At 66.8% G+C, this 54,183-nt stretch carries 61 protein-coding genes and 1 pseudogene (1 of these 62 only partly in view); 33 read left to right on the top strand and 29 right to left on the bottom strand.

Annotated features, from left to right (window positions below; all coding sequences use genetic code 11):
* Nucleotides 1-241 precede the first annotated feature (241 nt).
* Nucleotides 242-631 carry a hypothetical protein gene (locus WFK98_RS20665; RefSeq protein ID WP_336801576.1) on the bottom strand — a complete coding sequence of 130 codons (390 nt, stop codon included), beginning with the start codon at nt 629-631 and terminating at the stop codon, nt 242-244.
* A 56-nt stretch (nt 632-687) separates the two neighbouring features.
* Here WFK98_RS20665 and WFK98_RS20670 point away from each other — a divergent pair, with 56 nt between their 5' ends.
* Genes WFK98_RS20670 through WFK98_RS20690 form a run of 5 tightly spaced genes read left to right on the top strand, consistent with a single transcriptional unit; the run spans nt 688 to nt 2,232 of the window.
* Nucleotides 688-912, top strand: coding sequence for a DUF7940 domain-containing protein (locus WFK98_RS20670; protein WP_336801577.1), 225 nt, complete (start codon nt 688-690; stop codon nt 910-912).
* The gene (locus tag WFK98_RS20675) at nt 905-1,411 is read left to right on the top strand and encodes a lysozyme (protein WP_336801578.1); all 507 of its coding nucleotides are present in this window, start codon (nt 905-907) and stop codon (nt 1,409-1,411) included. The genes WFK98_RS20670 and WFK98_RS20675 overlap by 8 nt, the downstream gene beginning before the upstream one ends.
* Nucleotides 1,408-1,782, top strand: coding sequence for a DUF2514 family protein (locus WFK98_RS20680; protein WP_336801579.1), 375 nt, complete (start codon nt 1,408-1,410; stop codon nt 1,780-1,782). Before WFK98_RS20675 ends, WFK98_RS20680 begins: the two co-directional genes overlap by 4 nt.
* Before the next feature lie 10 nt (nt 1,783-1,792).
* A complete protein-coding gene (locus WFK98_RS20685; RefSeq protein WP_336801580.1) occupies nt 1,793-1,951 on the top strand; it encodes a hypothetical protein in 159 nt (52 codons plus the stop codon).
* Complete coding sequence (locus WFK98_RS20690) at nt 1,948-2,232, top strand: hypothetical protein (RefSeq protein ID WP_336801581.1); 285 nt, start codon at nt 1,948-1,950, stop codon at nt 2,230-2,232. Before WFK98_RS20685 ends, WFK98_RS20690 begins: the two co-directional genes overlap by 4 nt.
* Nucleotides 2,233-2,393: 161 nt before the next feature.
* Here WFK98_RS20690 and WFK98_RS20695 read toward each other — a convergent pair whose 3' ends face one another.
* The 3 genes from WFK98_RS20695 to WFK98_RS20700 form a co-directional block, all read right to left on the bottom strand.
* Nucleotides 2,394-2,645, bottom strand: coding sequence for a hypothetical protein (locus WFK98_RS20695; RefSeq protein WP_336801582.1), 252 nt, complete (start codon nt 2,643-2,645; stop codon nt 2,394-2,396).
* A 93-nt stretch (nt 2,646-2,738) separates the two neighbouring features.
* Nucleotides 2,739-3,083 (bottom strand): type II toxin-antitoxin system RelE family toxin, encoded by a 345-nt coding sequence (locus tag WFK98_RS27405; protein ID WP_442907469.1) that lies wholly within the window; start codon nt 3,081-3,083, stop codon nt 2,739-2,741.
* Between the two features lie 29 nt (nt 3,084-3,112).
* Nucleotides 3,113-3,370: a type II toxin-antitoxin system Phd/YefM family antitoxin gene (locus tag WFK98_RS20700; RefSeq protein ID WP_336801583.1), complete on the bottom strand. Its 258-nt coding sequence runs from the start codon at nt 3,368-3,370 to the stop codon at nt 3,113-3,115.
* Between the two features lie 405 nt (nt 3,371-3,775).
* On the opposite strand from WFK98_RS20700, the gene WFK98_RS20705 reads away from it, so the two are divergent.
* The 3 genes from WFK98_RS20705 (at nt 3,776) to WFK98_RS20715 (ending at nt 4,751) form a co-directional block, all read left to right on the top strand.
* Nucleotides 3,776-4,024, top strand: coding sequence for a hypothetical protein (locus WFK98_RS20705; protein ID WP_336801584.1), 249 nt, complete (start codon nt 3,776-3,778; stop codon nt 4,022-4,024).
* 226 nt (nt 4,025-4,250) lie between these two features.
* Nucleotides 4,251-4,547 (top strand): hypothetical protein, encoded by a 297-nt coding sequence (locus WFK98_RS20710; protein ID WP_336801585.1) that lies wholly within the window; start codon nt 4,251-4,253, stop codon nt 4,545-4,547.
* Nucleotides 4,548-4,751, top strand: a complete 204-nt coding sequence (locus tag WFK98_RS20715; RefSeq protein WP_336801586.1) for a hypothetical protein — start codon at nt 4,548-4,550, stop codon at nt 4,749-4,751.
* A 631-nt stretch (nt 4,752-5,382) separates the two neighbouring features.
* Here the strand turns inward: WFK98_RS20715 and WFK98_RS20720 are convergent.
* Complete coding sequence (locus WFK98_RS20720; RefSeq protein ID WP_266340190.1) at nt 5,383-5,634, bottom strand: GlsB/YeaQ/YmgE family stress response membrane protein; 252 nt, start codon at nt 5,632-5,634, stop codon at nt 5,383-5,385.
* Between the two features lie 161 nt (nt 5,635-5,795).
* Nucleotides 5,796-6,170, bottom strand: coding sequence for an AprI/Inh family metalloprotease inhibitor (locus WFK98_RS20725; protein WP_266340191.1), 375 nt, complete (start codon nt 6,168-6,170; stop codon nt 5,796-5,798).
* A gap of 112 nt (nt 6,171-6,282) precedes the next feature.
* On the opposite strand from WFK98_RS20725, the gene WFK98_RS20730 reads away from it, so the two are divergent.
* Nucleotides 6,283-7,983: a dihydroxyacetone kinase family protein gene (locus WFK98_RS20730; protein WP_336801587.1), complete on the top strand. Its 1,701-nt coding sequence runs from the start codon at nt 6,283-6,285 to the stop codon at nt 7,981-7,983.
* A gap of 113 nt (nt 7,984-8,096) precedes the next feature.
* Nucleotides 8,097-8,414, top strand: coding sequence for a quaternary ammonium compound efflux SMR transporter SugE (gene sugE, locus WFK98_RS20735; protein WP_336801588.1), 318 nt, complete (start codon nt 8,097-8,099; stop codon nt 8,412-8,414).
* 11 nt (nt 8,415-8,425) lie between these two features.
* Here sugE and WFK98_RS20740 read toward each other — a convergent pair whose 3' ends face one another.
* From WFK98_RS20740 to WFK98_RS20755, 4 genes are all read right to left on the bottom strand, one after another.
* Nucleotides 8,426-9,133, bottom strand: coding sequence for a sugar transferase (locus WFK98_RS20740; protein ID WP_266340194.1), 708 nt, complete (start codon nt 9,131-9,133; stop codon nt 8,426-8,428).
* 486 nt (nt 9,134-9,619) lie between these two features.
* Entirely contained in the window at nt 9,620-10,513 is an 894-nt protein-coding gene (locus WFK98_RS20745) for a sugar phosphate isomerase/epimerase family protein (protein WP_336801589.1), read from the bottom strand.
* A gap of 29 nt (nt 10,514-10,542) precedes the next feature.
* Nucleotides 10,543-11,580: a LacI family DNA-binding transcriptional regulator gene (locus WFK98_RS20750; RefSeq protein ID WP_336801590.1), complete on the bottom strand. Its 1,038-nt coding sequence runs from the start codon at nt 11,578-11,580 to the stop codon at nt 10,543-10,545.
* 136 nt (nt 11,581-11,716) lie between these two features.
* Nucleotides 11,717-12,517, bottom strand: coding sequence for an IclR family transcriptional regulator (locus WFK98_RS20755; protein WP_266340197.1), 801 nt, complete (start codon nt 12,515-12,517; stop codon nt 11,717-11,719).
* A gap of 239 nt (nt 12,518-12,756) precedes the next feature.
* Here WFK98_RS20755 and WFK98_RS20760 point away from each other — a divergent pair, with 239 nt between their 5' ends.
* The 5 genes from WFK98_RS20760 (at nt 12,757) to WFK98_RS20780 (ending at nt 17,664) form a co-directional block, all read left to right on the top strand.
* A complete protein-coding gene (locus tag WFK98_RS20760) occupies nt 12,757-13,809 on the top strand; it encodes an ABC transporter substrate-binding protein (protein WP_336801591.1) in 1,053 nt (350 codons plus the stop codon).
* Nucleotides 13,810-13,819: 10 nt separating this feature from the next.
* A complete protein-coding gene (locus tag WFK98_RS20765; protein WP_336801592.1) occupies nt 13,820-15,328 on the top strand; it encodes a sugar ABC transporter ATP-binding protein in 1,509 nt (502 codons plus the stop codon).
* Nucleotides 15,325-16,296, top strand: coding sequence for an ABC transporter permease (locus WFK98_RS20770; RefSeq protein ID WP_266340200.1), 972 nt, complete (start codon nt 15,325-15,327; stop codon nt 16,294-16,296). The genes WFK98_RS20765 and WFK98_RS20770 overlap by 4 nt, the downstream gene beginning before the upstream one ends.
* Nucleotides 16,293-17,267, top strand: a complete 975-nt coding sequence (locus WFK98_RS20775) for an ABC transporter permease (RefSeq protein ID WP_336801593.1) — start codon at nt 16,293-16,295, stop codon at nt 17,265-17,267. Before WFK98_RS20770 ends, WFK98_RS20775 begins: the two co-directional genes overlap by 4 nt.
* Before the next feature lie 154 nt (nt 17,268-17,421).
* Nucleotides 17,422-17,664 carry a hypothetical protein gene (locus WFK98_RS20780; RefSeq protein WP_266340202.1) on the top strand — a complete coding sequence of 81 codons (243 nt, stop codon included), beginning with the start codon at nt 17,422-17,424 and terminating at the stop codon, nt 17,662-17,664.
* A gap of 216 nt (nt 17,665-17,880) precedes the next feature.
* Here the strand turns inward: WFK98_RS20780 and WFK98_RS20785 are convergent, their stop codons facing one another.
* A complete protein-coding gene (locus WFK98_RS20785) occupies nt 17,881-19,149 on the bottom strand; it encodes a D-amino acid dehydrogenase (RefSeq protein ID WP_336801594.1) in 1,269 nt (422 codons plus the stop codon).
* On the bottom strand, nt 19,146-20,306 hold the full coding sequence (alr, locus tag WFK98_RS20790; RefSeq protein ID WP_336801595.1) for an alanine racemase: 1,161 nt from the start codon (nt 20,304-20,306) through the stop codon (nt 19,146-19,148). The genes WFK98_RS20785 and alr overlap by 4 nt, the downstream gene beginning before the upstream one ends.
* 130 nt (nt 20,307-20,436) lie before the next feature.
* Here alr and WFK98_RS20795 point away from each other — a divergent pair, with 130 nt between their 5' ends.
* Nucleotides 20,437-20,892 carry an Lrp/AsnC family transcriptional regulator gene (locus WFK98_RS20795; protein ID WP_266340205.1) on the top strand — a complete coding sequence of 152 codons (456 nt, stop codon included), beginning with the start codon at nt 20,437-20,439 and terminating at the stop codon, nt 20,890-20,892.
* A 106-nt stretch (nt 20,893-20,998) separates the two neighbouring features.
* Here the strand turns inward: WFK98_RS20795 and WFK98_RS20800 are convergent, their stop codons facing one another.
* On the bottom strand, nt 20,999-21,406 hold the full coding sequence (locus WFK98_RS20800) for a general stress protein (protein WP_336801974.1): 408 nt from the start codon (nt 21,404-21,406) through the stop codon (nt 20,999-21,001).
* Between WFK98_RS20800 and ykgO the strand changes: the two genes are divergently transcribed.
* Entirely contained in the window at nt 21,405-21,530 is a 126-nt protein-coding gene (gene ykgO, locus WFK98_RS20805) for a type B 50S ribosomal protein L36 (protein ID WP_029076697.1), read from the top strand. The two genes, WFK98_RS20800 and ykgO, sit on opposite strands and share 2 nt — an antisense overlap.
* Nucleotides 21,531-21,731: 201 nt before the next feature.
* Nucleotides 21,732-22,196: a tetratricopeptide repeat protein gene (locus WFK98_RS20810; protein WP_266340206.1), complete on the top strand. Its 465-nt coding sequence runs from the start codon at nt 21,732-21,734 to the stop codon at nt 22,194-22,196.
* A 151-nt stretch (nt 22,197-22,347) separates the two neighbouring features.
* Here WFK98_RS20810 and pyk read toward each other — a convergent pair whose 3' ends face one another.
* Genes pyk through WFK98_RS20825 form a run of 3 tightly spaced genes read right to left on the bottom strand, consistent with a single transcriptional unit; the run spans nt 22,348 to nt 25,349 of the window.
* Nucleotides 22,348-23,787: a pyruvate kinase gene (gene pyk / locus WFK98_RS20815; RefSeq protein WP_266340207.1), complete on the bottom strand. Its 1,440-nt coding sequence runs from the start codon at nt 23,785-23,787 to the stop codon at nt 22,348-22,350.
* Nucleotides 23,784-24,392 (bottom strand): DUF1036 domain-containing protein, encoded by a 609-nt coding sequence (locus tag WFK98_RS20820; protein ID WP_336801596.1) that lies wholly within the window; start codon nt 24,390-24,392, stop codon nt 23,784-23,786. Before WFK98_RS20820 ends, pyk begins: the two co-directional genes overlap by 4 nt.
* 51 nt (nt 24,393-24,443) lie before the next feature.
* Complete coding sequence (locus tag WFK98_RS20825) at nt 24,444-25,349, bottom strand: DMT family transporter (RefSeq protein ID WP_336801597.1); 906 nt, start codon at nt 25,347-25,349, stop codon at nt 24,444-24,446.
* A 69-nt stretch (nt 25,350-25,418) separates the two neighbouring features.
* On the opposite strand from WFK98_RS20825, the gene WFK98_RS20830 reads away from it, so the two are divergent.
* From WFK98_RS20830 to WFK98_RS20840, 3 genes are all read left to right on the top strand, one after another.
* Nucleotides 25,419-26,246 (top strand): N-formylglutamate amidohydrolase, encoded by an 828-nt coding sequence (locus WFK98_RS20830; RefSeq protein ID WP_266340209.1) that lies wholly within the window; start codon nt 25,419-25,421, stop codon nt 26,244-26,246.
* Between the two features lie 32 nt (nt 26,247-26,278).
* Nucleotides 26,279-26,596 carry a DUF1244 domain-containing protein gene (locus WFK98_RS20835; RefSeq protein ID WP_266340210.1) on the top strand — a complete coding sequence of 106 codons (318 nt, stop codon included), beginning with the start codon at nt 26,279-26,281 and terminating at the stop codon, nt 26,594-26,596.
* 89 nt (nt 26,597-26,685) lie between these two features.
* A complete protein-coding gene (locus WFK98_RS20840) occupies nt 26,686-26,937 on the top strand; it encodes a DUF2312 domain-containing protein (RefSeq protein ID WP_029076691.1) in 252 nt (83 codons plus the stop codon).
* 72 nt (nt 26,938-27,009) lie between these two features.
* Here WFK98_RS20840 and WFK98_RS20845 read toward each other — a convergent pair whose 3' ends face one another.
* From WFK98_RS20845 to WFK98_RS20860, 4 genes are all read right to left on the bottom strand, one after another.
* Nucleotides 27,010-27,183, bottom strand: coding sequence for a hypothetical protein (locus WFK98_RS20845; protein ID WP_336801598.1), 174 nt, complete (start codon nt 27,181-27,183; stop codon nt 27,010-27,012).
* Between the two features lie 302 nt (nt 27,184-27,485).
* Nucleotides 27,486-29,144 carry a DUF882 domain-containing protein gene (locus WFK98_RS20850; RefSeq protein ID WP_266340343.1) on the bottom strand — a complete coding sequence of 553 codons (1,659 nt, stop codon included), beginning with the start codon at nt 29,142-29,144 and terminating at the stop codon, nt 27,486-27,488.
* 381 nt (nt 29,145-29,525) lie between these two features.
* Entirely contained in the window at nt 29,526-31,202 is a 1,677-nt protein-coding gene (locus tag WFK98_RS20855) for a L,D-transpeptidase family protein (RefSeq protein ID WP_336801599.1), read from the bottom strand.
* A 97-nt stretch (nt 31,203-31,299) separates the two neighbouring features.
* Nucleotides 31,300-32,787 (bottom strand): sigma-54-dependent transcriptional regulator, encoded by a 1,488-nt coding sequence (locus WFK98_RS20860; protein ID WP_336801600.1) that lies wholly within the window; start codon nt 32,785-32,787, stop codon nt 31,300-31,302.
* A 226-nt stretch (nt 32,788-33,013) separates the two neighbouring features.
* Between WFK98_RS20860 and WFK98_RS20865 the strand changes: the two genes are divergently transcribed.
* Nucleotides 33,014-34,846: a M3 family oligoendopeptidase gene (locus WFK98_RS20865; protein WP_336801601.1), complete on the top strand. Its 1,833-nt coding sequence runs from the start codon at nt 33,014-33,016 to the stop codon at nt 34,844-34,846.
* Between the two features lie 289 nt (nt 34,847-35,135).
* Here WFK98_RS20865 and WFK98_RS20870 read toward each other — a convergent pair.
* A pseudogene (locus tag WFK98_RS20870) lies at nt 35,136-37,013 on the bottom strand (ABC transporter ATP-binding protein).
* 233 nt (nt 37,014-37,246) lie between these two features.
* Nucleotides 37,247-38,173 carry an AraC family transcriptional regulator gene (locus tag WFK98_RS20875; RefSeq protein ID WP_420909657.1) on the bottom strand — a complete coding sequence of 309 codons (927 nt, stop codon included), beginning with the start codon at nt 38,171-38,173 and terminating at the stop codon, nt 37,247-37,249.
* An 81-nt stretch (nt 38,174-38,254) separates the two neighbouring features.
* On the opposite strand from WFK98_RS20875, the gene WFK98_RS20880 reads away from it, so the two are divergent.
* The 8 genes from WFK98_RS20880 to WFK98_RS20915 all read left to right on the top strand — a co-directional run bounded on the left by WFK98_RS20880 (nt 38,255) and on the right by WFK98_RS20915 (nt 45,880).
* Complete coding sequence (locus WFK98_RS20880) at nt 38,255-39,082, top strand: oxidoreductase (protein ID WP_336801602.1); 828 nt, start codon at nt 38,255-38,257, stop codon at nt 39,080-39,082.
* A gap of 248 nt (nt 39,083-39,330) precedes the next feature.
* Nucleotides 39,331-40,686: an ABC1 kinase family protein gene (locus WFK98_RS20885; protein ID WP_336801603.1), complete on the top strand. Its 1,356-nt coding sequence runs from the start codon at nt 39,331-39,333 to the stop codon at nt 40,684-40,686.
* 152 nt (nt 40,687-40,838) lie between these two features.
* The gene (locus WFK98_RS20890; RefSeq protein WP_266340218.1) at nt 40,839-40,949 is read left to right on the top strand and encodes an aa3-type cytochrome c oxidase subunit IV; all 111 of its coding nucleotides are present in this window, start codon (nt 40,839-40,841) and stop codon (nt 40,947-40,949) included.
* Nucleotides 40,950-41,051: 102 nt separating this feature from the next.
* Nucleotides 41,052-42,251 carry a Re/Si-specific NAD(P)(+) transhydrogenase subunit alpha gene (locus WFK98_RS20895; RefSeq protein ID WP_336801604.1) on the top strand — a complete coding sequence of 400 codons (1,200 nt, stop codon included), beginning with the start codon at nt 41,052-41,054 and terminating at the stop codon, nt 42,249-42,251.
* A 2-nt stretch (nt 42,252-42,253) separates the two neighbouring features.
* Entirely contained in the window at nt 42,254-42,745 is a 492-nt protein-coding gene (locus WFK98_RS20900; RefSeq protein ID WP_266340220.1) for a proton-translocating transhydrogenase family protein, read from the top strand.
* Between the two features lie 10 nt (nt 42,746-42,755).
* A complete protein-coding gene (locus tag WFK98_RS20905) occupies nt 42,756-44,162 on the top strand; it encodes an NAD(P)(+) transhydrogenase (Re/Si-specific) subunit beta (RefSeq protein WP_266340221.1) in 1,407 nt (468 codons plus the stop codon).
* Between the two features lie 142 nt (nt 44,163-44,304).
* Nucleotides 44,305-44,826: a GNAT family N-acetyltransferase gene (locus WFK98_RS20910; protein ID WP_336801605.1), complete on the top strand. Its 522-nt coding sequence runs from the start codon at nt 44,305-44,307 to the stop codon at nt 44,824-44,826.
* 301 nt (nt 44,827-45,127) lie between these two features.
* Complete coding sequence (locus WFK98_RS20915) at nt 45,128-45,880, top strand: DUF6065 family protein (protein WP_336801606.1); 753 nt, start codon at nt 45,128-45,130, stop codon at nt 45,878-45,880.
* A gap of 48 nt (nt 45,881-45,928) precedes the next feature.
* Here the strand turns inward: WFK98_RS20915 and WFK98_RS20920 are convergent, their stop codons facing one another.
* From WFK98_RS20920 to WFK98_RS20940, 5 genes are all read right to left on the bottom strand, one after another.
* On the bottom strand, nt 45,929-46,810 hold the full coding sequence (locus WFK98_RS20920; protein ID WP_336801607.1) for a tetratricopeptide repeat protein: 882 nt from the start codon (nt 46,808-46,810) through the stop codon (nt 45,929-45,931).
* Between the two features lie 155 nt (nt 46,811-46,965).
* Complete coding sequence (gene rpsU / locus WFK98_RS20925; protein ID WP_201400796.1) at nt 46,966-47,196, bottom strand: 30S ribosomal protein S21; 231 nt, start codon at nt 47,194-47,196, stop codon at nt 46,966-46,968.
* A 411-nt stretch (nt 47,197-47,607) separates the two neighbouring features.
* Entirely contained in the window at nt 47,608-48,327 is a 720-nt protein-coding gene (locus WFK98_RS20930) for a DUF1013 domain-containing protein (protein ID WP_266340225.1), read from the bottom strand.
* A gap of 220 nt (nt 48,328-48,547) precedes the next feature.
* Nucleotides 48,548-48,853, bottom strand: coding sequence for a hypothetical protein (locus WFK98_RS20935; RefSeq protein WP_266340226.1), 306 nt, complete (start codon nt 48,851-48,853; stop codon nt 48,548-48,550).
* Between the two features lie 299 nt (nt 48,854-49,152).
* Nucleotides 49,153-50,151, bottom strand: coding sequence for an NAD(P)H-quinone oxidoreductase (locus tag WFK98_RS20940; protein WP_336801608.1), 999 nt, complete (start codon nt 50,149-50,151; stop codon nt 49,153-49,155).
* Nucleotides 50,152-50,250: 99 nt separating this feature from the next.
* Between WFK98_RS20940 and WFK98_RS20945 the strand changes: the two genes are divergently transcribed.
* Both WFK98_RS20945 and rcdA read left to right on the top strand, forming a co-directional pair.
* On the top strand, nt 50,251-50,442 hold the full coding sequence (locus WFK98_RS20945) for a DUF1192 domain-containing protein (RefSeq protein WP_266340228.1): 192 nt from the start codon (nt 50,251-50,253) through the stop codon (nt 50,440-50,442).
* A gap of 213 nt (nt 50,443-50,655) precedes the next feature.
* Entirely contained in the window at nt 50,656-51,183 is a 528-nt protein-coding gene (gene rcdA / locus WFK98_RS20950; RefSeq protein WP_266340229.1) for a protease adaptor protein RcdA, read from the top strand.
* 169 nt (nt 51,184-51,352) lie between these two features.
* Here rcdA and rpmE read toward each other — a convergent pair whose 3' ends face one another.
* Nucleotides 51,353-51,577, bottom strand: a complete 225-nt coding sequence (gene rpmE, locus WFK98_RS20955; RefSeq protein WP_266340230.1) for a 50S ribosomal protein L31 — start codon at nt 51,575-51,577, stop codon at nt 51,353-51,355.
* Between the two features lie 236 nt (nt 51,578-51,813).
* On the opposite strand from rpmE, the gene WFK98_RS20960 reads away from it, so the two are divergent.
* On the top strand, nt 51,814-53,652 hold the full coding sequence (locus WFK98_RS20960; RefSeq protein WP_336801609.1) for an ABC transporter transmembrane domain-containing protein: 1,839 nt from the start codon (nt 51,814-51,816) through the stop codon (nt 53,650-53,652).
* A gap of 404 nt (nt 53,653-54,056) precedes the next feature.
* On the opposite strand, the gene WFK98_RS20965 is transcribed toward WFK98_RS20960, so the two are convergent.
* Nucleotides 54,057-54,183 carry the 3' portion of a peptidoglycan -binding protein gene (locus WFK98_RS20965; protein ID WP_266340232.1) on the bottom strand. The gene runs 902 nt beyond the window's last position, so 127 of the gene's 1,029 nt are visible here — the last part of the coding sequence; its start codon lies off the right edge, out of view; it ends in the stop codon at nt 54,057-54,059.

Raw genomic sequence — 54,183 nt, forward strand, 5'->3', positions numbered from 1 at the left:
ACGCTAGTCGGCAAGTGGGTCAGCCCCGCCCGCCTTCTGAACGATCCGGACTACGCCGTGTGGGTGCCGTTCTTCGACGGCTATCCGATCCGCGTCTTCGACAGCGAGACGTTGTTCCTGCCGCCCCCGCCTGAAGAATAGGCCCAAGGCCTAACCACCCTCCCACCACATCCCCGGAGATACTGTATGACGAAGCAAACTTGGTCGCTTCCGGCTGAAGGCTGTTCAGTGATCAGCGTCCCTATCGTGGGTGGTCGAGGGCGTGGCGGACAATCTCGATCAGCCTCTCTCCACCGGCCCTATCTAACCACAACCCTATCCATCGGTACCCCGGCACTAGGAGGAGGAGGGCGATCCCCTCTCGATCCGGCATTGGGTGCACATACCACCGGCCCATGTGGGACACCTGCATTAGAGAGCCGGGGTCGGGGTCTGCTTCGATAGGCGGAGGAGGCAACATCGCCGCCCGCGTCATCGCCAAATTCGCGATGAACTCGTCGACCTCGTCTGCATCGAAGTCAAAACGAACCGGCGGATCGGTCGGGAAGTCCACTACGAGACGCGTCCTGCTTTCATTCAGAGACCAGTGCGGCGCAACCATTTGTTCCCCCGTCAGTAGCAATTCAACCACGCTACTTTCCTGCTGACGCCCGCGTCAACGTCACCCCACATCCCCGGAGATACCTCATGCTCGTGCCCAACTGGCGCGCTGTAGCCTTGCGCGCGTGGAGCGTGCGGTTCATCGCGCTCATCTGCCTTGTGCAGGGCCTCGATGTGGCGATGCCGCTCGTCGGGCTGGCGCTGCCTCTCCCTGACGGCTGGCTGCCATGGGTGACGCTCGTCGTCGCCATCGCTGCGGCCGTCTCTCGCTTCATTCCTCAGAAGGCAGTGAGCGGAGGCGCCGATGAGTAGGCGCGCAAAGGCCGCTCTGGCCTCTGGGCTCGGCGTTGTCGCGCTCACCGCCACCTATCTGACCGTGCCGTGGGAGAGCGTCGAGAACCGCGCCTACTGGGATTCGATCGGCAAGGTCTGGACGGTCTGCGCCGGGGAGACGAAGGGCGTCAAGCCGGGCGACGTCTATACCGACAAGCAGTGCAGCGACATGCTGATGCGCCGGCTGGAGGTGGACTATCGCCGGCCGCTTCAGAAGTGCATTCGCGGCTTTGACGGCGCGCCGCTGAGCGTCCAGGCCGCCTTCCTTGACCTCTCCTACAACGTCGGCGTTGGCGCGGTCTGCGGCTCGACCGCGGCGAGGCGTGCGATGGCGAAGGACTGGCCCGGCGCCTGCGAGGCGATGACCTGGTTCAACAAGGCCGGCGGGCGCGTGATCCGGGGACTCGATCTGCGCCGGAAGGATGGCGACGAGCGGCGCATTGGCGAGCGCGAGCTGTGCCTGGAGGGGCTGAAGTGATCGCCGCGCTCCTTTCCCCCATCGGTCGCTGGGTTGGCGGCGCCCTGTTCGTTCTGGCGTTCCTCGCGGGCTTCTACGCCTACGGCTACCGCCATGGGCGTCAAGCTTCCGATCAGAAGTGGCAGGCCGCCATGGCCGCCGAGCAGACCCGGCAAGCCGCCGTCAGAGCCAAGGCGCTCGACGAGGCCGTGGCCCGCGAACTGGCCCGCGCGGCCGAGAATGAACAGCTTGAAGCACAGGTGAACCAATATGAAGCCGATCTGGCTAAGTCGCTCTCTAAGGCGCCGGCTGGCAGCTGTGACTATCGTTTGCGCGGTGCCGATGTTGAGCGCCTTCACATGTTCCAGCGGCCGGGTAGCGCTGCGCCCTGATCTCCCGCAGATGCCGGCCGCGATCCGCACGCCGTGCAAGCACCCCCTCATCAGCGAAGTGGACGCGCGGGCGATCATAGCCCGCTACGCCGTCGCCCTCAGCAAATGCGATGGCAAGCGCGCCGATGCGGTGGCTTTCCATGAGAGCCTCCGGAAGGGACTGAAATGAACCCAACGACGGAAGATCCAGCCTCGTCCGGCTGGCATCTCGACAAGCGCGTTCCCATCGCCCTGATCGTGACGCTTCTGCTCCAGGCCGCGGTCGGGCTCATCTGGGCTTCTAAGCTCGACGCCCGGGTGGCCAGCCTCGAGCTTGCACAGGCCACGTCAGGCGACCAGCCAATGCGCATCGTCCGCGTGGAGACGCAGATGGAAGGCGTCCGCGGCACCCTCAAGGAAATGAACGACAAGCTCGACCGCTTGCTCGGCTACCCGGCGCCGGCGAGGTAGTGCGCGCCTAGCTTGTCCGCCTGGGTTGCCGGCGTTACTCTACGTCATCAATCGGGGGATTGAGCCATGCGTGCAGCGCTAGTGTGGGCGGCCCTGCTCGGGCTGTCCGGCGTGATGTGGTGGGCAGTCATCAAGGCCGGGGTTGATATCGCGTCGGCGTTTTAGTCCCGCGAGATGGTGTGGCCCCGCGTTCCAGGCGCGATCACCGTCATCTGGATCTTGCGGCTTCCGCAGGCTGAGCACTTCAGCGAACGCCGGAATGGCGTGTCGACGCCGACGATGAGGTAGTCCGCTCCGAACCGCTCGGCGACAGGCTGTAGGTCCAGCTCGACGTACCGGTGGCAGTCCAGGCAGTGGATGCCGAGGCCCGTGCCGCTTTCCAGAAACTCCCCGACTGTCGCGATCCTGCCCATGTTCCAGTTTTGTTCATGGCTAGCGATGGCCGTCAAGCCTTGGGGATTGGAACAGAAAGGGCGCGGCATCGGAAGCCGCGCCCTTTTCGTACTTCAACGTCCAACCAGCCGGAGCACCGGCGCGGTCTCGGCTATCTCACTGATTGCCGCGGCAAGCTTGGCGTCGAGAGAGTCGAGCCCCTTGTAAGCATCTTTTCGGTCCCGAACCACCAGCACGATTAGGAGTACATTTGACCTAATGTGGTAGATGATCCTGTGGTTCCGACCGGCCGGGACCCTTAGAAAGTCCGGTCGATCGGTAATCTTTTCTACGCCCTTAGGGCGTGGGCATGAAGCCAGAAGCTCCAAAGCCTCGATCACTGTCTTCTGCGCTTGGCGGCTCAACTTCCGAATTTCCCTGCGAGCAGCGGGCGCAATGCGTATTTCGATCTCGGTCAAAATGCTCCGATCTGGATGGTTACTGGGGGTTACATTCCCAGCTCTTCCTTAAGCCTCTTCAAAGTGATTCCTCCCGTTTTGTCGAACTCTTCAAGCGAAGTAGCTGCCAGCTCTGCGTCGTACTTTGCTTCCAAGTCAGTGATGCGGTTTAAAAGCTCCAGCGGGATAACCGCTACTGCTTCCTTCCGTCGCGTTATGATCACTGGATTCTTATATAGTGCTTTGTTGATGATCTCAGAAAGGTTTTCTCTAGCCTCCGACGCGGTGTAGGTCTCACAATTCTTCATCTGGGTTGTCCTGGGTGGGGTTGCCTTTTTTTGTAATTTTCACCGGAATGTACTTTTTGTACAAAATAGCGTCAACCACAAAAATGGTAGAGCCTCCCGCCTAGGGATTCACACGCGATTCGGCATGGGGTAGAATGCGGGCGACGCGGAGGAAGGCTGCATCTCAGGGTGACCGGAAGCGTACTGCCAGCTGGCACGGATGAAGCAGCGGGGAGCGCAAATGCTCCTTGGACGCTGTGGACGAAACCAGCGACGCCCACCCGAAACCGGGCATCAAGCCCGGCCCGCGTCGATCTTGTCTGCTGGCGCCAACTGTTCCGGCTGTCCAGCCTAAGTCCTTCCTCGGAAGGCCGCCCGGGTTGATCGCCGGGCGCTTGATATTCGACGCGGCGCCAGGAGCCTACTGTGGACGATCTGGAAGTCGAAGACAAACTGGCCGATCTGCGGATGCAGGCTTGGAGGGCCTTTCGCAAGGGGCTCTCTGATCGGCTGATCGACGACCCTATCAATGTCATTGCTGAAGACATCGGGATGTCGGTTAAGGAGATCTCGGCTCTCTCAAAGGGCACGCTCAGCAATCCCTCTCTTGAAGAGGTGTACCGGGCGCTTCTAAGGATGGGCTGTCATATCGAAGTGACGCTTGCCGTCCAGTAGGCCCGGCCCGCGTCGATCCTATCGCTCACGCTTCGGTGTGAGCCACGAAACGGTTGGTACAGTGGCGCTCCCGAGGCCAACCTGAGATTCGAGCGTCCGGACTGGCAAACGAAAGTCGCGAGTAGCCTGGAGAAGGCACGAAGCCGAAGCACTGGACAAAAGCGACGCCATCATCAGCCCGGCTCTGTCTTCGGACGGGGCCGGGCTATTTCTTTGCGAGGGCATCATGAGCAAGAAGGCGTTCGAGAAGATCCGCATCGGCCTCGAGGAAGCCTTGGCATACGCACGTGGCGAAGACGTCGGCGTGAGGATGACGGGGTTCTTCGTCACGCTCACTCCTGAACAGAAGGCCGCAGCGCTGGCTTATCGTGGCCCCGAGAATTTCGGGGGGCCGCATCGACGACCCGCAAGGGGGTTAAGGCCGCAACGTCGCAAAAGAAGAGCGGATGGCCCGGCCGGTGGGCTTCACAAGGAACCCGGCCACCTCTCCATTTATGACGAAGTTATCTCGCGGGAGCTATAAATGGAAAAGAAGCGCGCCAGACGCATCCGCGACAAGCAGCGCATGAAGGCGAGAGCTAAGAGCGTCGGCAAGGCGCGCGGGCTCCCGGGCAACTACGACCTTCTATATGACCACCTCTGCATCTGTTCGGGGCCCTGCTGCGGCAACCCGCGCCGGTGGTACGGCGAGCCGACTATGCAGGAGCGCCGGTTCTTCGCGGGCTAGCCCTCACCACCCGCCATCCACCTGACGAGCGCCCAGACGTTCCCGCCTATATTCCAGAGCAGCACAGCCCATAGCCCGGCTATGAAGATCCAGGCGGCAATCGGGATGCGGAGGCGGCGGTAGGACATCAACGTAGTGCTCTTTGGTTCAATGAACCGTGGAACCGTGAACGTAGTGCGAACAGGCGTCCGAAAACGACATTTTGGATGCCGGAGGAACCGCAGGAATCCGCGGAAACCTTGAAGGCCACTACGTTGACATCGTAGGGGTCACAGGTTCAATCCCTGTCACGCCCACCATCCTTTCCAAATCTCCCAAGTTTCCGAAGGTCATTCGCTTCCGGTCAAGGCCGACGCCCGCCGCGCCGACGCGGGTCGGGATCGTGAGCCGGCTCCCTTGTTCCAAGCGGCGTGCGCGCACGCGAACGCCCGGCTGATATGGGCTGGTACGAATTCCCCAGTACATGGCCGGGCTCGACGGCGCGCAAGCGGATGACTGCAGCCGGCCGCTCTTGCCACTCCAGACACCGAGCCAGATCGCTTCATCGTTTCACGGAAAACGACGAAACGATCCAACTCGTTGTCTTGTCGCGTTTTTTCGCGAACCGGTATCCATTTCGCTCGAAAGCGCTCTAGCGACTGACGGCTCGAACCACGCCGATCAGGATGCAGGCGCCGACCAGTCCGGCGATCAGGTAACCGAGCCAGCCGGCGAATCCGACGCCGATCAGGCCGAACAGGAAGCTCGCGATCGCCGCGCCGACGATGCCGAGAATGATGTTGGTGAGCAGGCCGGTATCGCTCTTCATGATGTTCGACGCGATCCAGCCGGCGATGCCGCCGATGATGATGGCTGCGATCCAGCCAACGCCAGTGCCACTCATGTTGACCTCCCATGTGACGACCAACGGAATCAATCACGCACGCGCAATCCTTGCGGGCAGGCAATTCTAGCGCGATTCTCGCCTTGGTGCGGATCTTCCTGCGCGCGGGCGGGAAGCGGTCGGGATTCGGGCTGCGGGAATTCGGCTCCGGCCTGCCGGCATCAGCTCGCGGGCGTCAGGTTGAGGTTGTCGAGGCCCTCGGCGCTCCGGTCGGCGTAGAAGGAGCCGTCCTCCAGCGCGTTGAAGCGGACGAGCGCATGGCGGGTCGCGTCGATCAGGACGAAGGATCCTTCCCCGTCGATGAACCAGGCGGCGGGATCGCCGCCGAGCTTCAGTTCGGCGAGGCACGCCTCGTCGCCCTCGAGCGCGAAACCGCCGATCGCCGTCTCGTCGCTGAGCGTGACCGGGCAGACCCTGCCGCCTTCGAAGTCTTCCCAGATATCGAACTTGCCCTTCAGCTTTTCGGCGTAAGCTTCGCTGGCGACGGACGCGATGCAGCTGGCAACCAGAAATGCAACGCCGATGATCAATCGCATGCCCCGCTCCTCCGGTTGTTGCCTTGATGAGTGACACGGCTTTCTCGGCCGGGCAAGGCAGGCGGGACGGGGGAAACGCGGGGCTGGACGCGAGGTTCGGGAGGAGCAAGACGTGAAGAAGCTGATCAACACGACGGGGGCCGTCGTCGACGAGATGATCGAGGGCATCGTGGCCGCCTCGAATCACCTGGCGGTCCTCGACGGGGCGCGCGTCGTCGTCCGTGCCGATTTCGCCGCGCTGCGCGACGCCGGCAAGGTGGCGCTGATCTCGGGTGGCGGCTCCGGCCACGAGCCGGCCCATGCCGGCTATGTCGGCGAGGGCCTGTTGACCGCCGCCGTCTGCGGCGACGTGTTCACCTCGCCCTCCACCGATGCCGTGCTCGCCGCCATCCGCACCGTGACCGGGCCGGCCGGCGCCCTGCTGATCGTCAAGAACTATACCGGAGACCGGCTGAATTTCGGCCTCGCCGCCGAGATCGCCCGCGCCGAGGGGCTCGACGTGCGGATGGTGGTCGTCGCCGACGATGTGGCGCTGGCCGAGGCGTCGGAGACCGCCGGCCGGCGTGGCCTTGCCGGAACCGTGCTGGTCCACAAGATCGCCGGCGCCGCCGCCGAGGCGGGCCAGCCGCTCACGGATGTCGCCCGCGCGGCGCAGCAGGCGATCGACCATCTGGCGACCATGGGCGTCGGCCTGTCGCCCTGCATCGTCCCGGCGGCCGGCAAACCCAATTTCACCCTTGCCGAGGACGAGATCGAGCTCGGTCTCGGCATTCATGGCGAGGCCGGCGTCGCTCGTGAGCCCTTCACCGACGCCGCCGACATCGTGCGGCGGCTCTGCGCGCGGGTCTTCGATTTCCTGGAACTTGCGCCGGGAGACCGCGTCGCGCTGCTCGTCAACAATCTCGGCGCCACCCCCGGCATGGAGATGGCCATCGTCGCCCGGGAAACGCTGGACCAGGCGGCCCGGCGCGGCCTCGTCGTCGACGCCGTCTGGGTCGGCACCTTCCTGACGGCGATCGAGATGGCCGGTTGTTCGATCACGGCGCTGAAGCTCTCCGGCTCGATGCTGGAAGCGCTCCGCGCGCCGGCCGCCGCGCCGGCCTGGCCGGGGCTGGCAGGCGAGGGCGGCGTCGTCCGCCGTGTGGCGGCGCGCCAGGCGGCGTCCGCGCCGAAATCGGGCGTCGCGCCAGCCAGCGATCCCCGGATCCGCGCTTCTCTGCAGCAGGTCATCGACGCACTCGGCGAGGCGGAGCCCTATCTGACCGGGCTCGACCAGCAGGTCGGCGACGGCGACCTCGGCCTCAATCTCGCGCGGGGCGCCGCGGCGATCGGGAGTGAGCTGGACGCGCTGGCCGGCCAGCATCCGGCCGAACTGCTGCGCAGCCTCTCTGCCATCATCCGCCGCACGGTGGGCGGCACCTCCGGCGCGCTCTATGCGGCCGGGCTGCTTCGTGCCGCGGCGACGCTGCAGGCGATCGACGCGCCGGGCCGGGGCGACTGGTCGCGCGCGCTTGGCGAAGGCGCGCGCGCCATCGCGCAACTGGGCGACGCGCGGATCGGCGACCGGACCATGCTCGACGCGCTGCTGCCTGCCGCGGCCGTGCTGGAGGCGGAGCCGTCCTCGTCCGGCGATGGCCTCGGGCGGCTCGGACGGGCGATCGAGGCCGCGCAGCAGGGCGTGCGCGATTCGTCCTCGACCGCCTCGCGCCGCGGACGTTCCAGCTATCTCGGGGCGCGGGTGGTCGGCGTTGCCGATCCAGGCGCGGAGGCTGTCGTCGTCTGGCTGCAGGCGATCCGGCGCGCCCTCGGCTGAGGGGCGCGCCTTGCCCCGGCGCAGCGGCATAAGTATATAAACGGGAAGAGGAACGACCTCCCCAAATCGGGAACCATGTCCGGGACGGCCCGGCCCTTTCGCAGGAGGGCCCGATGGCCTGGATCTATCTCGTTCTCGCCGGCATCTTCGAAGTCGTCTGGGCTTCGACGATGAAATACTCGGACGGCTTCAGCAAGCTGACCCCGTCCGTCATCACCATCCTCGCCATGATCGTCAGTTTCGGCCTGCTCGCGGTCGCGATGAAATCGCTGCCGCTCGGCACCGCCTATGCGATCTGGACCGGCATCGGCGCCGTCGGCGCTTTCTGCGTCGGCATCTTCGTCCTTGGCGAGGCGGCGACCCTGCTGCGCATCGGCAGCGTCGCCTTCATCATCCTCGGCCTCCTCGGGCTCAAGCTCTCGGCGTCGTAGCCAGCCGGCCGTCAGCAGTCGCCGCGTCCCATCAGGACGACGGGGATGGTCCTGGCGAGGATGCCGAGATCCTGCGCCAGGCTCATCTGCCGGACATAGAGCGCGTCGAGGCGGATGCGGGCGTGATAATCGGTGTTCGACCGGCCCGACACCTGCCAGAGCCCGGTCATGCCGGGGCGGCACAGATAGTAGGCCTCGAAGTGGCGCCGGTTGTAGTTGCCGGCGTCGGCGATCTCGCGCAGCAGGCGCGGCCTCGGCCCGATGAGGCTCATCTCGCCGCGGACGACGTTGATGAGCTGCGGCAGCTCGTCGAGGCTGAACTGGCGCAGAAGGCGCCCGATCCGCGTGACGCGCGGGTCCCCTCGCAGCTTGTAGCGCTGGCTGTAGTCGAGTCGGGTCCGGGGATCGTTCGCCAGCCAGGCGTCGAGGAGGCGCTCGGCGTCCGGAACCATCGTGCGGAACTTGTACATCGGGAAAGGGCGCCCGTTCATCCCCATGCGCGACGAGCGGAAGAAGACCGGCCCGCCACTCAGGCCGATGACGCCGGCGATGAGGATGCCGAACGGCAGCAGGAACAGGAGCAGCATCGACGCGGCGACGACATCGAGGCCGCGCTTCAGTGGGTATTGCCGGATCGACGCCGTCCGCCGGCGGCGCTCCGGCAGGCCCGGCCGGGCCGCCGTCGAGCGAACGAGCGGCTGACTGGCTGTCGCTTCCACATTCCGGTCCATCGCACACCTACGCGCAGGTTGAGGCTGGCTGCGGCGGCGCTGCCGTTCGTCGATGCGATTCCGCCGGGGCGATCTTCTCCGAGGCATGGGACGCCGCCGCCCATGCAGGCGTGCGGCATCTGTCTCGAACGGCGCCGAGCGAAATACTTTTCCCGAAGGTGTGGCAGGCCCCGATATTTCAAATTCCGTACCAATTTCAGGCTAAGCATTCGCCCTTTGGAGTCAAGGTGATTTCAAGGCCCTGAATTATAGCCTGACTATACTACTCGGCCAGCGTGGATAGATTGGCGCTCGAGCGAGATCCGGACGCCGCATCGGGGCGCATGGCCGCTTGATTTACTGGCCTTCCCTTTCGGAATGTGGCGCTGTCCCGGATGGTCGTTCGCTCCTTCGCGGCGCTGTCGCGGCGGACGTTCCGCGACATGTCTTGCGCCCATGGTCGCCGGCGCGGGGCTGCCGCGCCGGCGTCGTCTCCTACCAGGTCACGCTGCTGTTGATCGAATGCGCCTGCCTGGCGGCGTGCATCTGGGCCTGGGTGAATTCCATGGCGTGGCGGCAGAGGTCGGTACTGTCCGTCCAGAGATTGCGCCAGATGCCGAGAATGCCGGTCAGCGGCTCGCCGGCCACCGCCGAGGAGAAGGATTCGAAGCAGATCGGGCCCTGGTAGTTCGCCTTCACCAAGCCGCGGAAGATCTTCACGAAGTCGATCGAGCCGGTGCCGAGATAGCCGCGATGCGATTCACCGGTGTGGAAATAGCCGAGATAGTCGCCGGTATCGATGATCGCCCGTTCGGCGTCGGCTTCCTCGATGTTCATGTGATAGCAGTCGAGGTGGACCTTGACGTTGGCCATGCCGACCCGCTTGCAGAGCTCGACGCCCTGGGCGGCGGTGTTGATGACGTTGGTCTCGTAGCGGTTCACCACTTCGAGGCCGAGGGTGATGTTGCTCTTCGCCGCTTCCTCGGCGACGCGCCGCAGCACCTCGACCGCGCCGGCGACGCCTTCCGGCGTGGCAGCGGTGAAGTATTTCTGGAAGCCGGAATAGAGGATGCCGGTGATGTGGGTGCCGCCGAGGTCGCGCGTGGTGGCGACGACCTTCATCAGGTGCGCCTCGCCGCGCTTCTTCTTGTCGGGATCGCCGGAGGAGATGTCGCAGCTGTCGTCGAGGCCGAGCGAGGTGGTGATGCCGAGCCCGCTCTTCTCCAGCTCCTTGCGGGTGAAGTCGATGTCGATCAGCGACGGATCGAGGGCCGGCGCCTCGATATAGTCGTAGCCAAGCGAGGCCGTGCTGGCGATGGCGCGGGCCGCTTCCTCGTGGCTCCAGCCGCCGACCCAGACCTGCGCGTGGACGCCCAATCGGTTTTTCATGGTTTTCCTCCCTGGTGTGAAAAGCGGGTTCAGCCCGCGTTTGTCGAAATCCCGTCCTGCGGCGAAGGCGGGGCGGTCGAGGCCCTGACCTTCAGGCTGCATTCGAGCTGGATATGCGCCGGCGGCGCGGTGTCGCCCTCGATCCGCGCTTTGAGCCTCGCCCAGATCGCCGCCCCGATCTCCGGCACCGGCTGGCGGATGGCGGTCAGCGGCGTCGCCCGCGCCCGCATCCAGGCATAGTCGTCGAAGCCGATCAGCGAGATCGGCCGCGGAACCGAGATCTGCCGGTCGGCCAGCGCCGCCAGCGCGCCGAGCGTGGTGAAATTGGTCAGCGCCAGGATGGCGGTCGGCCACGGGTTCTCCTCCAGCCACTGGAAGATCCGCACCGCGGCGCGCTCGAAATGATTTCCGGCTTCGAGGAAGGTCGGTTCCGGCGCGCCGGCGCGCGCCAGCGTTTCTGCGATGCCGGCGCAGCGCTCGCGAATGTTGCCGAGCGACAGCACGGAGGCGGCGACGAGGATGTTGCGATGGCCGAGCTCGAGGAGATGCTGCGCGCCGATCGTGCCGGCGTTCACGTTGTCGACGGATACGGTGTCGGCGCTGGGATCGCGGGTGATGCGGTCGGCGACGACATAGGGGATTCTCGTCCGCTCGATCAGGGCGCGGGTGGCAAACTCGTCGGAGCAGGGGATGACGACCAGCCCGGCCGGTCGCCAGGCCAGCATGGCGGCGAGCCGAGACTGCTCAGTCGCCTCGTCGCCATTCGAGCTCGCGACGATGATCTCGTAGCCCTGGTCGCTCAGGCAGCTCTCCACCGCCGAGACGATGGAGGTGAAGAACGGATTGTCGAGATCGGGAACGAGGACGGCGATGATCCGCGCCTTGCCGGTGCGCAGCAGCGCGCCCGCCCGGTCGGCCTGGTAGCCCAGTTCGCGGGCCGCTTCGCGAACCCGCGCCGCCAGCGCCGGGTTGACCGGCTTGCTGCCGTTCATGACATTGGAAACGGTGCCGGGCGACACGCCGGCCCGCTCGGCGACGTCGCGAATGGAGACCGGCTTGTCCGACATGGACGGGACCTCTCGGCAAGGCGGCATCGCCGCAAAACGATTTACCGAAAAACGTTTTACGACGGCGGCGGCCGCTTCGCAATCACGATCTGATGGGCCAATGCGCCCGGCGAGCCGGCGATCCGTCGACGAGGCGCTAGTCGCCGGTCAGGTCGAGGCCGGCGGCGCTCTCGCGCAATTGCGCCAGCAGGGCGACGCGGCGGGCTTCCGGCGTATCGACCGGCAGCACGAAGCACAGCGTCAGCGAGACCTGGCCGCGCCCGTCGAGGATCGGCGCCGCCAGGCACCAGGTGAAGCGGTCGGCGAGCGCCGCGGTTTCGCTGTAGCCCTGCTGCTTCGCCAGCGCGATGTCGCCGAGGAACTCCGCCTCCGCGATGACCCGGCCGTCCGGTAGCCGGAAATCCTCGGCCGGGATGAAGGCGCGGACGGCATCATCGTCCATGTGGCTGAGCAGCAGCCGGCCCGACGCGGTCCAGGGAATGGGCACCTCGACGCCGACCTGGCTGGAGATGCGGAACGGGCCGACGGAGTCGCGGCTGTCGAGCACGACATATTTGTTGCCGCGCAGGCCGCAGAGCTGCACCGTCTCGCCGGACTCCGCCGCCAGGCGCTCGAGCGCCTCGATGATGCGCGGGTAGTGGGCGTTGTGATGGCTGTAGGCCCAGCCGAACAGGTGCATGGCGCGGCCGAAATAGACGTGGCCGTCATTGCCGACCGTTTCCAGCATGTCGGCTTCGAGCAGGCGGTTGACGATCTCGTAGGTAGTGGAGCGCGGCGCCCCGATCTTCCGCGCGATATCGCCGACGCGCATCGGCGCGCGCTGCCGCAGCAGCGCCTCCAGCAGGATGATGACGCGGTCGATGCCGCGCTTGCGTTCGTTGCCGGCTGCCGTCGTTGTCGCTGGCCGGATGGTGTCTGCGCTTGCGAATTCCGTCATCGATGGCCTGGTTGCTCGGGTCGAAGGGAAGGTTCTGGAAGGCTCTTGAAAGATGTCGTGGCTCGGACTAGCCTCTCATTTGTCCGATATACAGGCTTCTTGTCCAGTATATCAGACAAAAAATGGGGGCCCGGGCGGAGAGTTCACGACGATAGGCAGCAAGGCCGCGTCCAGGTGACGCCGCTGTCCCGCATTGTCGTTTCCCTGCGCGTCGAGGCGAAACCTTCCAGGGGAACATCATGAAGAAGTCTTCGCTTTTTGCATCCGCAAGCGTTCTCGGCCTTGGTATCCTGCTGAACGTACTCGGCGCCTCGCAGGCCGCCGCCGCCGCCAACTGCATCAAGGGCGATCGCAAGGCGCCCTATACGCTCGGCTGGGCCAACATCTACTCAGTGCCGACCTGGATGAAGCAGACCCAGGGTACGATCGAGGCGGAAGTCGAGCAGCTGAAGAAGGAAGGACTGGTCGACAAGCTTATGGTCACGGACGCGCAGGGTGATTCCAACGTCCAGATCCAGCAGATCCAGTCGATGATCGACGCCAATGTCGACGCCATCATCCTGATCGCCGGCTCGTCGACCGCGCCGGCACGCGTGCTGGCCGACGCCTGCGCCAAGGGCATCGCGATCATCAATTTCGACAGCCTCGTCGACACCAACGACGTCACCGCCAAGGTCAATACCGACTCGCACCAGTGGGGCGAGCAGGCGACCAAGTTCATGATCGATGCGCTCGGCGGCAAGGGCAAGATCCTCATCCTGAACGGCCCGGCCGGCGTTTCCGTCAGCGACGACCGTCGCGCCGGCGGCAACGAGCTGCTCAAGGCCAATCCTGGCATCGAGATCCTGGCCGAGACCAACACGGCCTATAACGTCGCCCCGGCCCAGGAGGCCGTCACCAGCCTGCTGTTCGCCCATCCCGAGATCGACGGCATTCTCTCCTTCGGCGGCGCGCTTTCGGCCGGCGCCGTGCTGGCGCTCGACAAGCAGGGCCGCGAGCAGGTGCCGATCACCGGCGAGAACGCGCGCCAGTTCCTCGAGCTCTGGAAGGAAAAGGGCCTGAAGAGCTGGGCGACGATGCAGCCGAACTGGCTCGGCGCCTTCGCCGCCTACACCGCCGTGCAGGCGCTGGAGGGCAAGGACGTGCCGGCCTTCGTCAAGGTGCCGCTGCCGATCATCGACAATTCCAACATCGACGAGTACCTCGCCCGGGCGAAGGATTTCCCGGCCGACGGCTATATCTTCTCGCCCTACGACCGCGCCCTGTTCGACAAGCTGCTGGCGCAGAAGTAGGGCCAGTCTCGTGGCATCGCCCGCTCCCATCCTCGCCGCGCGCGGGGTGTCGAAGGCGTTCTTCGGCAACCCCGTCCTGCGGACCGTTTCCATTGCCCTCATGCCGGGCCGCGTCCATGCGCTGCTCGGCGAGAATGGCGCGGGCAAGTCCACGCTGATCAATCTGCTGTCCGGCGCGCTGCGTCCGGACAGCGGAGAAATCGAGATCGACGGCAGGGCGGTCGCCCGCCACAGCCCGGCGGATGCGCGCCGGGCCGGGATCGCCGTCGTGCAGCAGGAGCTGAGCCTGACCGGCTCGTTGTCGATCGCCGAGAATATCGGTCTCGGCGACTATCCGCGCCGGTTCGGGCTGGTGGACTATGCGGCGCTCGCGGCGCGGGCGAAGGCGGCCTGCGATCTCGTCGGCCTCGACGAGCCGCTGGCGACGCCGGTCGGCGAGCTGTCGCTCGGCCGCCGGCAGATGGTCGAGATCGCCAAGGCGCTCTATCGCAAGCCGCGCGTGCTCATCCTCGACGAGCCGACCTCGTCGCTCTCCGCCACCGAGACGCGCATCCTCACCGCGCTGCTGGAAAGGCTGCGCGGCGAGGGCATCGCCATTCTCTATATCTCGCACCGCCTCGACGAGGTGATGCAGCTCTGCCAGCACGTCACCGTGCTGAAGGATGGCACCTGCACCGCCGATCGGCCGCTCGAGGGCGTCAACGCGGCCGGGCTGGTGCGGCTGATGGTCGGGCGCGATCCCGGCGACCTGTTTCCGCGCTGGGACAGCACGCGGACGGAGCGGACAGCGATCGCCGTCCGTCGGTTCTCGGCCGGCCTCATGCGCGACGTCGATCTCGAGGTCCGCGCCGGCGAGGTCGTCGGCATTGGCGGCCTGGTCGGACAGGGGCAGGAGGACCTGCTGCTCGGCCTCTATGGCGCCATTCCGGCGAAGGTCGAATCCGCCACGCTGAACGGCGCCGCCAGCCTTCCCGCCGCCGTGCCCGAGGCCAACCAGCGCGGCCTCGCCTATGTGCCGGCCGATCGCAAGCGCGAGGGCCTGCACCTGATCCATCCGATCCTGACCAATCTGATGCTGCCTTCCTTCGCCCGCATGCCGGCGCTGAAGCTGCGCAGCCGCGCCAGCGAGCGGGAAACCGCCATGGGGCTGGCCCTGCAATTCGCCATCAAGGGCGATCTCGGCCGCGCCGCGCAGGCGCTTTCCGGCGGCAACCAGCAGAAGGTCGCGCTGGCGAAATGGATGCCGCTCGACCCGTCCGTGCTGCTCCTCAACGATCCGACGCGCGGCGTCGACGTCGAAACCAAGCGGGAGATCTACGCGATGCTTCGCGCCTTCGCGGCCTCCGGCAAGACTGTCGTCCTGCTGAGCTCGGATACGCCGGAGCTGGTGCATCTCTGCGACCGCGTCGCGGTGGTGCGCGAGGGGCGGATCGCGGCGCTGCTCGAACGCGGCGCGCTGAGCGAGGAGGCGATCGTCGCCGCCGCCATGGGCGCCGAGCGCGAGAGGCACGCGGCATGAGCAATGCGAGCGTCTCTCCGCGCGCCCCTTCCGGCTCGCTCTATTGGGCGATCCAGGCCAAGCGCAACATCGGCGTGCGCGGCCTGTTCCTCGTCGTGCTGGCCTTCCTCGTCGCCTATGGCCTGCTTTTCCACGGCCTTTTCACCGGCTCGGGCTTCGCCAAGTTCACCCAGAGCTGGTTCCCGCTCGCCCTCGTCGCCATGGCGCAGGCGATCCTGATGCTGACCGGCGGCATCAGCCTGGCGATCGGCGCGCTGGTCAGCCTCGGCGCCGTGCTCGCCGCCACCACCATGACCGGGCCGCTCGGCGTCGCCGGCGGCGCGGCCCTCGTCTGTCTCGCCGGCTTCGGCATCGGCGCCGCGACGGGCATCATCGTCGTCCGCCTGCGCCTGCCGGCGATCGTCGTGACGCTGGCCGGATCCTTCATCATCGCCGGCGCGGCGCTCCTGGTGCTGCCGCGGCCGGGCGGCGCGATGCCGCCCTGGCTGTCGGACCTGCTCGCCGGCAATACGCCCGCCGCCTTCGGCCTGCTGGTGGTGATCGTCCTGCTCTGGAAGCTCTATCTGGCGACGCCGCTCGGCCTCAGCCTCTATGCGGCCGGCGAGAATCCGGTGGGCGCTTATCGCTCCGGCGTGCCGGTCGATGCCGCCCGTATCCTGGCCTACGCCATCAGCGGCCTGCTCTGCACCGGGGCTGGCCTGTTCGTCGCCGCGCAGACCGGCTCGGGCGATCCGATCATCGGCAACTCGTTCACGCTGAACTCGATCGCCGCCGCCGTGCTCGGCGGCATCGGCTTCCTCGGCGGCCAGGGCACCATGCGCGGCGCGCTCGCCGGCAGCCTGCTGCTCAGCCTGATGATCTCGGTCATGTTCTTCCTCGGCTTCACGCCGGTGGCGCAATATGTGGCGCAGGGCCTGATCATCATCGGCGCCGTCGCCATCCCGCAGTTCCGCATGAGGGCCCGATGAGCATTCGCGACGCCGGACTTCTGTCCCGATCCCGCATTCTCGCGGTCGTCACCAGCCGGCCGTTCCTGACCTTCGCCATCGTGGCCCTGGTCTGGATCGTCGCCAGCTTCGTCTCGCGCGGCTTCGGCGCCTATGGCCATCTGCGCTACCTGGTCGAGCTCGCCGCCGTCATCGGCATCGTCGCGGCGGGCCAGACCTTCGTGGTGATCGCGGGCGGCATCGATCTCTCGGTCGCGGCGATCGTCACCGTCGCCGCCGTCGGCCTGCCGCTCTTCGCCATCGACGCCGACCCGACCGGGCTGACGCCGATCCTCGCCGTGCTGGCGATGACCACCGTGATCGGCCTCGTCAACGGGCTCGGCGTGGCGCTGCTCCGCGTGCATCCGATGATCATGACGCTCGCCATGGCGACGTTCCTGCAGGGCCTGCTGATCATCATCGCCGGCGGCAGCGCCGTCACCGCTTCCAATCCGCTGGTAAGCTGGGTCGGCAATGCGCGGCCGTTCGGGGTGCCAGCCGGCATCCTCGTCTGGGTCGTCGTCTCGGTCGTCGTGCTGGTGGTGATGCATGCGACGCCGTTCGGCGCGCGATTGTTCGCCATGGGGGCCGGGCCGCTCGCCGCCAAGCTCTCCGGTGTGCCGATCGCCACGACGACGATGGCGGTCTACGGCATCAGCGGCTTCATGGCGGGCCTTGCCGGCATCCTCGTGCTCGGCATGAACGGCCAGGGCTATGTCGGCATCGGCGACCCGTATCTGCTCGCCTCGATCGCCGCCGTCGTGCTCGGCGGCACCTCGATCCTCGGCGGCCTCGGCACCTACGCCGGGTCGATTCCGGGCGCCATCCTGCTGGTCACGATCACGGCGCTGATCACCGTCGTCAACGCCTCGCCGGGCTGGCGCAGCATCCTGTTCGGGACTCTGATTCTGGCGTTGCTGCTGCTCTCCGGCCGCGAGGCGGCGCGGCGATAGATCCACGCCATTCGCGCCCGCCGAAGCGAGGCCGAATCGTCGCAGCGACACCTGCCCGACGTTGCCTTTCCCTCCCTGCGCGCCAGTTATCTGGAGTGTCGGCATGGTGTCGCGCATCTGCGCTCGACCGCCGCGCCGGACAATGGAGGACATCATGAGCAGGCATCTTGCTTTGGCCGCCGCTTCGGCGATGGCGCTTTTCGCCTTGACCGCCGCCGCGCCGATGGCGTCGGCGACAACCGAACATGGCCTGACCTGCAAGTCGGGCATGGAGCCGATGCGGGTAATGGAGAAGGGGCGGCATGTCTGGCGGTGCGAGCCGATGAAGGGCCACACGACGATGAAGTCGCATCCGTCGACGATGGGCACCGGCTCGAGCGGTGGAACCAGCTACTAGCGCGCCAGTCGCGCACTCCCTAGCGGTTCGCGCGGCATAGGTCGGCGTGAACCGGCCCAGACGCCGGGCCCTTCGGTCGGGTTTCTCGACGGAGCCCCCGGCGTCGGCGCCGCGGCGTCGGAATGAACAGGCATTCGCCGCCGCCGGCATGGCCCATCGGGCATTGGGGACGGCGCGGGCAAATCCCGACCGTCCCGAGCCGGGCCGCCCGTTTCGTCAGGCGGCCTTGCGGGCGTCGTAGCGCTGGATCCCGAGATCGTCGGACTGGATGTCGGGCTTGCGGCCGCCGATGAGGTCGGCGAGCAGCCGGCCCGATCCGCATGCCATGGTCCAGCCCAGCGTGCCATGGCCGGTATTCAGATAGAGATTGGCGTAATCGGTCCGGCCGATGACCGGGGTGCCGTCCGGCGTCATCGGGCGCAGTCCGGTCCAGAAGGTCGCCTTCGACTGGTCGCCGGCGCCGCCGAACAGATCCTCGACCGAATAGACCAGCGTCGCCTTGCGCGAGGGCGGCAGGTCGCGGTTGAAGCCGGCGATCTCGGCCATGCCGCCGACGCGGATGCGGTCGCCGAGCCGGGTGATGGCGATCTTGTAGGTCTCGTCCATCACCGTCGAGACCGGCGCGCGCGTCTCGTCGACGATCGGCACGGTGATCGAGTAGCCCTTGACCGGATAGACCGGCACGCGCAGGCCGAGCGGCTTCAGGAATTGCGGCGTGAAGCTGCCCATCGCCGCGACGAAGGCGTCGGCAATGACCTCGCCGCGCGAGGTCTTCACCGCGACGATGCGCTTGCCCTCGGTACGGACGCCGAGCAGGTCGACGCCATATTGGAACGTGACGCCGAGGGCTTCGGCGCGCTTCGCCAGTTCGTTGGTGAACTTGAAGCAGTCGCCCGTCTCGTCATGCGGCAGTTGCAGGCCGCCGACGATCTTCTCCCGGACATGCGCCAGGCCCGGCTCCGCCGCGATGCAGCCCGCCGGATCGAGCACGGAGAAGGGGACGCCGTCGCTCTTCAGCACGGCGATGTCCTTGCCGATGCCGTCCAGCTGCTTCTGGGTGCGGAACAATTGCAGCGTGCCCCTGGCGCGGCCGTCATATTCGATGCCGATCTCGTTCCGCAGATCGATCAGGCAATCGCGCGAATATTCGGCGAGCCGCACCATCCGGCTCTTGTTGACCGCATAGCGCGCCGAGGTGCAGTTGCCGAGCATGGCGATCACCCAACGCCAGGTGTCGGCGTCGAGCATCGGCTGGATGATCAGCGGCGCATACTTCATGAACACCCACTTCACCGCCTTCTGCGGGATACCGGGGGCGGCCCAGGGCGAAGAATAGCCGGGCGAGATCTCGCCGGCATTGGCGAAGCTGGTTTCCAGCGCCGGGCCCGGCTGGCGGTCGATGACCGTGACCCGGTGGCCCGCCTTGGCGAGATAATAGGCCGAGGTCACGCCGATGACGCCGGCGCCGAGAATGGTGATCTTCATGATTGCCCCTGTCCGCTCGCGCGGCTTGCCGGAAATGCGTAGTGCCGATGGTAGCGCTGACCGAGAGCGGTCAGGATTTCGTAGGAAATGGTGCCGGCGTCGCTGGCGATTGCGTCCAGCGTCTGGCTGGGGCCGATCAGCTCGACCAGCGCGCCGGGGGGGAGCGCCGCCGGCAGCGCCGTGACATCGACCATCAGGCTGTCCATCGACACGCGGCCGAGGATCGGAAGGCGCACGCCGTCGAACCAAGCGGCGCCGCGATTGCTGAGCGAGCGCGGCAGGCCGTCGGCATAGCCGGCCGCCAGCGTGGCGATGCGCGTCTCGCCCGTCGTTACATGGGTGCCGCCATAGCCGACCGCCGTGCCGGCAGGGACGGTGCGGGTCTGGATGACGCGGACGTCGAGGCGGACGACCGGCCGCATCGGATGGCCGGCCACCGTCGGGGCGCCACCATAGAGCGCGATGCCCGGCCGGGCGAGGGCGCCGCGATAATCGGGGCCGAGAAACACGCCGGCGGAATTGGCGAAGGAAACGGGCAGGCCGGGAAAGAAGGCGCTTGCCGCCTGCATGACGGACAGTTGCGTCGGGCTCGCCTCGTGTCCCGGCTGGTCGGCGCAGGCGAGGTGGCTCATGATCATCGTCAATCGGATGCCGGAAAGCGCGGCCGGGTCGGCGGCGAGCGCCTGCAATTCGGCGAGCGAAAGGCCGAGACGGGCCATGCCGGTATCGACCTGCAGCACAGCTTCGAGCGTCACGGCGCGAGCGATGGCGAGAGCCGACCAACGTTGCACCTGGTCGAGCGAGTTCAGTACGGGAATGGCGCCGATATTGGCGCAGACGGTTTCGCCGCCCGGTAGCAGGCCGTTCAGCACATAGAGCCGGGAATCGCGCGGGCGGATGGCGGCGAGCCGACGCGCCTCGATGAGATGGGCGACGAAGAAGTCGCGGCAGCCGGCTTCGTGGAGCACCGGAACGACGCGGGCGGCGCCGAGGCCATAGGCGTCCGCCTTGACCACGGCCGCGACGCGCGTCGGCGCGGCGGTCTGGCAGAGGATCCGGTAGTTTTCGGCAAGCGCCGCGAGGTCGATTGTCAGCACGCCGCCTGCCGCGGCCTCGTCGGCGCCAATCCTGGTTTCCAGCCTGACAGTCTCGTTCATGGCGCGTCCGATCCCTCTCGCTGGAAATCAGCATATTGCTTCATCGTGCGAACTTCCGATCGAAACGCGCATGATGATGCGATAGAGTTATGACAATCGATCGTTTCTTCGAATGGTTGGAATAATCTGCATGTCGGGCCTGGACGCCATCGACCGCAACATCATCCGCCTGCTGCGCCTCAATGCCCGGATGAGCAACGCCAAGCTGGCCGAGGCGGTCGGGCTGTCGGCTTCCGCCTGCCTGCGCCGGGTCAATATCCTGGAGCAGACGGGCGTCATCCGCGGCTATACGGCGCTGGTCAGCACCGGGGCGGAGGAAGGGATCGCCGTCATCGTCCAGATCACGCTCGACAGGCAGACCGAGGAGTATCTGAACCGCTTCGAGGGGGCGGTGCGGAAATATCCCGAGATCCGGGAGTGCTTCCTGATGACCGGCGGTTCCGATTATTTCCTGCGCGTCGAGGTCGACAGCGCCGCCAATTTCGAGCGGGTGCACAAGGAGATCCTGTCGGCCCTGCCGGGCGTCGCCCGCATCCATTCGAGCTTCGCCATCCGCAACGTCCTGTCGTCGCGCCGGCCCGGCTAGTGGCCGCCATCCGATTCGGTCTCGGGCGCCGGAACGGGGCGCGCATGAAAAAAAGACCCGCCCGGGGAGGGGCGGGTCCAGGTCAGTGCCGCGGGGGCAGCGCGGTTCAGCGCTGGCCGCCCTTGTGCGGATCGCGATCCTTGTTCTGGGATCCCTGTTGAGGCGCCTTCTCGGACGCCTGGCTCTGCTGGCGCTGACCCGCCTGTTCGCCGCCCTTCTTGCCCATTTCGGAAGCTCGTTTCGGATCGTTGGCAAAATTGCCGGATCCGCCGCGTTGGTCTTTGTTGGGCATTTCACTTACTCCGATGAACCCCGTCCGGGTAACAAACCCTTCAGTGCGGCGATCGTTCCGAACTTTGCCGCATAACGTTAGGTCGCAGCCCGTATTCTCGGGATTCTGGCGCGTTCGTGTTGACAAGGTAGGGGTGCGCTGCCTATGGTCCGGCCGAATTTTCGAGCGGGCGCCTCTGGCGCTCGTGTCGTTCCTAGAACCCTTTCGCGAGCGTCGCGCCATGAAGATCAAGAACTCGCTCAAGTCCCTGCTCGGGCGCCACCGCGCCAACCGGCTCGTCCGCCGGAAGGGCCGTGTTTTCATCATCAACAAGGTCAATCCGCGCTTCAAGGCCCGTCAGGGCTGATTGGCGGGTGCGCCATTCCGCGCACCACCCGGATCCGATTTTGACGATGCCCGCATGAAGGCTTAAATTGCCACCATGCGGGCATTTGTCGTTTCGTTGCTTGTTTTCCTTGCGCTTTCGTCGGCGTCGCTTGCAGCGGCGCCGGGCGTTGGTGATTCCGCGTCGAAGGGCGATGGCCTCGCAGGTCAGAGCATCGACCAGTTGTTCACGTCGCTGGCCAAGCCCGGCGATGAAGCGAGCGGCTCGGCCGTCGAGGCCGAACTGGAGCGCCGCTGGCGCGATTCCGGCAGCGATACGATCGACTTGCTGATGCAGTGGGCGGCCGAGGCGATCGCCACCAAGGACTACCCTCGCGCCTTCGACTATCTCGATGCGGTCACGACCATGCGGCCCGACTACATCGAGGGCTGGAACCGTCGCGCCACGCTGTTCTTCCTGCAGGATGAGTATGGCAAGGCCATCTCCGACCTGGAGAAGGTGCTGGCGCTGGAGCCGCGCCATTTCGGCGCGCTCGCTGGCCTCGGCATGATCCTGAACGACATCGACCGCAAGAAGGAAGCGCTGCTGGCGCTGAAGAAGGCGATCGCCATCGATCCCTATCTGGACGATCAGGTCCGCGACGCCATCAAGACACTCGAGCCGCAGATCGACGGCCGCGAGATCTAGTCTCTCTCTCGACCACACCACGGATGCCTGCGGCCGTCTTCGGCGGGTATTCTTGCGCGCGGCTGCGCCGCGTTCCGGGAAAAGGAAAAGGGCGCGCCGCGTGGCGCGCCCTTCGAGATCAGCCGCCCGCTCCGCAGAGCGGGGAAAGGCCTCAGCGGCGGCCTTCTTCCGCGCCGGTGCCGACATAGGCGATGCGCAGCATGTTGGTCGCGCCCGGCGTGCGCAGCGGCACGCCGGCGGTGATGATGATCCGGTCGCCGGGCTTTGCGAACTCCTCGCGATGGGCGATGAAGCAGGCGCGGTTCACCATGTCGTCGAGGTTGTAGGCATCGTCGCTGACGACGCAGTGCAGGCCCCAGACGACCGACAGGCGCCGTGCCGTCGAGACGATCGGCGACAGGGCGATGATCGGGGTCTGCGGCCGCTCGCGCGCGGCGCGCAGCCCGGTCGAGCCGGACGCCGTGTAGCAGCAGATGGCGGCGAGGTTCAGCGTCTCGGCGATCTGGCGCGCGGCGGCCGAGATCGCGTCGGCGCCGGTCGCCTCCGGCTCGGTGCGCTGCGCGTGCATGATGTTCTTGTGGTTCGAATCGAGCTCCACCTGGGTGGCGATCCGGTCCATCGTCGCGACGGCGTCGATCGGGAAGGCGCCGGCGGCGGATTCGGCCGACAGCATGATCGCGTCGGCGCCCTCGTAGACGGCGGTGGCGACGTCCGACACTTCGGCGCGCGTCGGCACCGGCGCGGTGATCATCGATTCCAGCATCTGGGTGGCGACGACAACCGGCTTGCCGGCACGGCGGCAGGCGCGGGTGATCTGCTTCTGGATGCCGGGAACCTGCTCGAGCGGCATCTCGACGCCGAGGTCGCCGCGGGCGACCATCAGCGCGTCGGAGATCTCGATGATCTCGGCCAGGCGCTGCACGGCCTGCGGCTTTTCGATCTTCGACATGATGCCGGCGCGGCCGGCGGCGATCTTGCGCACTTCGGCGACGTCGTCCGGGCGCTGCACGAAGGACAGCGCGATCCAGTCGACATTGGCCTGCAGGGCGGCGTCGAGATCGGCGCGGTCCTTCTCGGTCAGCGCGCCGGTCTTGATCGTCGAATCCGGGACGCTGACGCCCTTGCGGTCGGAGAGCTTGGTGCCGACTTCGACGGTGGTGAGGGCGCTGGTGCCGTTGGTCGAGATGACGCGCAGGCGAACCTTGCCGTCGTCGATCAGCAGGCGATGGCCCGGCTCGAGCGCCTCGAGGATTTCGGGGTGCGGCAGGAACACGCGCCCGGTGGTGCCGGGGGCCGGGTCGCTGTCGAGCGTGAAGTTCTGGCCGACGGTGATGTCGACAGCCTTGTCGGCAAACGTACCCAGGCGGAGCTTGGGGCCCTGGAGGTCGGCGAGGATGCCGATCGGCCGGCCGACTTCGGATTCGACGCTGCGGATGATGCGCACGAGGTCGTTCAGCTTGTCATGGCTCGTATGGCTCATGTTGATGCGGAACACGTCGGCGCCGGCCCGGAACAGGGCCTCGATCATCTTCTTGTCGGAAGAGGCAGGACCCAGGGTCGCGAGAATCTTGACCTTACGCGACCGTCTCATTTGTGCTGCGCTCCTTGCTGTGCGGGTTCGTTGAGCTGGATCGTCCAGCTGGTTTGTTCGCCGGTGTCGACTTCGAAGAAACCGGAACGGTTAAAACCACGAGGCACGCAATCTTCGGTGCCCTCAATGGTAAACATTTTGTCTTTCGTGCACATCACGTATTTGCCGCTCCACTCGCCACCGTGGTCGTAGTCGACCGCATAGACGTAATAGTAGCGTGACACGAGGGTGCCGCTGACGAGGGTCTCGCAGCTATTGATCGGAACGTTCCACCAGCCTTCGGTGGTCCAGACCTTCTTGTCCTTGTAGCCGATGGCGACGCCGACACGACTGGGCGTCTTGTTGCACAGGCGCAAGTCCGCCTTGGCCGGCGCCGACTGCAGGAACAGGACCGCGAGCGCGCCCATGCCAGCGAGGAGGGCCGTGCGCGGCCAATGTCGAAGCTCGTATGATCGCATCGATGAGGTCGCGAACCGGTTGAGGCAGGAGGCAGCTTTATGACGCTGCGGCTTTCCGGCTGTCAACCTTGAGGCGAGGTGAGTTGCTGCTGGCAAGGCCCGTGTCCGATGCGGGCTGGCCGCCGTTTTCAGTCCGATGAATCGCATTTCTATGATCATCAAATTAAACACGGCGGCATGATGGCTGAAACCCCTTCGTCAACCGCGGCGTTGCGGCCGGGCGATGAAAATTCCGGCGAGGATCAGGGCGCCGCCCAGCATCTGGGGCAGCGAGACGGCCTCGCCGAGAAACAGCCAGCCCGCGACGGCGGCGGCGACCGCTTCCAGGAAGATTACCAGCGCTGAAAAAGCGGCGGGCAGATGGCCGAGCGCGAAGGCGAGCAGGCCCTGTCCGCCGGCGTGGCTGATGAAGGCGAGCCCGGCGAGCGACGCCGCGCTGTCGACCGTCGAGGGCAGGATGCGCGGCTCGACGACCATGGCGACGACCAAGAGCGCGGCGGCGGTGATCAGTGTCGACAGGAAGGTGATCTTGCCGGCCGAGGAACGGCGTCGCGCGGCGCGGACGGCGAGGAAATAGCCGCCGAAGAAGAACGAGGTGCAGATCCCGTAGAGGTCGCCGTCGAGATGCTCCGGCCGCATCTTCCAGCTGAGCCCGATCAGGAAGGTGGCGCCGAGCAGGCAGAGCGCCAGCCCCGCCAGCACGCTGCGGCCGACCCTCTCGCCGATGAAGAAGCCGGAGCCCAGCACCACCCAGACCGGCGCCATGGTGGCGAGGAAGGTGGCGTTGGCGACACTCGTCTTCAGGATGGCGAGGTGCCAGAACAGCAGGTCGCCGACGAACAGCGCGCCGGCCGCCAGGATCGCGCCATCGATCTTCCAGATCGAGGCGAGCGGCGTGCCGGAGCGGCGCGCTTCGAGCGCCGCCCAGGCGAACAGGATCGGCACCGCCCCGCCGACGCGCCAGAAGGCGCTCGCGAACGGACCGACATCCGCGAGGCGGACGAAGATCGGCGAGACGCCCATCGCCATCGCGCCCAGGACCAGGGCAGGCACGGCGAGAGCAGCGACGGAGGCGGGCGTCTGGGCGGCGGGCGAGGAGGACAAGGCGATCTCGATGGGGAAGGGGAGCACATTCCTATGGCAGCTCCTCGGCCGGGTCACTATCATTTAACCATGCATGACGCTTTAAATCCGACGCGGGCCATGGGCGGCGCGGCCGGGGCCGCCTTCGAGATCGTTCCGGGCGATGCCGCCGCCGGGCTGATCCTGCTCTGCGACCACGCCTCCAACCATGTGCCGTCCGAATATGGTTCGCTCGGCCTGCCGCCGTCCGAGTTCACGCGCCACATCGCCTATGACATCGGCGCCGAGGCGCTGACCCGCGCGCTCGCCGTTCGTTTCGGCGTTCCGGCGGTGCTGTCGCATTTCTCGCGGTTGCTGATCGACCCCAATCGCGGCCTCGACGATCCGACGCTGATCATGCGGCTTTCGGACGGCGCCGTGATCCCGCGTAACGCCCGGATCGACGCGGCCGAACGCGAGCATCGCATCGAGCGCTTCTACCGCCCCTATGATGACGCCGTGACGCGGACGATCGACGCCGGCATGACGACCGGACGGATCCCGATGATCCTGTCGATCCACAGTTTCACGCCGCTCTGGAAGGGCGTGCCGCGGCCCTGGCACGCCGGCATCCTCTGGGACGCCGATCCGCGCCTGGCGCAGCCGCTGATTGCCGGTCTCGCTGCCGATCCGGCCATCGTCGTCGGCGACAATGAGCCCTATCACGGGGCGCTGAAGGGCGACACGCTCTATCGCCACGCGACCCGGCGCGGCCTCGCCCATGCCCTGGTCGAGATTCGCCAGGACCTGATCGCCGATCCCGCCGGCGTCGCCGAATGGACGGACCGGCTTGCGAACGTGCTCGTCGATCTCAGAATCGGCGAGGCGCCGCACAAGGTGCAGTTCTTCGGCTCGCTCGCCGATTCCCGACCGACCTGACCGTCGTCCGTCCCATTTGAAGGCTTGCTGTCATGACCCAAACGGCCCCCGCTCTCGACCCGCAGACGACGACCGAACTCGAGGCGGCGGCGTTCCGCAGCCTTGTCGCGCATCTGCGCGAGCGCAGCGACGTGCAGAACATCGACCTGATGAATGTCGCGGGCTTCTGCCGAAACTGCCTCGCCAACTGGTATCGCGAGGCGGCCGAGGCGAAAGGCGTCGAGCTCTCCAAGGAAGCCTCGCGCGAGATCGTCTACGGCATGCCCTATGCGGAGTGGCAGAAGCTGAACCAGCGCGAGGCGACGGCGGCGCAAAAGGCGGCCTTCGAGACCAATCGTCCCGATCATTGACGCGTCGGCACATCCTCTGCGCACTTGACCCCTTCGGCTAAGTCGGGCACTCACGCTCGCCTGTCGCCAATCTTTTGAGGTTCCCCACCATGGCTGAAGATGAAGTCCAGGGCATAGCCGCTGCCCAGCTCAGGTCCATTGTCGAGCGGATCGAGCGGCTCGAGGAAGAGAAGAAGGCGATCGCCGACGACATCAAGGACGTCTACGGCGAAGCGAAGGCCAATGGCTACGACACCAAGGCGCTGCGCAAGATCGTGGCGCTGCGGAAGAAGGACGCCAACGAGCGTGAAGAGGAAGAGGCGATCCTCGAACTCTACAAGAACGCCCTCGGCATGGTCTGAGCGGCCGGGCTGCCTGACGGGTCGATCGGAGCGCCGCTCCGATCGGACGCCGTGGGCGGGCTCGCGGGAGGGCTACTTGCCCTTGTTGTCGGTCGGCAGGTGCTGGCCATAGGTGCGGTCGCGTTCGTCGCGCGTGCGCACCAGGTCCTCGTAGGCCTGCCGGGCTTCCGCCGACAGGGCGACCCGCTTGACTGGGGTCTTGGCCCGGCGGGGGGCCTTCTTGAAGCGGTCGTTGGTTTCGGTCATGGCGCTCGCTTCCTTGGTTGGGGGGCGCCCAAGGCTATATCAGCCCGCTGCGCGGATCGACAGGGTCCGCCGCCATTTTGACGCGGTCGTGACTGCCTCCCCGGCGCCGCCGGCGACCGACTTTCCCAACGTCCGGATCGAGCCCCTGTATCTCTCCAGCCGTCCGGTCACGACCGCGTCCGCAGGCGTGTTGCTTCGGCGCGTCCGCTTCGGGCGCCTCGCTCAAGTCGCTGCAACGGAAAAAGAAAAAGCGCCGCGGCTTGCCGCCGCGGCGCTCTTGCATGTCTTGAATTCCGGCGCGGTCAGCGCTTCAGGAAGGCCGTCCGTCCGATCGGGTCGAGCGAGGCGAATTCCTGCGTGCGGAGCTGATGCACCAGCGGGCCGGCGAAACGGTCGGTCCGGAGGCCTTCATACGCGATCCGTCCGAATCCGAGGCGGATCGAGCGCTCGGGCGCCGCGAACAGTTCCGGGCTGGAGAATGGCGTCGGCATCTGCAGGTTGGCGTAGTTGCGCTGGCGGGTCGAGCCGGCGCGGGTCACGAGCTCGATGGTCGACGCCTGGTAGGCGACCGGCATCAACCGGGCCAGCGGGTCGGCCGAGGCCGTGGTGGCGGCGTTCTGCAGGCCGTCGGCATTGCCGAGCGAGGCAAGCTTGGGCGCGCCGGTGGAAGACGCCCTGGCGACCGGCTTATTCGCGCGGCCGGCGACGATGGCGCCCGTGGCGGCGTCAATGTGGACCGTGGTGCTGTCGTCGACCGCGAGCGGCGCGGCATAGGCCATCATCGCGTCGCTGGCCGGCTTGCCCTTGCCGACGGCGTCGGCGATGGCGTCGGCGGCCGTGCCCGGGCGCTGCCCAGCGGTCTGGCCGCCGGCCTTCGCCGCGCTGGTCGCCTCGAGCGCCGCGAGCGTATCGGTGATGCCGCTGCCATAGGCCGGCGTCGGCTGCATGGGCGAAGCCTGCGGGATCGGCGCGACGCTGGCGAGAGCCATGACCGGGCGCACGACCGGCGAGCGGCGCGGTGCCGGTGGGAAAGCGTCTTCCGCGCCGGTATCGGCGACGGCGACGACGGTCTCCGCCTCGCGGTTGGGTGCGGGACGCGGCAGCGGCGCCGAGGCGGTCTCGAACGGGATCGCCTCGGCGTCCGGCTCGGCCGTCTTGGCGACGGCGGCGACCTGGACGGCATCGGCGTCGGCATCCACGGCCGGGGCCTTGCCCGGCTTCGGAGCCGGCGTCGCCGCGGCGGCCGGGATATCGTCCTCGTCGACGGAATCGTTGCCGACCAGGCGGCTGAGCCAGGACTTGCCCTTGCCGGACGAGGCGCTGGCCATCATGACGGAACCGCCGCCCGCCTTGCGGGCCTTGTAGGCGGCGAGCGCCTGCTCATAGCCGGGAAGCGGCCGGCCGTCGGACGGAATATGCAGCGTCTTGCCGTCCGGGAAGACCCGAACGAGCTGTTCGCGCGTCATCTTCGGCCAGTGACGGACGCTGCCCGTGTCCATGTGGACGAAGGGCGAGCCCGAGGTCGGATAGAAGCCGACGCCGCCGACCTGCATGCGGAGGCCGATGGCCCGCAGCTTGGGCAGTGGGACGTCCGGAATGAAGAAGTCCATCGCCTTGCCGAGCATGTGCTGGCTCTGCTTGGCGACGCCGCGGGAACGGGAGCGCAGCATGTTGTTGGTGGCCGGCGAACGATAGCCGCAGACGACGGTGATCGGAACGCGCGATCCGGACTGCTGGTACACTTCCCAGATCAGGTCGAAAAGCTGCGGATCCATCTTGGTCGGCTCGTTCTTGCGCCAGTCGCGCAGGAACACGTTGAGCTGCTTCAGGCCGGCCGGATCGTATCGGCCGTTGCGCTTGAAGACGATGGTCGCGGTTTCGTTGGTGTGGGCGTTGTGGAGCTTCAGCGCGCGGTCGCCCGCTGCAGCTCCAGCTTCGTCCAGTGACGCCGTGACGACCATTGAGCCGGCAACGACGGTTGTTGCGAGGAGCATGCGCAAAGCGGTGCTGCAACGCTGCAGCAGGCTGCGGTCTCGCTCGAACGGATCGGTTTGCTTAATCAATGTGCTTCTGCGTCCTTGCCCGAAATGGGCCCCCGTACAGGGCAGAATGCTTGAAGAGAGTTAACCAGCATTTACCGTAATCGACCTTTTTTACCCCGGCAGTATGGGGTCACCTGCCGATCACGGCATTGTCATTTCGCAACAGTCGAGCACGATCGTGGCATTTGAGGGGCAAAAAGAAAACCGCGCAGGAGCATTTCCTGCGCGGTTTCGCACATTCAATCGATTGATTCATACAAGCTTTGCCCCGCCGAGCGAGGCGCGAGGCCGGTTTCGGGCTCAGAGGCCGAGCGCTTTTTCCACCCGCGCGTTGTAGCCATAAATGTCGGGGCGGGTCTGGACGACGCCGTCATCATCGACGAAAGCGGTGAAATAGGTCAGGTGGATCGGGATCCGATTCGGCAGGTTGATCCACTTTTCCTTGCCGCCGACCATCTTGCGCAGCCGCTGCGGCGACCAGCCGCCCTGATGCGCCAGCAGCACGTCGGCGAACTCCAGCGGATCCTGGACGCGGACGCAGCCATGGCTGAGCGCGCGCACGTCGCGCTTGAAGAAGCTCTTCGACGGCGTGTCGTGCAGATAGACCGAGTGCTCGTTCGGGAACAGGAACTTGACGTTGCCGAGCGCGTTGTCGTCGCCCGGCGGCTGGCGGATCATGATCTGGCGCGCGTTGACGTTGCTCCAGTCGACCATCTGCGGATCGACGGGGCGGTATTTGCCGTCGACATTGGCGAGCACCTGGTAGCCCTTGCGGGTCATGTAGCTCGGGTCGCGGCGCACGGCCGGCAGCATTTCCTTCATCGTGATCGAGGCCGGCACGTTCCAGCTCGGATTGACGACAATCGATTCCATCGCGTCGGAGAAGATCGGCGTCTGGTTGGTGACCTTGCCGACCACGGCGCGGGTGGTGTGGATGACCTTGCCGTCCTCGACGACGCGGACGCTGTATTCCGGGATGTTCGCGATGATGTGGAACTGGCCGAGGTCGCGCGGCATCCAGCGCCAGCGCTCCATGTTGGCGATGATCTCGGCCGTGTTCGATTTGCCGGCGCCGTTGATGAAGGCGACCGTGGCGTTGCCGGCGATGCCGTCGGCCGTCAGACCCTTGTCGGCCTGGAAGCTCTTCACCGCCTGGGCGAGCGTCTCGTCGTAGACCTCGGGCGCCTCGCTCGGGGCGGGCAGGTCGAAGCGGGCGCGCAACAGCGGCACGCGCGGATCGGCGAGGCCGACCTTCATCGACTTGCCTTCCGGCACCGGGGCATGGGCCGTCGGGCTCTCGGCGCCTCGCGCCTTGGCGAGCGCCTTCTTCAGGCGGAGGTAGCCCTCGTGCTGCGGATTGTACGAAGCGATCGCCGCCGCGCCGTCGGTTGCCGTCGAGACGGTGGTCAGCACCTCGATCGGATCGGGCAGGAGCGGCTTCAGCGTGATCAGCTGGCCGATCGAGGACGGATCGAGGCGGCCGGCATAGGCCTGGCGCGCATAGGTGAGGACCGCCTTGCTGAACAGCAGGTCGACGGAAGCGGCGATGTCGGGGCCGGCCGGCGTGGTCGCGCCGATCGCGGCCGGCGGCAGCTTGTAGGCGGCGGGATCGAGTCCGTCCTCGGCGGCGGCGGCGATCCGGGCCATGATCTTGCGGGCCTGGGCGGTGTAGACGCCATTGACCATCCAGACCGGCTGGTAGTCGCGCTCGGCGTAGAACTCGACCATGGCGGCGCGGTCGCGCTTGTCGTTGAACGAGGCCTTGGCCTGGGGCTCGGCGAGCAGCGCCTTCAGGGCGCGGGCGCCCGGGTCGCTGGCGACATCGGCAAGCGCGAGGCTCGCGGCGCTTCCGGCGCGCTCGCGAAACGTCTTGCCTTCCGGCAGGTAGGCATGGGCCGATCCGACCGAGAGGCCGATCAGAGCCACGCCCGTCAGGAGTGCCTTCGCCTTCAACAACATCTTGCCCGAACCCTTCATGACTTCCGAACCTATCGAGCCGTTCCGGGGCGAACCCGTCGCGGTTGGTGCCTGGCACCCATAAACATCAACTGCGTGGACCGCGCTGCGATCCACGTCACTCTGCCGCTATTTTGCGGACGGTGGTTTCTTCGCCCCCCTCGGCAATGCCGAGTTCTTTGAGCTTGCGATAGAGAGTCGAGCGTCCGATTCCGAGTTTCCGCGCCACCGTTGCCATGCGGCCACGGTAGCGGTCGAGCGCGAGGCGGATCATCTCCGCCTCGATCTCGACAAGCGGACGGATGTCGCCGCCGGCATCGACGGCCTGGAGCACGCCGGGCTGCTGCGGCCGCGGGACGGCCGGCGCGGCCGGAGGCGCCGGCTCGCCTTCCGGGGCAAGCGGCATTGGCGTTCCCGGGTTGGCCTCGCCGGGATCTTGCAGCGCGATCTGCGGAAATTCGGCCGGCGTCAGCATCGGGCCATCCGATAGCGCGACGGCGCGAAAGATCGCGTTTTCGAGCTGGCGGACATTGCCGGGCCAGCCATGCGCCATCAGCTGCTCCAGTGCCTCGGGTGAGACGCCGCGCAGGCTGCGCTTGCCCTCCTCGGCCGCGAATCGGGCGGCGAATTGCCGGATCAGTTCGGGAATGTCGTCGTGCCGGTCGCGCAGCGGCGGCACGCGGATCGGGAAGACGTTGAGGCGGTAATAGAGATCCTCGCGAAACCGGCCTTCCTTGACGAGGGCGATCAGGTCGCGCTCGGTCGCCGCGATCAGGCGGATATCGACCTTGACCGGACGGCGGGCGCCGACGGGCTCGATCTCGCCTTCCTGCAGCACCGTGACCAGGCGCGCCTGTACGTCCAGCGGCAGTTCGCCGATCTCATCCAGGAACAGCGTGCCGCCCTGGGCCTTCTGCAGCTTGCCAGGATGGCGCGTAGCGGTGCCGGTCTCTAGGCCGAACAGGACCGAATCGGCCAGCGGCTGTGCCAGCGTGGCGCAGGCGACGGCGACGAAGGGCTTCGTCTTGCGGTCGCCGGAGCCATGGATGGCGCGGGCGATCCGCGCCTTGCCGACGCCGCGCTCGCCCTCGATCAGGATCGGCAGGGGCGAGCGCGCGGCGCGCCGGCCAAGCTGGACCACGCGGTCCATCGCCGGGCTGGCGGCGACGATGTCGTCGAAATCGAGCGTGCCGTCGGCCGAATGCCGGACGCGTCGCAGTTCCGTCTCCAGCGCCCGCAGGCGGAGCGCGTTCTGGATCGACACCTCGATCCGCTCCGGCGCGGCGGGCTTCAGCAGGAAATCCGTGGCGCCGGCCCGGATCGCGGCGGCGGCCTGGTCGATGCGGCTTTCCCTGGCCTGGACGATGACGGGCAGGGAGCGGCCGGTCCGCGGCAGGCGCTCCAGCACGCCGAGGCCGTCCAGTTCCGGCAGGACGAGGTCGAGGATCATCAGGTCGAAGCGGCCGCCGTCCGGCGCGGCGAGGCGCTCGAGCGCCGAGCGGCCATCCGCCAGCAGCTCGACCTCGTGCCCGAGCCGGTTCGCCGCCGCAGCCAGAAGCCGCCGCTGGGCGGGGTCGGCGTCGACGATGAGGATCTCTGCGGGCATGACGTCGCTTCACGATGTTTCGGCGGGCGAGGGCGGCGCGATGTCGGACATTGCCGGGGCGCCGGTCGGGGCATGATCGGATCGCAGCGTTAACGCGCTGTTACCCCTGTCGCCGGGCGCGGCCGAATCCCCACTCCGTTGCGCCGAGGCGGGGACGGACGGGTTGATCCGGATGGGGGTGGACCCCTAAGTATGAGCCAATCTTTCTCGCGTTATCGGATCTTCCATGTCCTTCACCTCCGCGATCCCGAAGAGTTCCGCCCTTGCCAGCCAGCCCGCCGACGCGGCGCTCGGCCCGTTGCCGGAATGGAACCTGGCCGATCTCTATCCCGGCATGGAATCGCCGGTGCTCGTCGCCGACCTCGCCAGGGGGCAGGCCGATTCGGTCGCCTTCGAGACCGCCTACAAGGGCAAGCTCGAGGGTCTCGCCCGCGACGGCGGCCTCGTCGCCGCGATTCGCGCCTATGAGGCGCTCGACGAGCTGCTCGGCCGCATCATCTCCTATGCCGGCCTCGTCTATTCCGGCGACACCACCGATCCGGTCGGCGCCAAGTTCTATGGCGACGTGCAGCAGAAGATCACCGACGCCTCGACGCATCTGCTGTTCTTCACGCTGGAGCTGAACCGCGTCGACGACGCCATGCTCGAGGCGGCGATGCAGGCGGATCCGGCGCTCGCGCATTACCGCCCGTGGATCGAGGATGTCCGCAAGGAGAAGCCGTACCAGCTGGAAGACCGCGTCGAGCAGCTCTTCCACGAGAAGTCGGTCACCGGCCGCGGCGCCTGGAACCGGCTGTTCGACGAGACGATGGCCTCGCTGCGCTTCGACGTGAACGGCGAGGAGCTGACGCTCGAGCCGACGCTGAACCTGATGCAGGACCCGGACGAGGCGAAGCGCAAGGCCGCCTCCGAGGCGCTGGCCGTGACCTTCGGCAAGAACATCCGCTTGTTCACGCTGGTCACCAACACGCTCGCCAAGGACAAGGAGATCTCGGACCGCTGGCGCGGCTTCGAGGACGTCGCCGCCTCGCGCCATCTCGCCAACCGGGTCGAGCCGGAAGTGGTCGACGCGCTGGTCGCCGCCGTGCGCGACGCCTATCCGCGCCTGTCGCACAGCTACTACAAGCTGAAGGCGAAGTGGTTCGGCAAGGATGCGCTCGACCACTGGGACCGCAACGCGCCGCTGCCGAAGGTGCCGAGCCGCACCATCCCCTGGACCGAGGCGCGCGACACCGTGCTCTCCGCCTATGGCGCCTTCGCGCCCGAGATGGCGTCGATCGCCAGGGATTTCTTCGACAAGAACTGGATCGACGCGCCGGTTCGCCCTGGCAAGTCGCCAGGCGCCTTCGCCCATCCGACCGTGCCCTCGGCGCATCCCTATGTGCTCCTGAACTACCAGGGCAAGACGCGGGACGTGATGACGCTGGCGCATGAGCTCGGCCATGGCGTGCACCAGGTGCTGGCCGGCCCGCAGGGCGCGCTGATGGCGCCGACGCCGCTGACGCTCGCCGAGACGGCCAGCGTGTTCGGCGAGATGCTGACCTTCCGTGCGCTGCTCGACAGCCAGACCGACCCGATCCAGCGCAAGGCCATGCTCGCCTCGAAGGTCGAGGACATGATCAACACGGTCGTGCGCCAGATCGCCTTCTATTCGTTCGAGCGCAAGGTCCACATCGCCCGCCGCGAGGGCGAGCTGACTTCCGACCGGCTGAACGAGATCTGGATGGAGGTGCAGGCCGAGAGCCTCGGCCCGGCGATCCGCCTCGGCCCCGGCTACGAGACCTTCTGGACCTACATCCCGCACTTCATCCATTCGCCGTTCTACGTCTACGCCTATGCCTTCGGCGATTGCCTGGTGAACTCGCTCTACGCCGTCTACCGGCAGTCGGAGAGCGGCTTCCAGGACAAGTATTTCGCCCTCCTGAAGGCCGGCGGCACCAAGCATCATTCGGAGCTTCTGGCGCCCTTCGGCCTCGACGCCACCGACCCGTCCTTCTGGCAGAAGGGCCTTTCGGTGCTCGAAGGCTTCATCTCCGAGTTGGAGGCGATGGAGGCGTAGTCGCTGACGTCGTTCTGAACAACGAGCCCGGCGCTGTCCTGATCGGATGGCGCCGGGCTTTTTCGTATGCCTCACGCGCCGTCATCCCCGCGAAGGCGGGGATCCATGCAGCCGGGTTCGCGGGGTTTTCACATTGACCGCCGAGCCAAGTTCCCGCGTCGCTGCCTGAATGGATCCCGGATCGCCGCTGCGCTTCGTTCGGGATGACGGCGAGGGTGGGGAGGGGATGGATGGAGCGAGGCGTGCGGAGAGTGGTACGCCGCGCCGTTACCGGCGCAGCGTAGTTCGTCTACAGGCTCGCCTGCGCCCGGTAGAGCCGGGCATAGGCGCCGTTGGCGGCGATCAGTTCCTCGTGGCTGCCTTCCTCTGTGATCCCTGTCTCCGTCAGCACCAGGATGCGATCGGCGCGCTGCACCGTCGACAGGCGGTGGGCGATGACGAGCGTCGTGCGGGATTTCGCCAGCGACAGCAGCGCCTGCTGCACGGCCCGTTCGCTCTCGTTGTCGAGCGCGCTGGTCGCCTCGTCGAAGATCAGGATCGGCGCGTCCTTCAGGATGGCGCGGGCGATGGTGAGGCGCTGCTTCTGGCCGCCCGAGAGCTTCACGCCGCGCTGGCCGATGTCGCTGGCATAGCCGTCCGGCAGCGCCCGGATGAAGTCATGCGCGTTCGCCGCCCGCGCCGCCGCCTCGACCTCGGCGTCGGTGGCGTCGGGCCGGCCGTAGCGGAGGTTTTCCATCACCGTTCCCGCGAACAGGTAGACGTCCTGCTGCACGATGCCGACATTGCGCCGGAGCGCGTCGAGCCGGATGTCGCGGATGTCGATGCCGTCGACGAGGATCCGCCCTTCCGTGACGTCGTAGAAGCGCGGGATCAGCGCGCAGAGCGAACTCTTTCCCGCGCCCGAGGCGCCGACGAGCGCCACGAACTCGCCGGGCCGGATCGCCAGCGACAGGTTCTTCAGCACATGCGGGCCGTCCTCCTCGTAGCGGAAGCCGACCGTCTCGAAGGTGATCGCTCCCTTCGCCCGGCCGAGCGCGATGGCACCTAGCCTGTCCCTTATGTCCGGCTCCGTCTCGAAGATCTCCATCACGCGGACGAAGCCGGTGAAGCCGCTCTGCCAGAGCCGGGCGAGATTGGCGAGGCGGTCGACCGGGTCGACCAGCACGGCGACGCAGAGCAGGAAGGTGAGGAGTTCCGCGACGCCGAGCGCGCCCTGCGCCACGCGGACCGCGCCGGCGACGATCACCATCACCGTCACGATCTGCGGGAATACCGTGGTGCCGGACCAGAGAAAGGCCTCGCTGCGATAGCCGATGCGCCTGCCTTCGAGGAAGTCCCGGTTCGCGACGTCGAAGCGCCGGTTCTCGAGCGCCTCGTTGGCGAAGGATTGCACGACGCGGATGCCGGCGAGCGAATCCTCGACCCGCTCGCTGACGCCGCCGACCCGCTCCTTCACCTGCAGCATCGCTGCGTTGACGCGGCTGTTGAAATGGAGCGCGTAGAAGGCCGCCGGCGGGATGAAGGCGAGGATCATCCACGCGAGCGGAACGTCGAGCGTGAACAGGATCGCCGTCACGCCGGCGAATTTGAGGACGGCGATGGCGAGGTCCTACGGCCCGTGGTGGTAGAGCTCGCCGACGTCGAACAGGTCGTGCGTGACGCGGCTCATCAACTGACCGACGCGCTGGCGATCATAGAAGCTGAAGGAGAGCTTCTGGCAGTGGGCGAACAGTTCGCGCCGCAGCGCCGCCTCCATTTTCGCGCCCATCATGTGGCCCTGGTAGTCGACGAACAGGGTCGCGAACGCCTGCACGGCCAGCAGGAGCAGCATGAGTCCGCCCATGGCGTAGATGGTGGGGAGCGTCGTCGACGGATCGTCCGCGCCGAGGAGCAGGCGCGTCACATGGTTGGCGCAGAGCGGCAGCAGCAGCGCCGTCACCGAGATCAGCACGGCGCAGGCGAGGTCGAGCGCCAGCAGCGGCAGATAGGGCCGGTAATAGCCGAGCAGCTTCGCGAGACGGGCGCGGGTCAGCCGCGGTGTCGAGGCCTCAGTCGGATCTTCCGACAGCGATGCGGCGCGTCGGGAGCGCGCGATCGGAGCCGGGGAAGGTGCGCTGGGGCTAGGGGCGTCGTCGCGTGTCTGCGGTTCCGGAGAACGGATAAGCATGGAACGTCATGTCCTGGTGATTTTCAAAAGCTCCTTTCCGGCTGGACATGAAGGTTCTCATCGGAGGCTCCCGGGTTTTCGCTGGACGAGGCGGCACTATGGCCCTGCGCCCCCCGCCCGGCAATGCCGGTCCGGCCGAAACCGGCCGTTCGTGGCTTTTCGGCACGGGCCGTCCCGAACTGCCGCTGGGCGGCGGCGCACGTGCACCCGACCTTGTCCGTGCTGTCCGGCGGTCAGGCGATTTCGCCCAGGTGACGGCGCACCCACTTGGCCTCTTCCGACGCCGTGCGTCCGAAATGGCGTTTGAAGTCCCGGCTGAACTGGGCGGAGCTCGCATAGCCGACGGAAGCCGAGACATCCGCGATCGTCCGGCTTTGTCGAGCGATCATCAGCCTGGCCTCGTGCAGCCGCATGGCCTTCACGTACTGCATCGGGCTGGTGCCCGTCATGCCCTTGAAATGGGCGTGATAGGACGGAACGCTCATGCCGACCGCGCCGGCCAGATCGGGGACCGAGATCTCGGTCCCAAAATTGTTCCGCAACCAGGCCAGGCTCTGAAAGACCTTGCCGGCCGCGTTATTTTGTCGGAGCGCCGCGATCATCGCGCCGCCTTGCGGGCCGATCAGAACGCGGTAATGCAGCTCGCGCAGGAGGCCCGCTCCCAGCACGTCCACCTCGACGGCGTTGCCGAGCGCCTTCAGGAGGCGCAGCAGCACGTCCTCCAGGTCGGGGGCCATCCGGCTCGAAACGAGGCCCCGCGGCCTGTCGGTCAACCGGGCGCCGTGCCCCTCCAGTTGCATGGCGATCTCGCCAGCCAGCTGCATGTCGAAATCGACATAGAGCGCGATCAGCGGCCGTTCCGGGCTGGCGAGCGAATCCATCCGGAACGGGACGGGCACGGAAACGGCCAGATAGTGGTCTTCGTCATACTGGAAGACCTCGCCGTCCAGGATGCCCCGCTTGCTTCCCTGCAGCACGAATACGGCGCCGGGCTCGTAGAGGACCGGGATGTCCTGCAGCACGGCTTCGGTGCGGAGGATGCGGACACCCTTGAGCGCGGTCGGGTTGTAACCGTGCTGGGGCGCAAGCAGGCCCGCCATCGCCACCAGGGCGCGCCGATTGGGCGGCTCGTTTTCTCGGTTCATAGGATTCGGCAACAAACCAAGAGGATATGCCGTCGTCGAGGCACGTGATCCATATTATCGGTCAATCAAGTTCCCCAGCAAGGAAGTTTGCCGACCATGTCATCTAGAACCTTCTTCATCACCGGCGCCAATTCCGGTTTCGGCCTGGCGATCGCATCCGCCGCGGCCCTGTCTGGCCACAAGGTGATCGGAACCGTGCGCTCGGAGACCGCCCGCGCGGTGCTGGCCGATGCCGTGCCGGACGTCCGTCCCGTGCTTTGCGACGTGACGGACTTCGACCGCATCCCGGATGTCGTTCGTGAGGCGGAAGACGAGCACGGGCCCGTCGATGTCCTGATCAACAACGCCGGTTACGGCCATGAGGGGGTGCTGGAGGAGTCGCCGCTCGAAGAGATGCGGCGACAGTTCGACGTCAACGTTTTCGGCGCCGTCGCCGTCGCCAAGGCGTTTCTGCCGCGATTCCGCGAGCGCCGCAGCGGCTTCATCGTCAACGTCACATCGATGGGCGGCATGATCACCATGCCCGGCATCGCCTATTACTGCGGCAGCAAGTTCGCGCTCCAGGGCATATCGGAAGTGATGCGCATGGAAATGGCGCCGTTCGGCGTTTACGTCACGACCCTTTGCCCGGGTTCCTTCCGGACGGACTGGGCGGGACGATCGATGGTGCGCACGGAAAGGTCGATCGCCGACTACGACGCGCAGTTCAACCCGATCCGGGAAACCAGGCAGGCCGTCAGCGGCAGGCAGCTGGGCGATCCGGAAAAGCTGGCCGATGCCGTTCTGACCCTGGTGCAATCCGGAAATCCACCGCCGCAGCTTCTGCTCGGCAGCGATGCCGTCCGGCTCGTGTCGGCGAGGATCGAGCGGCTTCAGCAGGAAATCGAGGCCTGGAAGGCGGTCAGCTTGTCCACGGACGGCTGACGAGGGTGGGAACTCGCATCCGGTGGCGCGGAGCGCGGACCTTCTGAGCCAAAGGAATACCTGCTGGATCCGGGACGATCTTCCGCCAGCGACGGAGTAGCGCGGGCTCTTTGGTGAGCCGGCGCTTGCGTGCGGCGCAAGGGATCGCATCTTAGGCTGGGTCCGATCGATTCCCGCCGCCGCGTGCCTCCGTCCGGCACGTCCGTCTTGTGAGGGCGCTCGCCGAACGCCCGAGAAGAGAGCCGCCCATGTCCGATTCCGAACGCAACCGTCTCACCGGCCGCCTGTCGCGCTATGCCCGCGTCGGCGTCAATGTCGGCGGGGTCGCGGCCAAGGTGGCGGGGGCGCGCCTGTTCGGCGGCTCGCTCGACAAGAACAAGAACGCGTCGGAACTGGCCGCCGCCCTCGGCGGGCTCAAGGGGCCGCTGATGAAGGTCGGCCAGATCCTCTCCACCGTGCCGGACCTCGTGCCGCCCGAATATGCCGAGGAATTGTCGCAATTGCAGGCGAACGCGCCGCCGATGGGCTGGCCCTTCGTCAAGCGGCGCATGCAGGCCGAACTCGGCGCGAGCTGGGAAAAGCGGTTCCAGCTGTTCGAGCATCAGCCGGCCGCCGCCGCCTCGCTCGGCCAGGTGCATCGGGCGATCGCCAGGGACGGCAAGGCGCTGGCGATGAAGCTGCAATATCCGGACATGCAGTCGGCGGTCGAGGCCGACCTGGCGCAGTTGAAGATCCTGCTTTCCGTCTATCGCCGCATCGACAAGGCGATCGACACCAGCGAGATCTACGAGGAGATCGGCACGCGCATCCGCGAGGAGCTCGACTATGGCCGCGAGGCGCGGCATGCGCTGCTCTACAAGATCATGCTCGACGGCGAGACGCTGGTCCGCGTCCCGGAAGTGGAGCCTCGGCTGTCGACCAACCGGCTACTGGCGCTCGAATGGCTCGACGGCAAGAGGCTGCTCGACTATCGCGATCGCCCGCTCGAAGAGCGCAACCGGATCGCGACCGCCATGTTCAATGCCTGGTGGTCACCCTTCGCCCGATACGGCGTCATCCATGGCGACCCGCATCTCGGCAACTACACCGTGTTCGAGAATGGCGCCGGCGAGGCGGCCGGCATCAACCTGCTCGACTATGGCTGCGTCCGCATCTTCCCGGCGCCGTTCGTCGCCGGCGTCGTCGACCTGTTCCACGGCCTGCGCGACAACGACCGCGACCGCATCGTCTCGGCCTATGAGGTCTGGGGCTTCGGCGGGCTATCGAACGAATTGATCGAGGCCTTGAACATCTGGGCCCGCTTCATCTACGGGCCGCTGATCGACGATCGCGTCCGCACCATCGCCGATGGCGTCGCGCCGTCGGAATATGGACGGCGCGAGGCGTTCCAGGTGCATCAGGTGCTGCGCGAGAAGGGGCCGGTGACGGTGCCGCGCGAATTCGTCTTCATGGACCGCGCGGCGGTCGGTCTCGGCTCGGTGTTCCTGCACTTGAAGGCGGAAATGAATTTTCACCGCCTGTTTGCCGAGACGATCGAGGGATTCGACCGCGAGATGCTCGATTACCGCCAGAAGGCGGCGCTCGGCGGGGTCGGATTGGCCTGATCGGGAGGCGGCGGCTGTGGGCGCCCGCAGCGCCGGACTGCCGCGTCCTGCCGCAGTGCGGCGATGCCGGATTGCCCGCCCCGGCCAAGTGTTGTAAACGCCGAACACGTTTGGTTCCGCTGGAGGATTGAGACAACATGGCCGAAAGCCCGATGGACTACGCTGAGCACGAGAGAACCTACGCTTTCTTCACCGGCCTTACCAAATACGGCACGATCGCCTGCGTCGTGGTCCTCGTGCTCATGGCAATCTTCCTGCTCTGAGTTCTGATAGAGGCCATCCGGCCATCTCCGGATGCAGCAATACCCGAGTGACTTGACTGCGCGGGTGTGCCGATGACCCCCGCCGTGCCAAAGGGATACGCCATGAAGATTGGTGTGCCGGCGGAGGTTGACGGGCTGGAAAGCCGCGTCGCCGCGACGCCTGAGACCGTGAAGAAGTTTATCGCGCTGGGCGCCGAGGTTTCGGTGCAGTCCGGCGCGGGATTGGCCTCGCGCATTCCCGACGCGGAGTATGCCGCCGCCGGGGCGACGATCGCCGCGGACGCCGCCGAGGCCGTGCGCGACGCCGACGTCGTGCTGAAGGTCCGCCGGCCGCAGGCCGAGGAACTCCCCGCCTACAGGAAGGGCGCGCTGGTCGTCGCCACCATGGATCCCTATGGCCATGAGGACGCGGTCGCCGGCATGGCCGGCGCCGGCGTCACCGCCATCGCCATGGAGTTCATGCCGCGCATCACCCGCGCCCAGGTGATGGACGTGCTCTCCAGCCAGGCGAACCTCGCCGGCTACCAGGCCGTCATCGACGCCGCCGCCGAATATGACCGCGCTTTGCCGATGATGATGACCGCCGCCGGCACCGTGCCGGCCGCCCGCGTCTTCGTCATGGGCGCCGGTGTCGCCGGCCTGCAGGCGATCGCCACCGCCCGCCGCCTCGGCGCCGTGGTGACCGCGACCGACGTGCGCCCGGCCGCCAAGGAGCAGGTCGAGAGCCTCGGCGCCAAGTTCGTCGCCGTCGAGGACGACGAGTTCAAGCAGGCCGAGACCGCCGCCGGCTACGCCAAGCCGATGTCGGCGGAATACCAGGCCAAGCAGGCGGCGCTCGTCGCCGAGCACATCAAGAAGCAGGACATCGTCATCACGACGGCCCTGATCCCCGGCCGCGCCGCGCCGCGCCTGGTCTCGGCCGCCATGGTCGCCTCGATGAAGCCGGGTTCGGTGCTGATCGACCTCGCGGTCGAGCGTGGCGGCAATGTCGAGGGCGCCAGGCCTGGCGAAGTCACGGTCGTCGACGGCAAGAAGATCGTCGGCCACCTGAACGTCGCCGGCCGCATCGCCGCGACCGCCTCGCAGCTCTACGCCAAGAACCTCTACGCCTTCGTCGAGACGCTGATCGACAAGGCGTCGAAGACCGTCGCCGTCAACTGGGACGACGAACTGGTCAAGGCGACCGTGCTGACGCGCGACGGCGCCGTCGTGCATCCGGCGTTCAAGCCCAAGGAAGCGCCCAAGGAAGCGCCGGTCGAAGAGCCGAAGCCAATTCTCGTTGCTGAGCAGGGGGCCAGCTGATCATGGCAAGTCTTACGCCCGACCAGGCGGCCAGTGCCGCCAAGTCCGCCGCCGACGCCGCGAGCGCCGCGGCGAGCGCCGCGCAGGAAGCCGCCGCCGCCGCGCAGATCTATGCCGAGCAGGCGGCCGGCGGTCTCGGCGATGCCGCCGGCGCCGTGGCGCACGCGGTTTCCGGCGGGGCCATCGACCCCTTCGTCTTCCGCCTCTCCGTCTTCGTGCTGGCGATCTTCGTCGGCTACTACGTCGTCTGGTCGGTCACGCCGGCGCTGCACACGCCGCTGATGTCCGTCACCAACGCGATCTCCTCGGTGATCGTCGTCGGTGCGCTGCTCGCGGTCGGCGTCGACGCGGCGGTCGATGCGGCCGCGGCCTCCGGCCATGCCTGGGCGCAGGGCTTCGGCTTCGTCGCCCTGATCCTCGCCAGCGTCAACATCTTCGGCGGTTTCCTCGTAACCAGTCGCATGCTCGCCATGTACAAGAAGAAGACGAAGTGAGGCCGCGCCGATGACAACCGCAAATATCACGGCGCTGCTCTACCTCGTCTCCGGCGTCCTGTTCATCATGGCGCTCCGGGGCCTCTCCAGCCCGGCCACCTCGCGCCAGGGCAATCTCTACGGCATGGTCGGCATGGGGATCGCGATCGTCACGACCCTCGTGCTCGCCGCGCCGAAGAGCGCCTCCGCCTGGGGCATGATCATCCTCGGCCTCGCCATCGGCGGCGGCGTCGGCGCCGTCATCGCCCGCCGCATCGCCATGACGGCGATGCCGCAGCTGGTCGCCGCCTTCCACTCGCTGGTCGGCCTCGCCGCCGTGATGGTGGCCGCCGCCGCCCTCTATGCGCCCGCCGCCTTCGGCATTGGCGACATCGGCCACATCCACGGCCAGGCGCTGGTCGAGATGTCGCTCGGCGTCGCGATCGGTGCGATCACCTTCACCGGCTCGGTCATCGCCTTCGCCAAGCTCAACGGCAACATGTCGGGCAAGCCGATCCTGCTGCCGGCCCGACATCTGATGAACGCCGGCCTCGCCATCCTGCTGGTGGTGCTGATCGTCGCGCTCGTCTTCACCGAGAGCCACCTGGTCTTCTGGCTGATCGTGCTGGTCTCGCTGGTGCTCGGCGGCCTGATCATCATCCCGATCGGCGGCGCCGACATGCCCGTCGTCGTGTCGATGCTGAACTCCTATTCGGGCTGGGCCGCGGCCGGCATCGGCTTCACGCTCGGCAACACCGCGCTGATCATCACCGGCGCGCTGGTCGGCTCGTCGGGCGCGATCCTGTCCTACATCATGTGCAAGGGCATGAACCGCTCGTTCATCTCCGTCATCCTCGGCGGCTTCGGTGGCGAGACGGCGGGAGCGGCTTCGGGCGGCGCGGTCGAGCAGCGTCCGGTCAAGCAGGGTTCGGCCGAGGACGCCGCCTTCATCATGAAGAACGCCTCCAAGGTCATCATCGTGCCGGGCTACGGCATGGCGGTGGCGCAGGCGCAGCACGCGCTGCGCGAAATGGCCGACAAGCTCAAGGCGGAAGGCGTCGAGGTCAAGTATGCCATCCATCCGGTGGCGGGCCGCATGCCGGGCCACATGAACGTGCTGCTGGCCGAGGCGAACGTGCCGTATGACGAGGTCTTCGAGCTCGAGGACATTAATTCGGAGTTCGCCCAGGCCGACGTCGCCTTCGTCATCGGCGCCAACGACGTCACCAACCCGGCCGCCAAGACCGACCCGACCTCGCCGATCTTCGGCATGCCGATCCTCGACGTCGAGAAGGCCGGCACGGTGCTGTTCATCAAGCGCGGCATGGGTTCCGGCTATGCCGGCGTCGAGAACGAGCTGTTCTTCAAGGACAACACGATGATGCTCTTCGCCGACGCGAAGAAGATGGTCGAAAGCATCGTCAAGTCGCTCGACTGACCGCCGGCCGGCCAAGGAATACGAGGAGGCCGCCTCTGGGGCGGCCTTTTTGTTTCCGGGGACTTTCCCGTCGCCGGGGGGGGCTTGCGTGGCGCCCGGAACATCCGTTCCCTGCGCGGGATCATGGGAGAGGGGAGAACCGATGGGTTCCGACGTGACGGTCCGCCGGCTCCAGGCCGGGGATGTCGAGGGCTTTCGCGCGCTGCGTCTTCGGGCGCTGCTGGATACGCCGACGGCGTTCGGCTCCAGCTATGAGGAGGACTCGGCGCTCTCCGAGGCCGCGCTGCTGGCGCGACTCGCGGGCGCCAGCGCCGTCTTCGCTGCGTTCGAGGACGGGGCGATGGTCGGCATGGCCGGCTTCCACGCACAGTCGGGCCCCAAGCGCCGCCATCGTGGCCTGCTCTGGGGCGTCTTCGTCGCGACGGAGCAGCGCGGGCGCGGCCTTGCGCGTCGGCTGGTCGAGGCGGTCATCGGCCATGCGAGCCAGCATGCGCTGGTGATGGAGGCGGGGGTAACGGTCGGCAATCGCTTCGCACTCGCGCTTTATGAGAGCCTCGGCTTCCGCCAGATCGGCCGGCTGCCGCGCGCTCTTTTCGTCGACGGCGTCTTCCACGACGAGATCCTCCTAGTGCTGGATATGCAGCCGTCCGCGCCGGAGGTCTGAAGACGGGAAGACGGCGTCATTGCCGAACTTGGATTGACGCTGCGGAATCAATTGTTCAGTCTCGCTGCGGGGGCGATTCACAAGCAACGGGGCTCTACTGATGTCCGACCGCAAGACCTATGTTCCGCCTGTCCTTATCAAGCGTTCCAAGATCGGCCCGATCGTGGCCCTTACGTCGCCGGTGATCTGGTCGCCGACCTAGCACGGGACACACGGCCCGTCGCCGTGACGGGCCGGATTGTGTCGAACCCGGTGGCCCCAGGCCATCGGGGGGTGAACTTGGCGAAAATGATCGGCCAGCATGAAGCTCATCGCCTATGTCATGGATGGCCACGAACTGGACATCCGGCCGGCGCGCCCGAATCGCGCGTGGATGGACGCGTATTTCGAACGTTACGCCTATGGCTGCCTGCCGCTGCTGATGGCCAATATGCACGGCTGGGAGATCTTCTCGCCGGTCAGTTTCACCGCGATCTGGAACGGCGGCGGCCACAAGGACGGCGTGGCCATCCTCGAGGACGAGGATTCGAACGGCCAGATCCTGAGCTTCTTCGGGAGCGGGATCGTCACCTACAAATTGCCGGCGGTGTTCCGCACCGAGCCGGGCTATGACCTCTACGTCCAGGCGCCGCCGAACAACCCGATCGACGGCGTGGCGCCGCTCGCCGGCATCGTGGAGATGGACTGGGCCACCACCATCATCTCGATGAACTGGCAACTGACGCGTCCGAATTTCGCCGTGCGCTTCAAGAAGGGGCAGCCGCTGTGCCAGGTCTTTCCGGTGAAGCGCGGCGAATTGGAAAACTTCGAGCCGGAGAAGCGCCGGCTTTCCGACGAGCCGGAACTGGCCGCCTATATCGATGAATGGCTCGCGCGCCGCAGAGGGTTCCAGGCAGCGTTGAAGGATCCCGATTCGCCGGAGCGGCGACAGAAATGGCCGGGGAACTATCGGCGCGGCACCGACGTCTTCGACGAATCGGCGGCGCCCTCGGATCACCTGACCCGGCTTCGGTTGAAGCCCTTCAAGGAAAAGCCGGATGGCGACGGAGGATGAGGCGCCCGGCGAGCTTCAGGACGCCCGCGGGGGCGCGTCTGGAGAATGTCAGCTGCTGGTGCCGGGCGCGGTGCGGCGCATGCCGTCGCGGGCCGGCGCGTAGCCGGGATTGAGCGTGTGGGCGCGATTGAAGGCCGCGAAGGCCGCGTCGCGCTCGCCGAGTTTCTCCAGCGCCAGGCCCTGGTTGGTCCAGCCCTGGTAATTGTCCTTGTCACGGCGGACGACGGCGTTGAAGTCGTCGAGGGCCGCCTTGTAGTCGCCGGTGGCGAGGTAGGACAGGCCGCGGCCGAGATGCGGGGCAGGGGCGTTCGGCACATAGGTCATCGACGCGGTGAAGTCGGCGATGGCGTCGTCGTGGCGGCCCTGGCCCTGGTAGATCAGCGCGCGGTTGTTGTAGGCCTTCGGATCCGTCGGCTCGAGTTCGATCGCCTTCGAGAAATCGGCGAGCGCCAGGTCGATCTGGCCCTGCGAGCGATAGAGGTTGCCGCGGCCGACATAGGCTTCGTTGTAGCTCGGATTGATCTCGATCGAGCGATTGTAGTCGCTGAGGGCCTGGCCGTTCTGGTTCAGCTTGCGCTGCACGAGGGCGCGGTTCGAATAGGCCTGGTAGAAGCCTGGATTGATCTCGATCGCACGGTTGAAGTCGGCCAGCGCCTGATCGTAGCGGCCGGCTCGGCCGAGCGCCGTGCCACGAACATTGTAGCCCGAGGCGTCGCTCGGGTTCTGGTTCACGACGGCGGAGAGCGACGAGATATTGGCCTCGGAGCCCATGGCGCGGTCGACGTCGTCGAAGTCGTGGACGTTCGAGGCGGTCTGGCAGCCGGCCAGCGCCAGAGCGCCGAGGATCGAACCGAGCAGCAGCGTCCGCGTCGGCCTGGTCGCGCCGTTCGAGAACGGGCCCGCGAGCGAAAGGCGATGCTGCGCCAGCATGGACGTTGCTCCGAATGGGCGCCCATGGCGATCGAGCGGGCGCTAGACAACAAAAGGAAACGAGCCCGAATGAACGAGCTCGTTACCTTGGAACTTCAAGCGTAAGATAGGCGAAAGCAGGGCGGGACAGCCCGGGCCGTCACCGCCTTAGCGTATCAGCGCTTCGGCTTGGGAGCCGCAACGAGGCCGCCTTCGCGCTGGGCGCGCTTGCGGGCCAGCTTGCGAGCGCGACGGACGGCTTCCGCCTTCTCGCGAGCCTTCTTCTCGGAGGGCTTCTCATAGAAGTTGCGAAGCTTCATCTCGCGGAAGATGCCTTCACGCTGCATCTTCTTCTTGAGAGCCTTGAGCGCCTGATCGACGTTGTTGTCGCGAACGAGTACCTGCACGCGGGAGCGTCCTATCTTGATCCGGTCCGGATGAAATCTCGGGAGAGACGACGCCGGGCGACAGAAGCCGCCGATCAACACCGTCCCATTTGTGGTGGCTCTCTTAGCAGATGGGGCGAGGCCATGTCAAAGCGAAGCACTGCCAAAACAAGGTAAAATCTCGCCCTGGCCGGCCTGGCGTGTCATTTCTGCCTGCGATTGCGGACATCGGATCCGAATTCGGCCGGCGACGACACGCTGAATTCAAACAGAATCGGCGGCCGGGTGCAATTCTTCGCGACCGAGTCGCGGCGGGTCATCACGACATTGGGCGGATCCGGCCGGATCGCACGAAAAAGGCCCCGCCGATGGCGGGGCCTGCTGTCCGAGTCGTCCGGGCGCGGCGGCCGGGGAGGCGCTTTCGCGCCAGCCTCAATCCTCGTCGTCCTCGTCGACCGGCCCCTTCAGCGACTTCAGCTTGGCGAAGACGGCGTCGGCGTCGAGCTCGTCCTTGCTGGTCTCCTCGTGGCGATAGGAGCGCAGTGCAGCCGAGGCGAGCGCGTCGGCCGCGGTCGTCTCCTCGGTCGGCAGCAGCGTCTCGCCCTCGGCGCCCGGCTCGCGCGGCGGCGCGTTCTTGGCGGCTTTCTCGACTTCGAAGTCAAGATCGATCTGCGAGCAGAGGCCGAGCATGACTGGATCGGACGGCGTCAGGCTGGCGGAATTCCAGTGGCTGCGGTCACGGATCGAATCGATCGTCGGCTTGGTGGTGCCGACCAGGCGCATGATCGCCGCGTCCTTCAGTTCCGGATGGTTGCGCAGCAGCCAGAGGATGGCGTTCGGACGATCCTGACGGCGCGACACAGGGGTGTAGCGCGGACCCTTGCGCTTCTGCACCGGCACGCGGACGCGCGTCTCGGCCATCTTCAGCCGATACTTCGAATCCTTCTGGGCGCGGTCGATTTCCTCGCGCGTCAGCTGGCCGGTGGTGATCGGATCGAGTCCCTTGATGGTCTGCGCTGCCTCGCCATCCGCGATCGCCTTCACCTCGAGCGGGTGCAGCTTGCAGAAATCGGCGATCTGGTCGAAGCCGAGAGAGGTATTCTCGACGAGCCAGACGGCGGTTGCCTTCGGCATCAGCGGGATAGTCGACATAATTCTCTCCTGGTCGCTCTCCCGGTGGTCGGCCGGAGGAGCAGAGCAATCGTCTGAATGACGGGGATGGCCCGATATATAGACCGGCGCCCTCGACGACGCAAACAATGCTTGTTCACGCCCGCGGGCGCACGGCCAGTCGCGGCCCCTCCATCGCCACCCGGACGAGCGGCTGCCGGATGCGGGCGCATCCGGCAGCCAGACGATCCCTGCGGCGCGCCTACGGGGCGGGCTTGGCCGGTTCGGCCGGTGCCGGCGTCGCGGGAGCCGGGGTGGCGGGCTCCGGCGTTGCCGGAGCAGCCGGAGCAGGCGTTGCCGGGGCAGGCGTGGCCGGCTCTGCGGGCTTGGCCGGTTCAGCCGGCTTCGGAGCTTCCGCCGGAGCGGCCGGAGCAGGGGCCGGTGCCGATTGCTCGGTGGTGGTGGGAGCCGGCGGCGCGACAGGCGTGCGCGACTTCCACCAGAAATAGGCGATCACCAGGACGATGATGACGACGACGACCCAGACCCAAGTATTTTGGCGTTGCATGTTGTCCTCCGGGGTGCGTGCTGCACCGACAGCTGCAATCTTACATCGAATCGACCCATTCCACGAAGAGGAAACAATGGGTTACGTTTCGGACGGTCTCGAATTCTACTGCATCGAGGCTGATCTTGGTGGCCGGAGCCTGAGAATTCAGCCTCTATCCAGCGGCTCTCGGCAGGAAGGGGTGGTGTTACGCTGCGGTATGCGCCGAAACATCCTCCCCGCCCGAAAGTGCAACGGCTTTCGCGCGCCATGGTTTCATCGGACACGCATATAGCGCGCCTTCGGGCCGGGAGCAGCGCTCAGAGCGTCAGCACGATCTTGCCGATATGGCCCGAACTCTCCATCCGGCGATGGGCTTCCGCCGCCTGGGCGAGCGGGAAGGTGGCGTCGATGCGCGGCAATACCTCGCGCCGCTCGATCAGCGGCCAGACCTTCTCATGCAGCGCGCTGGCGATTCCCGCCTTGAAGGCGACCGTGCGGGGCCGCAGCGTCGAGCCGGTAAGCGTCAGCCGCTTGGCCAGAAGGCGGGTGAAATTGACGTCGGCGATGGCGCCGTTCAGGAAGGCGATCTGGCCGATATGACCATCGAAGGCGGCCGCGTCGAAGTTGCGCTCGATATAGTCGCCGCCCACCATGTCGAGGATGACGTCGGCGCCATGGTCGTCTGTCGCTTCCTTCACCGCGGCGACGAAATCCTCCAGGTGGTAGTCGATCGCCCGGCTGGCGCCGAGTTCGACGCAGGCGGCGCATTTTTCCGGCGAGCCGGCCGTCGCCAGCACGGTGGCGCCGAACGCCTTCGCCAGCTGGATCGCCGTGGTGCCGATGCCGGAGGTGCCGCCATGGACCAGGAAGACGTCGCCGGCCTTCAGGCCACAGCGCTCGAACACATTGTGCCAGACGGTGAAGAAGGTCTCGGGCAGGGCGGCCGCCTCGACCAGGCTGAGGCCCTTCGGAACGGGGAGCGCGTTGGTCTCGTTGACGGCGACATATTCGGCGTAGCCGCCGCCGGCGACGAGCGCCGTCACCGCGTCGCCGATCTTGAAGCGGCTGGCGTTGCGGCCGAGCGCCAACACATGGCCGGCGACTTCCAGCCCCGGCAGGTCGGAGGCGCCCTTGGGCGGCGGGTAGTGGCCCTGGCGCTGCGCGACATCCGGCCGATTGACGCCGGCCGCCGCTACCTGGATCAGGATTTCATGTTCGAAGGGATGCGGCAGCGGGCGCCGCGTCGGCTGCAGCACGTCCGGCCCGCCGGGCTCGGAGATTGCCATCGCGGTCATGGTTTCGGGCAAGGCGTTCATCGGGCTCTCCTGCGGCTTCGACGCCCCTGGCTGGCAAAGGCGGATTCGATCTTGCTATCTTTGGCCCAGACGGGACCTGAAAACGAGATGGAGCGCATCATGGCTCTCTTCGACGACGCGCCGGTGGAAAAGCCGGTTCCCCACCGGATCGGCGAGGATCTCGGCCGACTCTCGATCGACGAGCTCACCGATCGGATCGCACTGCTGGAGGCGGAAATCGGCCGGCTCCGCGAGGCGATCACTGCCAAGACCGCTTCGCGCGCCGCCGCCTCGTCCTTCTTCAAGAGCTAGCGCGAGGACCTGGCAAGCCATTGCGAAGGCCCGGCGTCCCCGCGCCCGCCGCGGGCGTGCTCCTTTGTCACAGCGGCCGATTCCCTGGCGTCAGGAGGCCGTTGCGCACGGCTCATTCTTTGACTTCCGTGCCGGCTGGCGGCAAAATCGCCGAAGACTTGCGCCCCGTTCGCATCTTGATGGACGAGCGCGGCTGCGCAATGGAATGGCCTCATGACAGACGATAGCCCTGGGCAGAGCAACGCGCCGGTCGTTTTCGGCAGGCGCTTCGCGTTTTCTGATACTTTCCGCGGACTTTTCCGGGAAGGGATGCTGCTCGTCGAGGAGACGGCGGCTTATCTCGACGGTGACGGCCGCGCCGAATCGCGCGATCTCGCCCGCGCCGCCTCGCTGACCTACGCGACCGAATCGATGCGCTTGACCACGCGGCTGATGCAGATCGCGTCGTGGTTGCTGCTGCAGCGCGCCGTCAACGAGGGCGAGATGACCTTCGAGCAGGCCGGCGCGGAGAAGGCCAAGGTGCGACTGCGCGGCTTCGGCACGCAGACCGAGGGCCCGAACTGGGCCGAGCTGCCGCTGCGCCTGCGCGAGCTGATCGAGCATTCGGTGCGGTTGCAGGAGCGCGTCATCCGCCTCGATGACGCCATGTACAATGCCGCCCAGGCCGAGGAGCCGGCGGAAAATCCCGTCAGCCGCCAGCTCGGCCAATTGGCGCGCGCCTTTGGCGCCGGTGGCGAATAGCCCCTCTTCGGACGCTCCCTGACAGATCGGACGGGCCGGCGGCGCGCGGAAGCGGCGCTGCCGGGTCCTTGCTGGCGCGTGCGCGACTTGTGGCGACCGGTTTCCTTCGGACAAACAAAAAGCCCGGCCAGAGGCCGGGCTTTTCGAAACGTCGTGCTTCGAGGGCGAATTAGCCGCCGATGAAGCCCTTGAACTTGTTGTTGAAGCGCGAGACGCGACCGCCGCGATCGAGCAGGGTCTGCGTGCCGCCGGTCCAGGCCGGGTGGGTCGTCGGGTCGATGTCGAGGTTCATGACCGCGCCTTCTTCACCATAGGTGGACTTGGTCAGATACTCGGTGCCGTTCGTCATCACGACCTTGATCGTGTGATAATCGGGATGAATGCCATTCTTCATTGTCTGGTCCTCGCGGCTCGGTCCGTTGGACCGCATGGTCGTCGCCCGCCGAAGCGGCAGCGCCGTCCTGATCAATGGGGAAAACGGCTGCTTGCGACGGGCCGTCCTGTGGGGCGACGATATAGCCCAGCGTTCCGGCCGGCACAAGAGGCGGCTTAGCTTGAAACACCGCCGCCATCGGTGCATCTAGGCGCCATCGAGGCGATCGCCTCCGCGAAGGATTGAGACGGGAGCCGATGGCGGACCGAGACGCGATACCGAGCGCCGCCGCGCGCGCTTCTGGAGTTTCTGACTCTGCGGCCGCCGCCGACGCTCCCAAGGGGGGGCGCCGCTCGCTGCGGCCGCTGGCGATGCTGCTTCCCTATGTGCTGCGCCGCAAGCCGCAACTGGTGGGCGCAATCCTCGCGCTCGTGATGGCGGCGTTGGCGACGCTGACCGTGCCGCTCGCCGTCCGCCGCATGATCGACCACGGCTTCACCGCCGACAGCGCCGGCACCATCAACGTCTATTTCATGGCGCTGATCGGCGTCGTCGCCGTGCTCGCCGCCGCTTCCAGCCTGCGCTTCTATTTCGTAACCTGGCTGGGGGAGCGCGTCGTCGCCGATCTGCGCGCCGATGTTTTCCGCCATCTGGCGGCCCTTGGCATCGACTTCTTCGACCGCAACCGGTCCGGCGAGATCGCCTCGCGGCTGACCGCCGACACCACCCAGATCAAGGCGGTCGCCGGCGCCAACATCTCGATCGCGCTGCGTAACCTGGTGATGTTCCTCGGCGGCGTGACGATGATGATCGTCACCAGCCCGAAACTGTCGGGCATGGTGCTGATCGCGCTGCCGATCGTCGTGCTGCCGCTGGTCGGCTTCGGTCGCCGGGTGCGGCTGCGCTCGCGCAAGGCGCAGGACATGCTGGCGGATGCCTCGGCCTATGCGTCGGAGAGCATCGGCGCCATCCGCATCGTCCAGGCCTTCACCGCCGAGGCGACGGTGGCGCGCCGATTCGCCGACAGTGTCGAGGGCGCCTTCGTCGCCGCGCGCAATTCGACGGTGGCGCGCGCGGCGCTGACCGGTTTCGGCATCTTCATGGTCTTCGCCAGCATGGTGGCGGTGCTCTGGTGGGGCGCGCAGGACGTGCTCGCCGGCCGGATGACGCCGGGTACGCTCGGCCAGTTCCTGATCTACGCGGTGATCGCCGCCGGCGCACTCGGCGAGCTTTCGCAGGTCTGGGGCGATATCTCCAACGCCACCGGCGCGGCCGAGCGGTTGGCCGAGATCCTGGCGGAAAAGCCGTCGATCGCCGCCCCCGCCCGGCCGAAGCATCTGGCCGAGCCGGTTCGCGGCGGCCTTGCCTTCGAGGATGTCGGCTTCGCCTATCCCGAGGGTGGTCGCGGCGCTGCCATCCGCCATATCGGCTTCCGGGTCGAGCCCGGCGAGCGCGTGGCCGTCGTCGGCCCCTCCGGCGCCGGCAAGAGCACGCTCTTCAACCTGATCCTGCGCTTCTACGATCCGCAGCATGGCCGCGTGACGCTGGACGGCGTCGACATCCGCGAACTCGATCCGGTGGCGCTGCGCAGCCACATCGCCATCGTGCCGCAGGATACGGTCGTCTTCGCCGCGAGCGCCGCCGAGAACATCGCCATCGGCCGGCCCGGCGCAGACAGCGCCGCGGTCGAGCGCGCCGCCGTCTCCGCCCATGCGGACGGCTTCCTCGCCAGTCTGCCGGCCGGCTATGCGACCGAACTCGGCGAGCGCGGCGTGACGCTATCGGGCGGCCAGCGCCAGCGCATCGCCATCGCCCGCGCCATCCTGAAGGACGCGCCGATCCTGCTGCTCGACGAAGCGACCTCGGCCCTCGACGCCGAGAGCGAGGTGGCGGTGCAGTCGGCGCTCGACCAGCTGATGGAAGGCCGCACGACGATCGTCATCGCCCACCGGCTCGCGACCATCCTGAGCGCCGACCGCATCCTCGTCATGGATGGCGGCGCGATCGTCGAGGAGGGGACGCACGATTCCCTCGTGCGGCTCGGCGGCCTCTATGCCCGGCTGGCGCGGCTGCAGTTCCGCGAAGACGCCGCCTGACCTCAGGCGGCGGCGAGGCGTCCTCAGCTCAGTTCGGGATGTAGCGTGCAGCCCTCATCACCGAGGAGCCCGAAGGGGCGTGCCGAAGGATGCAGGGCGCTCATGGCCAAGCGCCCTGCAATTCCGAAGTGCGTCCTTCGAGACGGCCTGCTTCACAGGCCTCCTCAGGATGACGGGAATTGGGTCTGGCAGGCGAACAAAAGGGCGCATGCCGTCATGTCGACAATTGCTCTCTGCCCTCCGACCTAGACTCGACGTCATCCCGGGCTTGACCCGGGATCCATCCAGCCGCGGGATTGGGAGGTCCATGCGCCGAGGCTCATGCTGCATGGAACCTCGCCTCCGCGAGAATGACGGCGGAGCGGAGGGCAGTGCGGCAAACCTCGTCCAGTCGCGAGGGCAAACTACCTTTCGGTCAGCTTCAGCTCGATGCGGCGATTGCGGGCATAGGCGGCGTCGTCATTGCCCTGGACCAAGGGCTGGAACTCGCCGAAGCCGGCGGCGACCAGATGGATCGGCTGCACGCCCTGA

Origin of the sequence: Kaistia sp. MMO-174 (assembly GCF_037147815.1) — a bacterium.
Classification (GTDB): domain Bacteria; phylum Pseudomonadota; class Alphaproteobacteria; order Rhizobiales; family Kaistiaceae; genus Kaistia; species Kaistia nematophila.

Coding starts and splice junctions, on each gene's coding strand:
- WFK98_RS20670 (WP_336801577.1), top strand. CDS start 688: ATGCTCGTGCCCAACTGGCGCGCTGTAGCCTTGCGCGCGTGGAGCGTG.
- WFK98_RS20675 (WP_336801578.1), top strand. CDS start 905: ATGAGTAGGCGCGCAAAGGCCGCTCTGGCCTCTGGGCTCGGCGTTGTC.
- WFK98_RS20685 (WP_336801580.1), top strand. CDS start 1,793: ATGCCGGCCGCGATCCGCACGCCGTGCAAGCACCCCCTCATCAGCGAA.
- WFK98_RS20690 (WP_336801581.1), top strand. CDS start 1,948: ATGAACCCAACGACGGAAGATCCAGCCTCGTCCGGCTGGCATCTCGAC.
- WFK98_RS20695 (WP_336801582.1), bottom strand. CDS start 2,645: ATGGGCAGGATCGCGACAGTCGGGGAGTTTCTGGAAAGCGGCACGGGC.
- WFK98_RS20700 (WP_336801583.1), bottom strand. CDS start 3,370: ATGAAGAATTGTGAGACCTACACCGCGTCGGAGGCTAGAGAAAACCTT.
- WFK98_RS20710 (WP_336801585.1), top strand. CDS start 4,251: ATGAGCAAGAAGGCGTTCGAGAAGATCCGCATCGGCCTCGAGGAAGCC.
- WFK98_RS20715 (WP_336801586.1), top strand. CDS start 4,548: ATGGAAAAGAAGCGCGCCAGACGCATCCGCGACAAGCAGCGCATGAAG.
- WFK98_RS20720 (WP_266340190.1), bottom strand. CDS start 5,634: ATGAGTGGCACTGGCGTTGGCTGGATCGCAGCCATCATCATCGGCGGC.
- WFK98_RS20725 (WP_266340191.1), bottom strand. CDS start 6,170: ATGCGATTGATCATCGGCGTTGCATTTCTGGTTGCCAGCTGCATCGCG.
- sugE (WP_336801588.1), top strand. CDS start 8,097: ATGGCCTGGATCTATCTCGTTCTCGCCGGCATCTTCGAAGTCGTCTGG.
- WFK98_RS20745 (WP_336801589.1), bottom strand. CDS start 10,513: ATGAAAAACCGATTGGGCGTCCACGCGCAGGTCTGGGTCGGCGGCTGG.
- WFK98_RS20750 (WP_336801590.1), bottom strand. CDS start 11,580: ATGTCGGACAAGCCGGTCTCCATTCGCGACGTCGCCGAGCGGGCCGGC.
- WFK98_RS20755 (WP_266340197.1), bottom strand. CDS start 12,517: ATGACGGAATTCGCAAGCGCAGACACCATCCGGCCAGCGACAACGACG.
- WFK98_RS20760 (WP_336801591.1), top strand. CDS start 12,757: ATGAAGAAGTCTTCGCTTTTTGCATCCGCAAGCGTTCTCGGCCTTGGT.
- WFK98_RS20770 (WP_266340200.1), top strand. CDS start 15,325: ATGAGCAATGCGAGCGTCTCTCCGCGCGCCCCTTCCGGCTCGCTCTAT.
- WFK98_RS20775 (WP_336801593.1), top strand. CDS start 16,293: ATGAGCATTCGCGACGCCGGACTTCTGTCCCGATCCCGCATTCTCGCG.
- WFK98_RS20780 (WP_266340202.1), top strand. CDS start 17,422: ATGAGCAGGCATCTTGCTTTGGCCGCCGCTTCGGCGATGGCGCTTTTC.
- WFK98_RS20785 (WP_336801594.1), bottom strand. CDS start 19,149: ATGAAGATCACCATTCTCGGCGCCGGCGTCATCGGCGTGACCTCGGCC.
- alr (WP_336801595.1), bottom strand. CDS start 20,306: ATGAACGAGACTGTCAGGCTGGAAACCAGGATTGGCGCCGACGAGGCC.
- WFK98_RS20795 (WP_266340205.1), top strand. CDS start 20,437: ATGTCGGGCCTGGACGCCATCGACCGCAACATCATCCGCCTGCTGCGC.
- ykgO (WP_029076697.1), top strand. CDS start 21,405: ATGAAGATCAAGAACTCGCTCAAGTCCCTGCTCGGGCGCCACCGCGCC.
- WFK98_RS20800 (WP_336801974.1), bottom strand. CDS start 21,406: ATGGCGCGACGCTCGCGAAAGGGTTCTAGGAACGACACGAGCGCCAGA.
- pyk (WP_266340207.1), bottom strand. CDS start 23,787: ATGAGACGGTCGCGTAAGGTCAAGATTCTCGCGACCCTGGGTCCTGCC.
- WFK98_RS20820 (WP_336801596.1), bottom strand. CDS start 24,392: ATGCGATTCATCGGACTGAAAACGGCGGCCAGCCCGCATCGGACACGG.
- WFK98_RS20830 (WP_266340209.1), top strand. CDS start 25,419: ATGCATGACGCTTTAAATCCGACGCGGGCCATGGGCGGCGCGGCCGGG.
- WFK98_RS20835 (WP_266340210.1), top strand. CDS start 26,279: ATGACCCAAACGGCCCCCGCTCTCGACCCGCAGACGACGACCGAACTC.
- WFK98_RS20840 (WP_029076691.1), top strand. CDS start 26,686: ATGGCTGAAGATGAAGTCCAGGGCATAGCCGCTGCCCAGCTCAGGTCC.
- WFK98_RS20845 (WP_336801598.1), bottom strand. CDS start 27,183: ATGACCGAAACCAACGACCGCTTCAAGAAGGCCCCCCGCCGGGCCAAG.
- WFK98_RS20850 (WP_266340343.1), bottom strand. CDS start 29,144: ATGGTCGTCACGGCGTCACTGGACGAAGCTGGAGCTGCAGCGGGCGAC.
- WFK98_RS20855 (WP_336801599.1), bottom strand. CDS start 31,202: ATGAAGGGTTCGGGCAAGATGTTGTTGAAGGCGAAGGCACTCCTGACG.
- WFK98_RS20860 (WP_336801600.1), bottom strand. CDS start 32,787: ATGCCCGCAGAGATCCTCATCGTCGACGCCGACCCCGCCCAGCGGCGG.
- WFK98_RS20865 (WP_336801601.1), top strand. CDS start 33,014: ATGTCCTTCACCTCCGCGATCCCGAAGAGTTCCGCCCTTGCCAGCCAG.
- WFK98_RS20880 (WP_336801602.1), top strand. CDS start 38,255: ATGTCATCTAGAACCTTCTTCATCACCGGCGCCAATTCCGGTTTCGGC.
- WFK98_RS20885 (WP_336801603.1), top strand. CDS start 39,331: ATGTCCGATTCCGAACGCAACCGTCTCACCGGCCGCCTGTCGCGCTAT.
- WFK98_RS20890 (WP_266340218.1), top strand. CDS start 40,839: ATGGACTACGCTGAGCACGAGAGAACCTACGCTTTCTTCACCGGCCTT.
- WFK98_RS20895 (WP_336801604.1), top strand. CDS start 41,052: ATGAAGATTGGTGTGCCGGCGGAGGTTGACGGGCTGGAAAGCCGCGTC.
- WFK98_RS20900 (WP_266340220.1), top strand. CDS start 42,254: ATGGCAAGTCTTACGCCCGACCAGGCGGCCAGTGCCGCCAAGTCCGCC.
- WFK98_RS20905 (WP_266340221.1), top strand. CDS start 42,756: ATGACAACCGCAAATATCACGGCGCTGCTCTACCTCGTCTCCGGCGTC.
- WFK98_RS20910 (WP_336801605.1), top strand. CDS start 44,305: ATGGGTTCCGACGTGACGGTCCGCCGGCTCCAGGCCGGGGATGTCGAG.
- WFK98_RS20915 (WP_336801606.1), top strand. CDS start 45,128: ATGAAGCTCATCGCCTATGTCATGGATGGCCACGAACTGGACATCCGG.
- WFK98_RS20920 (WP_336801607.1), bottom strand. CDS start 46,810: ATGCTGGCGCAGCATCGCCTTTCGCTCGCGGGCCCGTTCTCGAACGGC.
- WFK98_RS20930 (WP_266340225.1), bottom strand. CDS start 48,327: ATGTCGACTATCCCGCTGATGCCGAAGGCAACCGCCGTCTGGCTCGTC.
- WFK98_RS20935 (WP_266340226.1), bottom strand. CDS start 48,853: ATGCAACGCCAAAATACTTGGGTCTGGGTCGTCGTCGTCATCATCGTC.
- WFK98_RS20940 (WP_336801608.1), bottom strand. CDS start 50,151: ATGAACGCCTTGCCCGAAACCATGACCGCGATGGCAATCTCCGAGCCC.
- WFK98_RS20945 (WP_266340228.1), top strand. CDS start 50,251: ATGGCTCTCTTCGACGACGCGCCGGTGGAAAAGCCGGTTCCCCACCGG.
- rcdA (WP_266340229.1), top strand. CDS start 50,656: ATGACAGACGATAGCCCTGGGCAGAGCAACGCGCCGGTCGTTTTCGGC.
- rpmE (WP_266340230.1), bottom strand. CDS start 51,577: ATGAAGAATGGCATTCATCCCGATTATCACACGATCAAGGTCGTGATG.
- WFK98_RS20960 (WP_336801609.1), top strand. CDS start 51,814: ATGGCGGACCGAGACGCGATACCGAGCGCCGCCGCGCGCGCTTCTGGA.